The following is a 57,671-nucleotide window of genomic DNA, read 5'->3' as shown; positions in this document are numbered from 1 at the left end:
AATCTGAGATAAATCAAGCAAAAGTGGCGACGAAGATTTAAGAGCTAAGCCCAAAGTATCCAAGAACTTACGTTAATCTGGAATCATGATAAGAGGGTAAGGGTGCTTCATTGGGTTACAATCCGATTTGGGTAGTGCTTTTTACTTCTTCCATCACGAAAGAACTGCTCATGTGCGAAACGCTGTGCAAGACGCTGAGTTTGCTCTGGTAAAACGTGTTATAGGCCTCCATATCCGAAACAATGACTTTCAGTAAATAGTCAAAGTTGCCCGATACAACACTGCATTCGAGTACCTCAGGGAGTTGTCGAATGGCCTCATTGAATTCCTGAAAGCTTTCCTGTCGTTGTTTATCGAGCGTGATAAAACAGTACACCATCATGCCACGACCAATGCGTTTACGGTTGATGAGGGCTACATATTTTTCAATAATCCCCTGATTTTCGAGTTTTTTGATTCGATCATGCACGGGCGTTATACTGAGGTGTACCCGTTCGGCCAGTTCACGTACCGTGAGCAGAGCATTTTCCTGCAAGAGATTGAGCAGTTGGCGATCAATAGTATCTAATTCCATACGTTTTTCGCGATTAGAGTGAAGATAAAGTCAGTCTGGGAAGAACGTATTTGCAAAGGAAAATTTGAAAGCTATGCATTATACACGGAAAAGATCAGATTCCGAAATTAGTGTGTGGCTTACTCCACCGCAAGAGGAGTGGAGCATCGGTTGAGTCGTACAGAAATTTTTTCGGTAGAAAGCTTCATTTGACTACTATTTACAGTAAAATGAACTTTAAATAGACTTATTGGTAAAACAAATTTCTTATTTATGGCATTAAGAACGAAAACTATTCTGAATAGCGATTTTTGTAAAAAGTTTCACGCCTGCCAGCCATTCCACTGACGCGTCCATTGTACAAGCAGCACTAACGACAAAAAACTATGATTATCGGGGTTCCCAAAGAAATTAAAAACAACGAAAACCGGGTGGCTTTAACGCCCGCGGGTGTGGCCGAATTTAAGAAAAGCGGTCACGACGTTTATGTACAGGCGACGGCTGGCTTAGGCAGTGGAATTACGGATGCCGAGTATGTACACGCTGGAGCAACCATTTTGCCGACGATTGAAGATGTATACGAAATCGCGGAGATGATTGTAAAGGTAAAAGAACCCATCGCTTCTGAATACGCTCTCATTAAACCCAATCAGTTACTCTTTACTTATTTCCACTTCGCGTCTTCTCAGGAACTGACGCACGCCATGCTGGAAAGTGGTGCCATCTGTCTGGCGTACGAAACGGTTGAGAAAACGGATCGTAGTTTGCCCCTGCTGGTTCCCATGAGCGAAGTGGCGGGTCGGATGGCCGTACAGGAAGGTGCCAAGTACCTCGAAAAACCCATGGGTGGCCGGGGTATCCTATTGGGCGGCGTGGCCGGGGTAAAACCTGCCAACGTACTCGTATTGGGTGGCGGTATCGTTGGAACGCAGTCGGCTAAAATGGCGGCGGGACTAGGAGCGAATGTAACAATTGTAGATATTAGCCTGCCGCGTTTACGTTACCTGGAAGACATCATGCCTGCGAACGTAGATACGGTTATCTCCAATGAATACAACATTCGTCAGTTGGTTCAAACGACGGATCTGATCATTGGTGGGGTCCTGATTCCGGGAGCTAAGGCTCCTTCGCTCATCACGCGGGATATGCTTAGCCTGATGCGTCCGGGAACGGTAATGGTGGATGTGGCCATCGATCAGGGGGGATGTTTCGAAACCTCACACGCGACGACGCACGAAAACCCAACCTTCGTCGTGGAAGGTATTGTACATTATTGCGTGGCAAATATGCCCGGAGCTGTACCATACACCTCCACGCTGGCTCTGACCAACGCAACCTTACCCTACGCCATTCAACTCGCCAACAAAGGCTGGAAGAAAGCTTGCCGCGAAAATGAAGAGCTGAAAAAAGGCTTGAACGTGGTACAGGGCAAGACGGTATACAAAGGAGTAGCTGACGCCTGGGAATTGCCGCTGACGCCCGTAGATGACGTACTGGGTAAAGTGATTGTTGCTTAGTCCGGTTAAGATATTCATCAAATCAGCAACTATAAAACCGCTAGCCGCCCGGACGTGTTCGGGCGGTTTTTCATACGTGGGCGGTACTAAAACGTATATAAACAAAATTACCGGCCCGCAAAGCAAGCCGGTAATCATCGTTCAACCTTCAACCTATCTGTCTTTTCTTTTTTTTAATGCTTTTCGAGGACTACTCTTGGTCTGATAAACGCTCATTGGAACTTTACCCATCTAATCGTTTAACCAAAGATTCATCGCGTATTTGTATGTTGAGTGAGTATTCAATTCTGTCTACTAACTCAGTCATTTCTAAAGTATTAACCTAAAGTTATTTTCAAAAGTTCGACTTCGTAAAAAAAACTTTAGGTTTCTTCAAGTGCTCCGTTCTGATGAAATGATCGTCGAAACGATGACACTTTTAATCATTTATGGCTTGTACGGGAGACTCAGTTATATAACGTATCTCCTAAAAAAATAGTTTACATAGACTAGATCAAAATTTCGTACCAGGGGTAAACCCATTACCAAATTTTGGTACCAATCAGACGATTTAATTCCAGACGGGCCAGTGCCTGCTGATATTGGTACTGAATTCGTTGGAATTCAGCCTCCTCCAGAGCGGTTTGTGCCGACTGGATTTCAAGCTGGGTAATGACACCATTCTGAAAGCGAACATTCGCAAGTTGAAGGCCGTATTGAGCTTCCTGAAGCTGCGTTTCGGATAAACGTAGCTTCTCGGTCGTAGAACGTAATTCGGACTGAGCCTGTTCAAGTTGGGTATGAATTTGTACGGAAGCCGTTTCCGTTCCGTACTGGCTCAGTTGAAGGTTTTTGCGGGCGATGTCTTCCTGAATCTGGTGACGGCCACCCGCGTAAATGGGAGCCGACAGGCGGAAACCTACGCCACCGTTGAAACGAAACTCTTTAATTTCGGGCTGAAAACCGTTACGGAAACCCGTCGATCCGTTGAAGGAAAAAGTGGGTAATTTCGCTGCTTTCGCAATTTGAATGTCTTTCTCAGCAACTAATTCGCGGGTTTTGGCCAAACGCAAATCCCAGTTATTATCCACATTCGACGAATCCTGGGGCGTAACTAGTGAAGACCAGGCAAAACCGGCGTCAGCGTTGATAGTAGACCGAACGTCTTTACCCACTAGTGAGCTTAACAGAATAAACTGCCGATCGAGTTGCGTCTGAAGATCGACAATACGCGTCCGGACGTTTTTGTACCGAACGTTCGTAGCGACCAGGTTGTAATCAATTTCATCCCCACTCTTGATCCGGTTTTCGATCACTTTAGCCGTCTCACCCACGAGTGATTCCTGAGCCCGTTGTACAGTAATGGCTTTCTGCAGGTACACAATGCTAAAGTAAACCTGAGCTACCTGATAGGCCAGCTGATGCGTGGCCAAATCAACGTTCTGCTGGGAAAGTAGGCTCTCGGTGCGGGCTTTGTCGATGTTAGCCGCATCTTTTCCCCAATCGTAGACGGTCTGACTCACCGAAACACCAACGTTGTAGTTATTCCGCGGAGCAAACTGAATCGCATTCGAACCCAGACCCGGAATTTCGAAGGTTACACGTTGCAAAGGCCAGATATACTGATACGAAGCATCCCCACTCACGGAAGGTTTACGAGCGGCCTCGGCCATCTGGGTACGGCTTTCGCTCAGGGAAAGGGCTTGCTGTTGCTGTTTTAACTGGGGATAGTATTGAATGGATTGACGAATTAATCCGTTGAGCACCTCGTCGTTGGGCTGCTGTTGAGCAAAGGCCAACGAACTCGTAAGCAACGCGAGGGCCAGTACTGATATGGATTTCATGTTGGGAGAATTGAATGAGTTTACAGTTTTCAGTTGCCGGTTGTCAGTTTTCAGCGAATATTCTGAAAACTGACAACACCTTAATGGGCTTCGGCCATGGCTGCTGCCGCTGCTGCAATTTCTTCGGGTGACTTTTTCTTTTTCTGACGAAGAATGACCGTCAGGGGCAAGATGAGCACAAAGAAGAAACCGACAATCCGGAACGTATCCAGGTACGAAAGCAGATACGCCTGTTTATCGACGGCGGCTTCGAGCATCCGGTAGGCCCGCATACTGGCTCCACCCATCGACTGCAAGCGTTCCGTCAGTAGGGGATTGCCGGGGTATAGGTTCGCCATCAGATCCGAGCGGTGCTGGGCGTACTGAATCGCCACAAAGTTGTTGGCGAGGGCTACGCCAAAGGCACCGCCCAACTGCCGGATCATATTATTGATGGCAATGGCATTCGGGTATTCTTTCGGAGAAAGACCGGCTACGGCCTGGTTCGTCAGGGGGAGCTGTAACAGCGAAATGCCTAATACCCGTAGCATGTGAGCTGGGAAAAACTGCCATTGACTGGCGTCGGCGTTGAATGTACCCCCATAGAATCCAAAGGCAATCATCAGCAAAATACCCGAAATGATAAACGGCAGGGGAGAAGCTCCCGCCGATAGCCGCCGACCTACAACGGGCATCATGAACACGCCAATCAATGTAGGCCAAAGCAGCGAAAGACCAGTCATCGTGGGCGTATAGCCCATAATTCGCTGTACCATCACGGGGTAAACGAACATGGCCGTAAACAGACCAATCCCGGCGACGAAACTGAAAATAGTGGTAATACCTAAAGTACCCCGTTTCATCACCCGAAGATCCACGACGGGGTGATCCGTGGTCAGTTCCCGCCAGATGAATCCAATCACACCGACGGCCGCGGCAATGGCCGTGTACACAATCAGCCGGGACTCAAACCAGTCTTCGGATTCGCCTTTTTCAAGCATGAATTGGAGCGAACCTACGCCCAGCATGAGCAACAGAATACCGGGGTAATCAATTTTGATTTCGGCTTTATGCTGACCTTCTCCTGCTTTTTTATCGATGTACAAAATCGTCAGAATAGAGGCCAGAATACCCACCGGAATGTTCACCAGAAAGATATTCGCCCAGTGGTAATCTTCTACGATGATCCCACCCAGTACAGGACCGAACGTAGGGCCCAGGATGATACCCATGGCAAATATACCCGAGGCAATCCCGCGTTGCTGCGGCGGAAAGGCATCGAAAATAATGGCTTGCGAAGTCGAAAGCAGGGCACCACCGCCTACCCCCTGAATGAACCGCCAGAATACCAGCTCCCACAAATCCGTCGACTGACCGCAGAAGTATGAAGCAATGGTGAAGAGAATGATGGAACCCAGGTAATAGGTTTTCCGGCCAAAGTACTCGGCCAGAAAGCTCGTCATCGGAATGATGATAACGTTGGCAATGGCATACGAAGTAACTACCCAGGCAATGTCCTCGATGGTTGCTCCCAGCGATCCGGCCATCTGGTTGAGAGCTACGTTGACAATGGTGGTGTCAATCAGCTCCATGATGGCAGCGGAAATGGCCGTAGCCACAATAATAGCCCGCTTAAATCCGGTTGGATAGGTTGCCATGTGTGTTTAGTTTGCAGTTGTTAGTTGTCGGTTTTCAGTTTCAGTTATCAACGGGATCGTCTGAACTGATCACTGCAAACCGACAACTGAAAACTATTTCGTTTTTACACTCACTTCTACGTTCATACCGGCCCGGAGCAGGTTGCGGTACTGGGGTAAGTTTTCAATCTCGATTTTAACCGGAATCTTCTGGGTTACTTTCACGAAGTTACCGGAGGCGTTATCGGGGGGGAGCAGGGAGAATTTGGCACCCGTTGCTTCACTGAAGGATACGATTTTACCTTTCATGGGGGTGTTTGGGAAGGCATCCGCAGTTACCGTGGCTTCTGAACCAATGCGTAAGTTCTCCACCTGCGTTTCCTTGAAGTTGGCCACTACCCAAAGCGTGCTGTCCTGTACAATGGTCATCGTCGTCTGACCATTCTGAATGTACTGACCAGGCTCTACGCTCTTGCGGCCAATCCGGCCGGAAGAAGTAGCGTATACTTTAGAATAGGTCAGCTTGAGTTTCTGCTGATCAATACGCGTCTTTTGTACATCTAGAGACGCTTCCGCTTTGTGCAGAGCCGAACGCAGTACGTCCAGGCGGGAGCGGGAAGCCAGTACGTCGGCCTGACCAGCTACGTATTGTTGATCGAGTACTTCGGAGTTGTTACGACTGTCGTCCGACTGCTTCCGGGTGATGGCTTTATCGGCCAGCAAACGGGCATCGCGTTCGGCATCCGATTTGGCCTTGTCGCGACGCAGAGCGGTTGCTTTCAGGTTCGAGTCCTGAGCTTTGATGGTGAGCTCAGCGTTACGCAAACTGGCCTTAGCGTTTTCGACATCGGTTTGCATTTGCCGATACGTCGCTTCCATTTCAGCCAGTTGCAGCTGATATTCAGCATCATCGATTTCCATCAGCAACTGACCTTTTTCTACTTTGTCGTAGTCATTAACTGCCACCGTTTTCACGTATCCAGCAATACGGGGCAGTACGGGCACCATGTAACTTTCGATCTGAGCGTTGTCGGTTTCTTCGTGCGTTTGGGCGTGCTGGTAAGCGGAAAACCCAAACCATGCACCCACACCCAGCACAACAAGCAGGATAATCCGGGGTAACATTTTACGGAATGAAGATTGTTCTGGCGTAGCCATGATTAAATTATTTATTAGTGGTGATCAAATGGGATGCAGACCCGTGTCGTTTGGAGTTAGTCAACTAAATTGACGATGCAAATGTAAACTTAGTTGACTAAAAAAGTCAAGTTAGTTGACTATTATTTTTTTATAACTATTTTTGCATCGAGTTAGTCAGCTAACCAAGGCTATAACCCGAATTATTTAAAAATAATTCAAGGGGATTTAGAGTTAAGTTACTGATTTTTAGTATTTTGAAGGTAATGGTTTGCCTGTTATCTGCGTTAGACTACTAAAAACAAATTGAAATGTATGAGCGAGATGTTGTACTTTTTTAATTTGTATTAAATTTACGTTAAAATGGAAAAGGGAGGGGAGAAGAGCACTTCGACTTCTTTCTTGGACGACGAGAATGATGGATAAGGAACTAAGAAAAAAGCTTGAAGCGTTTAAAGTTCAGCGGAACCGGATTATGGGCCGACTCCTGAGCCGGGCCTTTCGGATTGTAGTAGACGTATCAAGTCAGAAACTAGCAGAAGCAGGTTACGAGTCCTATCGACTCAGTCACCTGGTGCTGATGGTGCATATTCAGGTGGATGGCTCTACGATTAATGAACTGGCGGCGAGTTTGGGCATTACCAAGCAGGCCGTGAGCAAAATCGTGAAGGAACTACAGGAGCAGGGGTACGTGGAAACCGAAAAACATCCCGATGATGCCCGCTCGGTACTCGTCAAGATTACGAATAAAGGGGCTCGTTTTACCCTCGAATGGCAGTACTGTACGAAAGTGGTAGACCAGAAATTTGAAGAAATCCTTGGTAGTGAACGCCTTGAACAACTTAAAGATATTCTGTTGGACCTAGCGGATTATCACGAAAATAAACTTAAAGAAGAGCTAACCGAGGCCTCGGAAGGCCGGCGTACCCAGTGGCTGGATATGTTACAGCAGAAAACGGCTAACTATCCGCTGCAATCCACGAAGAAGAAATAACCCTCAAGCTTTGTCGAATACGAAAGCGGCTCCTCCTTCGAAGAGCCGCTTTTTTATGAAGTACGGATCAGGAAACGGTCAGTACGGCAATGCTCGTACCACCAATGTGCCGCAGATTGCGGAACACGGGATTGCCGGACTGATAATAGTCGTTGAGAGCCCGCCGAACGCCTTCCCAGTTGGTATAGTCGTGCCAGAGAATGGTGCCGCCCTTGCGAACCAGCCGGAGAGCGTTTTCTGTATCACTCAGCACGTACTCGTAAGCGTGCGAACCATCAATGAAAACCAGATCCATCTGATTATGATAGGGGGAATAGTCGTACGTAGCCGAGTCACCGAAGACCTGGGTAATCTTGGATGCCAACGGATGTCCTTTGAAGCGTTCGCCGGATTCGGCTTTCTTTACGTACATCTCCTCCGTTTTTTCAATCTGCATCTGCGTCTGGCTTAGTTCCGAAGGCGGTAGATCCAGTGTTACGATTTGGGCGTCCGCCGGGCTATTCAGGGCCATATTTAACGTAGTTCTTCCCTGAAAGGTACCGATTTCGAAAATCCGCCGGGGCTGTAGCTGATTCACCAGCTGACTGATCACCTTTACTTCAAATTCAGTCACGTGTCCAAAACCGCATTCGTTCACGCCTTCCAGGAGAAGATTCTTGTCTAGCTGAGCCAGTTCCAGAATATCGGTCTTCGGCAGTTTGTAAGGGTCTTCGGGCAGGTCTGAGCTGGGAGCGGGTGGACTGTACAGAGCATACAGCTCACCGAGTCGATGGCGTTCTTGGGTGTCAAAAGGGCTAAGGGCAGCCGTGCGGGCGATGCGTTTAAATACTCCCAGATACAAAGTAAACAAAGCTGTATTCATGAATTTCAAAGTAGAGGTCTAGGGTTCTTACTAAAACTGAAAATCAATGAAAGCTGGCGAGGAAGTCAGACAACCTGTACTACGATTGCTTACTTAAAGATCGATCAGATGCCTAAAATACGGAAAGGATTTAATCACACAAATCCTGATACTAAATCAGTTAGGCAGCAGGAATAAAAAAGCCGGTACATGCGTACCGGCCAATGTTACGATTCGAAAAAATCACCGTGGAAGTTGACCAGAAAGACTTCCAGACTGGCCCGCGTCATAGCAGTATACAACCATCGCACAAATTCCTGATTGACCTGTTCGAGGGTCAGATAGCCCTGATCAATGAAAACCGCACTCCACTGACCCCCTTGCGATTTATGGCAGGTGAGGGCATACGCGAATTTCACCTGTAAGGCATTCAAATACGGATCTTTCCGGATTTCCTGCATACGCTCACGTTTGGAGGCGATGTGTTCGTAATCCGCCGCCACGCCATCGTACAGGGCTTTACTTTCTTCGCGGGTTAGCGAGGGTGAAGCACTGTCGAGCGTATTAAGCGTAATTTTTGCATCGAACGGCGGCTGATCGGGGTAGTCCGAAAGTTGTAACAAACAGTTGGCGAAGCGAATGCCGTACTGTTCTTCGTACCCACGAATTTTCAGTACTTCCACAAAATCGCCGTTCGCCAGAAAGCCCGCGGGCGAATCTTCATCGAGTGCCGTATAATTATTGCGGACGACCATCAGACGATCGCCCGTCGAAATTTCGTCTTCCTGGTATTTGATGCGAGTCCGAATGTAGCGGTTGTAGGCTACGGCCGTTTTGTTTGACCGGGTAATGACGATGGTATTTTCCTCGCCGTATTTGCGGTAGGCGTAATTGATGCCGTCTTCGAGTTTTTCACCCGTCATGCGGAAACAATCGCGGAAGCCACGGGTACTGAGTCGGATCTCCGGAATTTTATCCCAGAGAATTTCGCGTAACCGCGTGGCATTCGCCAGGATGCCCGAATCATTGTCCTGCCGCATGACATCGGTCATTTCCACTTCCATGACGTCCATGTGAAAATTGTCCCGCAGGTACTTGGCATCCAGGGCCGGACTGTCGTCTTTACCGACGGGCGGCAACTGGGCCAGATCCCCCACAAATAGCAGTTTATTCGGTCCGCCTTCCTCGTTTCCAAAGGCGTATTCAATCAGGTCGGTAAGCAGGCCATTCATACCGCCAAAATCCGCTTCGTCGGGAATCATCGAAGCCTCATCCACGATGAAAACCGTGTTGGTATGGTAGTTATTCTGGCGGCGAAATTCCAGGGCTCCAGTAAACTTATTGGCAACCTGACGATAAATTTTTTTATGAATCGTCATGGCTTTTTTCCGGGAGTACGTCGCCATCACTTTGGCGGCTCGTCCGGTTGGAGCCAGCAGTACCGTGCGGAAACCCAGTTTGGGCAGACTTTTCACCAGCGTACTGATCAGCGTAGTTTTCCCGGTACCGGCGTATCCTTTCAGCAAGAAAGTCTGGGCATCATCATTGGAAAGAAATTTTTCCATGTGATTGAATAGCTCCAGCTGACCTTTCGTGGGCTGAAAGGGAAATTTCTGTCGTAACAGAAACGCGGGGGTGGGCGTATCGGATGTATTCACAATAAAATAACGAGTAATGAACGAGCCGCGTAGAGTCGTTCAACGATGCGTCTCCTGCCTACCAACGCCTCAGCTTTGGGCTGACGTCGGCTACTGGGAAACAAAAAAGAACTACGTAAAGATCGTCATTTTCGGGCAAATAGTGAAGTTCCGTTACTGTAATCCGTAACCACCTGGTCGTAACAAATCCGATAGCTGCGTATACTTTCGAAAGACGGAATGCACCTGGGCCTCGGGGAGGGCCTGAAGTTCTTCCCAGGAAAGCCAGGCGGCTTCTTCCATGATCTGCTGCTGAAATTCGGGGTCGTGGCCCAGCTGCAATTCACCGGATTCGATAAACACCCGGAAAAAGACTTCCAGCGTGTGTAAGGGGGAGCGAATGAACTCATTGACGTACAAAAGCTCGCCCACGCGAACCTGAAGCTGCGTTTCTTCGTTGAATTCCCGTACCAGAGCCTGAGGGATGGATTCGCCAAACTCCAGACTACCGCCCGGTGGAGCCCAGAAAGGGCCATCTTCAAAGAGGGCTTTATGGCGAATGAGTAAGATTCGGTCTTCCTGTACGGCAATACCACAGACCCGTACCCGTACGTACCCTCCAAATTTCTCTAAAACTTCGGTACTCATGTTACAATCGTCTTTTCGGGCAATATATACGTTTGCTAGGTACAAAAGTGACAACACCTAGATTTTAGGGGGTAGCCTGGTAAGCCCGAAAACGTTTTAAAAATCAATAAAAATGCGGTTTGGCGAGCGGTAGTAAATCCATTTTCTACCCGAAAAACGCCTGAAAATCCGTACCTTTGCAACTAGAAAACCAGATATACGAATGCTATCCGTAAGTAATATTTCGCTCCGCTTTGGGAAGCGGGTTCTTTTTGAAGACGTTAACTTAAAATTTGTACCGGGCAACGTATACGGCCTCATTGGAGCCAACGGAGCCGGTAAGTCTACTTTCGTTAAAATTCTTTCCGGTGAAATTGAACCCACCACGGGTTCAGTATCGCTCGATCCGGGCGAGCGGATGTCCTTTCTGAACCAGAACCAGAATGCCTATGATAACGAGACCGTACTGAACACGGTTATCATGGGGAACGACAAGCTCTATAAAGTAATGCAGGAGAAAGACGCCATCTACGCGAAGGCTGATTTCACCGAAGAAGATGGCAACCGGGCCGCTGATCTGGAAGCCGAGTTTGCCGAAATGAATGGTTGGGAAGCCGAATCCGACGCGGCTTCGCTGCTTTCGGGTTTGGGTATCAAGGAAGAAAGCCACTACACGCTGATGGCTGACATGAACCCTTCCGAAAAAGTGAAGGTACTCTTAGCCCAAGCTCTGTTTGGTAACCCCGATATTCTGTTGCTGGATGAGCCTACCAACAACTTGGACATTGATTCCATCCTGTGGCTCGAAGACTTTTTGATGGGATTCAAGAATACGGTAATTGTGGTCAGCCACGACCGTCACTTCCTGGATAACGTTTGTACGTATATTGCTGACCTTGACTTTGCCAAGATTCAGATTTACGGCGGTAACTATACTTTCTGGTATGAATCAAGTCAGCTGGCCGCCCGTCAGAAAGCCGATCAGAACAAGAAAGCCGACGAAAAACGGAAAGAGCTTGAAGAGTTTATTCGCCGTTTCTCGGCCAACGTGGCTAAGTCGAAGCAGGCAACTGCTCGTCAGAAAATGCTGGATAAGCTTCAGGTGGATGAAATTAAACCCTCCAGCCGTCGCTATCCATACATCGGTTTCAAGCCCGAGCGTGAAATTGGCGATCAGGTACTAAATGTAGAAAACCTGAGCTACGTACTGGAAGATGGTACAGTACTGTTCAAAAACCTGACGTTCAGCGTGATGAACGATCAGAAAATTGCTTTCCTAAGCAAAGATGGACTGGCCGTATCCGCTCTGTTTGACATTTTAATGGGCGAACGCCAACCGACGACGGGTACCTTCAAGTGGGGCGTAACGACGACGCAGAGCTACTTGCCGAATGACAACAGCAAATATTTCTCGGATGCCAGTCTGAATCTGGTAGACTGGCTGCGTCAGTACTCCGCTGAAAAGGACGAAACCTTTATCCGAAGCTTCCTGGGCCGGATGTTGTTCTCGGGTGAAGAAGCCTTGAAACGGTGTACGGTCTTGTCCGGGGGTGAGAAACAACGCTGTATGTTCTCGAAAATGATGCTTTCGGGAGCGAACGTACTGCTGCTGGACGAGCCGACGAACCACTTGGACCTGGAATCCATTCAGGCTTTGAACAAAGGCATGGAGGATTTCCCCAGCGTAATGCTGTTTGCCAGCCATGACCACCAGTTGACGCAGACGGTTGCGAACCGTATTGTGGAATTAACGCCTAAAGGTTGCCTGGATAAACTCATGACCTTCGACGATTACCTGACCGATAACCGTATTAAGGAACAACGGGAAGAATTGTACGGAGAGAAAGTATAATGCAGTTAGTAGTTGTTAGTTGATGGTTGATAGATGGTTCGTTAACCAGATTCTACGTCAGGATATTTGGTAAATAAGGATCAGATAACCATCAACCAACAACTACTAACCAACAACCAAACCAGCATGGCTAAGAAAAATTATACGGGTGTGGTGTATTCCACCGATCCGGATTTTCAATACCAGAACGACGAGCAGTCTGAAGCTAATACCTTGCCCCCTGCCCAGCAGAATCTGAAGGTACAGTTGGATAAGAAACAACGCGGCGGGAAGCAGGTTACCCTGATTACTGGATTCATTGGTACGGAAGATGACTTAGCGGATCTAGGCAAGAAACTCAAAACGCTATGTGGCGTAGGCGGTTCGGCTAAAGACGGCGAAATCTTAGTACAGGGCGATCAGCGGGATAAGGTGTTAAAGTGGCTGATTGAAAAAGCATATAAGGCAAAGCGTGTAGGCTAGTAAAATATTAAATTGTTAAGAAATAAAAAAAGCCGTTGATCTTATTCGACGGCTTTTTTTATTTGCGATAAACTTTATTAAAACCCATGAATAAAACTTATCTACTTACGCTAAATCTCTGTTTGATAGTGGCAATTTGCCAAGCTCAATCATCGGTTCGTCTATTTTATTTAGCAGACGGACTCCAAACCATACACGCGGATTCTGCAGATTATTTTTGTGACTTTGTCATACAGGGAGATACCATTTATAAATTCACTGCTTACGAAAAGTCGGGCCAGCGTCGGGCCGAAGGGTATTCTTTGTCGCCCTCTCCTCAGTTGAAAAAAAGTTATCAGTATAGAAGTTACCATGCTAATCAGCAAAGACACCAGACGGGGTATTATACGAATGATCAGAAAGTAGGCGTTTGGCACACGTTCTATCCCAGTGGTGAACTACAGGAAATAGGAGTCTGGAAAAAAAATCCGAGACCCAATGAATTACCCTTTCGATACGAATTGGTTTCTTTTCTGGATACCGCAGGTCATTTAAGCGTTATTCAGGGACATGGAAAAGCTGTTACCTATTATGAAAACGGTACCTCTAAAGAAACCGGAAACTTTCGGGAAGGACTGAAGGATTCAGTTTGGACTGGCTATTATCCAGATGGACGTAAAGAATACGAAGAAACCTACCTATCTGGCGTTCTTCAGCAAGGCATTAGTTACGATAAAAGGGGACAGGCTTATCGCTACCAAGTACTGGAAGAGCCTGTTCGTTTTGGGGAAAGTCAGCAAGATTTGTATCGATTTCTCGCTCAATCAATGAGGTATCCGGTTGCTGCCCAAAGAGCCCGAATCCAGGGTAAAGTATTACTTAGTCTCAAAGTAGATAAGGACGGTACTCCGTATCAGGTACAGGTGCATTCGTCTCCTGATGAGACCTTAACGGAAGAAGCCTTACGAGTCCTTAGTTACAGTAAAGGAAAGTGGAAGCCTGGCGTTAAAAGAGGGCAGGTTAAAGATGACCGTTTCCAGTTTCCAATCAGTTTTATATTGGAGTAAAAGAGAGTTTCTTTGCCCATATTCGTGTGTACTAAAACGTTACTGGAATAAAGAATTTCTAATTGGTCTTTAAGAATATTTGACAATATTCGTTTTAGTATTGTTAATTAATTCTTACGTTTCATTCATGCGACTCACGTTTATTTACCTGTTTTTTATCAGTACAGTCACCTATGCTCAGCAAATCGAGCGGTATTATTATTCCAAAGCGGATGAATGGTTGAACAGTAAAGATTCAGCGAAATACTATCGAGATTTTGTATTACAAGGCGATACTATTTTTCGTTGTACCCGATACAACCTAAAGGGAATCAGGCAAGAGGAAGGGTATACAAAAAAGAGTGGCTTTCTGAATTACCAGGGAAATTATAAGACTTTTTATCCCAATCAGGTTACTGAGTCGGAAGGTACCTACGATGAGGGAAGCCGGATCGGTATCTGGCGATATTTTTATAAAAATGGTTCGCTCAAAGAACAGCGACAGTATGAACTTCTTCGGAATCGTCGGAAGGATTGGAGCCATGAAAAATATCGGCTAGACGTTTATCAGGACTCTACGGGTAATGTGCTGGTAAAGGAGGGGAATGGGACCTACGTTTTATATCATCCCAATGGGAATGTTGCCGAAAAAGGCAACTATGCAAACGGTGAAAAAGCAGGTAACTGGCTAGGGAACTACTTAAATGGTCAACATTGGTACGAGGAAAATTATAAAAACGGAGTACTGAGTAAAGGCGTAAGTTATGATTCATTGGGAAGAAATTACGTCTATAAGCAGCTGAAACAGAATGCGGAATTCACCGGTGGAGACCAGGCATTTTATTCCTTTCTCAATAAAAACATGCGGTATCCAGTGGAAGCTCAACGCCAAAAGATTCAGGGCCGGGTATTCATGTCTTTTGCCATAGAAGCCAATGGAAATATCTCCAACATTAAAGTATTGAAAAGTCCCAGTATGCTGCTTTCAGCGGAAGCCATCCGGGTGATAGGAGAGATGAAAGGAAAATGGACGCCGGGTAAATCAAGGGGGCAATTCGAGAAAACCACCTACAATATTCCTCTGACTTTTTCGCTGGGTTGATGCCTCTTGTATCTCATCGGCAGCTGCTTTCACTTCTTATCAAGTCATCCCTTTATGAAATACCTCCTAACCACCTTAATTACGTTCATTACTTCTGTAGTTTTCGCTCAAAACGCTACCCGAATTTATTACCTCGATACGGAAGTAGCGACCAGCATTCCCGATTCGGCCCGTTTTTACCTCGACCTAACTGTCCAGGGCGATACGCTGTATCAATACACGGAATATGATAAATCTGGCGTACGACGGGCGGAAGGATTTGCGGTTCGGATCATGCCCATGCTGGAAAGACATGATCGGTATACGACTTTCTATAAGCACCAGCAAAAGCACCGCGAAGGTCGGTATTTTAAAAATCAGCCGGTCGGTATTTGGCGAACGTATCATCCCAATGGAAAGCTGGAAGAAATGGGCGTATGGACGAAAAACCCTCGGCCTTACGAAGCTCCCCTGCGTTACCTATTAACCACTTACGCGGATAGTACGGGCCAGATGCTGGTTACGCAGGGCCACGGAACGATGACTCGGCATGATTCTCAGAGAGGCGTGCAGGAGGTGGGTTCTTATCGGGAGGGATTGAAAGATTCGGTCTGGGTCGGGTACCACACGGATGGTCGGAAGGAATACGAAGAAACGTATACCGCAGGCGTGTTACAGGAGGGTCGTAGTGTCGACGCTCAGGGCAATACATATCCATATACTACGCTGGATACACCCATTAGCTTTGAGTCGGATGGACTTTTCAAATTCCTTAATGTAAACATTCGGTATCCACCCGAGGCTCAGCGGGCGGAAAGCCAGGGTACAGTTATCCTGAATTTTTTGATTGATACGCAGGGCGTGCCGCAGGATATCCGGGTCAGTTCTTCGCCCGACCCCGTTCTGACCAAAGAAGCCATACGGGTCATCCAGCTTAGTAAAGGCAAGTGGAAACCAGCGACGAAGCGGGGGAAAGCCGTAGCGAATCGGTTTACCATTCCGATTCCTTTCAAGTTGATTTAACGTTGGTAGAAGTGACCGTATTAAGGTACTGCAGAGAAAGATAAGATTACTACTGGTAGTTGAGGCCAGGTAGCCCGAACCGTTAAAAACCAGACCGGCTGTACCGATAGGTACAGCCGGTCTGGTTTTTAACAAAATTACTTGCTCTTTTCCGTACTCTTGAGAGCCCAGTACATGAGTACGGGTTGGAAAAACAGTCGGGTAAATCGTTTCTTATCGGTATCTAAACCAAAGGCGTCGCGTTCGTTGGTGTATTGGGAAATATTACCGGGAAAAACGGCCGCGAAGAACGAAGCCGCAATTTTGCCAATGGCTTCCTTGCGTTTTTCTCCGGCGAGAATCAGGCTGGCACCTAAGGCGATTTCGGCTAATCCCGAGTAGATCACCGTATCATCTTTTTCCAAAGGTACAAAGTCGGGAACCTGAGCCTGGAAATCTTTCCGGGCAAAAGTCAGGTGACTGACTCCGGCAAAAACGAGCATACTTCCTAAACCAATACGGGCGACATTTTGAAGAGTTTCTGTTTTCATAGCAGTGTGTGTTTACCTAGCCATTATGAAAAATCAATACCACCCACAAAAATGAATGTTCGGGTCTTCTGTCCGTGCTTAAAATCCAGCCAGTTTCTCTTCTATTTTATCCAGCTTGAAGCTAAAAGTCGTCCCCTTGTCCACGCGACTCATGACCGTAATCTTGGATTTGTGGGCGTTGACGATGTGTTTGACAATGGCCAATCCCAAACCCGTACCGCCTTTTTCTTTCGAACGGGACTTTTCTACCCGATAAAAGCGTTCGAAAATCCGGTTGAGGTGCTCGGGGGGAATGCCCGGACCGTCGTCTTTCACTTCAATTTCCCAGTCTTTCTTATCTTCGGTAAACGTCACATTCACCTTTCCTCCGTCACGACCGTATTTAATGGCGTTGTCGATGAGATTGGTGAGAGCCTGGGAAATGCGATAGGCATCAGCTTTCACAAAAATCTGATCCTGCGTTGTATGAAGCTTTACTTTGATTTCCCGTTGATTGGCCCGGGGTTCGAGCTGCTCAATGACTTCGTGGGTAATCTTGACTAAATCCACGCGTTCGCGGTGCATTTTGATTTCACCCGCTTCAATTTGTGACAGCGTAAGCAGGTCAGCCACCAGAGCGTCGAGTCCATCGAGGCTTTTCGCGGCTTTTTGCAGGAATTTATCCCGTACCCGCTCGTCGTCCTTGGCTCCGTCGATGAGGGTATGAATGAATCCCTGAGCGGCGAAGATGGGAGTCTTGAGTTCGTGCGAAATATCGGCCAGAAACTCCCGCCGAAACTGCTCCATGCGTCGGAGCTCATCAATTTCCCGCTGCTTTTTGGCTACGTATACAAAAATCTCGTTGTTGAGTTTTTTCAGCGGGTTGACGCTCTTGGTAATCTTTTTGCGGGAGAGGTTAAAATCTTTCAGCTTCAGCCGCTGAATGGTATCGTAGATCTTATTGATTTCTTCGAAAATGAGATAATCCAGTACGTAGAAAACGAGGATGAGCGTCGCGAAGAACGTAGTGGCTCCCGCAATGAAGATGGTACCACCGGGCGTACCCGGCACGAACCAGAGGAAACCACTCGTAATGGCCGAAATCAACAGGGCCAGAATAACAGAAATTACCTTGGGATTTAAGGGGGACATGGGCACGAGTTCTCAGTTGTCCGTCTACTGTTTTCAGTTGTAATCGGTGCTCAGCAAAGGCTGAGTGATATTCAATTGTCAACTGAAAACAGCAAACGGATAACTATCCTTATTCTCCTTCGCCATTAAACATATACCCTACGCCTTTAAGCGTTTTGATATAGGTTTCGCCAATTTTTTCGCGAAGCTTCCGAATGTGAACGTCGACGGTACGTTCGAGTACGTAGATATCCGCTCCCCAGATTCGCTGGAGAAGTTCTTCGCGATTAAAGACTTTGTCGGGGTGCTGAGCCAGGAAAAACAGTAATTCAAATTCCTTTTTCGGGAGGACGACCGAACCAAAACCGCCCGTAACGGTGTAATTCTGGCGGTTGATCGACAGTCCCGCCGTTTCGATGCGGTCACCTGGATCGGTTTTCTGGGCTTCCCGGCGAAACAGAGCCTTGATACGGCTCATCAAAGCCCGGGGCTTGATGGGTTTGGTGATGTAATCGTCGGCTCCAATTTCAAAAGCGGCAATTTCGGAGTATTCTTCCGAACGGGCCGTTAGGAAAAGAATGTAACTACCTTTCAGCTCGGGTAACTCCCGTAGTTGGCGAGCCGTTTCAATGCCGTCCTGCTGGGGCATCATAATGTCGAGCAGTACGAGATCCGGAGCGAATGTCCGGGCTATTTCAACGGCTTTGCGGCCATCCGAAGCCGACTCAATGTCGTACCCCTCTTTCTCAAGATTATAATGAAGTAATTCAATGATGTCGGGATCATCGTCCACCAGTAAAATTTTGTAGGCGGGCGTAGTGCTCATGGGGGGTGTCTGTTGCTTTATACAAAAGTACGTGAATTTACGGTTGGCAGGAAATGTTGGCTTGCTGTGCCGCCCGTAGAAGCAAAGATTAACAATTCGGACACGGAAAATTCACAAAAACTTAATACGGCCGTCCGAGGTACTTTTGAGGGAATGGTGTAAGGGCTAATGGCTAGAAGAAATATCTTTGAAAAGTCCCATAAATGGTGTAACTTAAACCGTGCAACAGGTATGATTTATTGATGAATAAACCTGTTGATAATCAGAATACTGTCTGATTATTTTTGGTAAAAAGAATTACGAATGCTTACAAAGGAACAAGTTCTTAAACAATATTTCGGGTACGATGTCTTCCGACCCTTACAGGCGGAGGTGATCGATACCGTTTTGGCCGGAAAAGATGCTCTGGTACTCATGCCCACAGGGGGTGGGAAGTCGGTTTGTTATCAGGTGCCGGCTCTCGTACTGGATGGATTGACGATCGTAATTTCGCCGCTAATTGCTCTCATGCAGGATCAGGTACAGGGCCTGAAAGCCAATGGAGTATCCGCCGCTTTCCTGAATTCTACGTTAAATCAGTCCGAGCAGGAATCCGTCATCTGGAAAATCAAACTGGGCGAGCTGAAGCTTCTCTATATTTCACCCGAACGGCTTTTTTCGGGAAACTTTATGGATTGGTTAAAGGGGCAGAAAATCAGTCTGTTTGCCGTAGATGAATCCCACTGTATCTCGTTCTGGGGGCATGATTTCCGGCCCGAGTATACGCAACTGCATCGACTGAAAGAACATTTTCCCCGCGTACCGATCATCGCACTGACGGCCACGGCGGATAACGTGACCCGGAAGGACATTCTTCAACAACTCGCCATTTCGCAGGCCCGTACCTTTCTAGCCAGTTTTGATCGTCCCAATCTCAATCTCACCGTACTGCCGGGGCGGAAACGCATGGAGCAGATGGTGGATTTTCTGAATGCCCATCCCGGTCAGCCGGGAATCATCTACTGCCTCAGCCGAAAAACGACCGAAAGCGTAGCGGCCAATCTGCAGTACATGGGCTTCAACGCCCGCCATTACCACGCGGGTTGTGATGCCCTGTACCGAAATCATACGCAGGCGGAGTTTCTGCGAGATGACATTCAGATCATCGTAGCCACCATTGCTTTTGGCATGGGGATCGATAAATCGAATGTTCGCTGGGTCATGCACTACAATTTGCCCAAAAACGTCGAAAGCTTTTATCAGGAAATCGGCCGGGCCGGACGGGACGGCTTACCGGCCGATACCGTACTTTTTTACAGCTACCAGGACGTGTCCCAGCAAACGGACATGATTCTGAAATCGGAGCTATCCCAGGATCAGAAAGATCTGCTCATTGCCAAGCTTGACCGCATGAAGCAGTACGCTCAGGCGGACATCTGCCGACGGCGTATTCTCATTAGTTATTTCAATGAAACGGTAGAAAAAGATTGCGGGAACTGCGACGTCTGCCGCAATCCGCGTACCAAAATTGATGGGACGGTCATGGCTCAGAAAGTACTCTCGGCGATTGCCCGTACCCAGCAGAAAGTAGCCATGGGTACCCTCATTGACATTCTGCGGGGCAGCCGGAACCAAAATATCATTCGGCATGGCTACGATCAGCTGAAAACGTTCGGGGCAGGTCATGAGCTGCGGTACGAAGAATGGACTGAATACATCAGTCAGTTACTCAATTCGGGCATCATGGACATTGCCTATGATGAAGGGCATGCCTTTAAACTCAACGCGGTCAGTCAGCAGGTGTTACGGGAAGGCAAAAGCGTATCTGTAGTGAAATTCATTCCTCTGGAAGAACGAAGAGCCCGGGCGGAGGAAGAATATGTACAGGCTCCAAAAAGCAAGCGGGAGGTGGTTCGCGATGCCATGTTCGAACGCCTGCGGCTTCTACGAAAACAACTCGCCGACTCCCTGGGAATTCCGCCTTTTCAGGTATTCAGCGATGCGACGCTTTCGGATATGGCTCAGAAACGGCCGATCAATCACGCTCAGTTCTTGCAGGTTTCGGGCGTAGGCGAGCAGAAAAACCGTCAATTCGGGGATGTATTCATTAATGAAATTCTGGCCTTTGTCCAGGAAAATAATCAGTCCGGCGTGAAGATGGCCAAGGGCCTTACCTACGTGCAAACGCTGCAATTCTACCAGCAAGGGTACGACATTGAACGGATTGCTACCGAACGAAATCTAACGCCCACGACCATTCTGAGCCACTTACACAAACTGAAAACGGACGGAGAAGCCATTGACTACGAACGACTGCTGCCGGAAGCTACGAGAGAAGCAATTCTGGAAGCGGCCCGACAATTGGACATCCCCGTCGCTGAAAACGCTCCGATTGCACCCCTGCTGGAAAGTTTTGGGGAGACGTATCAGGCCTGGCAACTACGGCTAGCGTTTTTAATTGCGGGCGAAGGGATACGGATGGACGTGGAGGCCTGGCGGCAGGAACATGGATTACCCCCGCGAACGGCCTAGTAATTGTTCAAAAAATTGCGGTAATTTACGCCAAAGCTAAGCCTTATACCTGTTGTGGAAGAAACGGTTTTATCCTCGCAAGATGCCTTACCAGCGGTGTCAAATTGCTACGGCGTGAAAATGATTGGTATTGGTGGGGCCGGTTGTTCGGTCCTCAAAAAAATGGCTGACCAGGCCTATACAGGTTTACACCTAATCCCCTGTCATACGGACTTTACACAGTTAGTGACATTTCCACAGGCCATTCCGCTCGGGATGCGGGATCTGGGATTGGGACTCACGGCGGAGCAAGCCCGACAGTGGGCCTTGGATCAGCAGGCGGTCATTAGCTCCGTACTCAATCCAGAAACGAAAATTGTCATTCTGGTAGGGGGGCTGGGGGATGGTACGGTGGCCGGAGCGGCTCCGGTCATTGCCGAAATGGCCCGTCAGCGAGGAGTACTGGTAGTGGCGTGTGTGATGATGCCCTTTGCTTCCGAAGGGTACGAAACGATGCAGATGGCCGAGCGGGGTCTGAAGCAACTCACGCAGTCCTGTGATTCAGTGGTGGCTTTTTCCCTGGATAAACTCGCTGAGAATCTTAATGACGATCTGAGTATTGCGGAGTTTTACGCCGCCGCCGATGAGTTGCTGTGCCAGACGGCTCGCATCGTTCCCGATATTTTGAAGCCTTCCGAAACTCCGGATTCAGACATTCAGGAACTGAAAACAGTACTGGAAGGCAGTGGTTTGGCCTTTTATACACAATTGTCGATTCAGGGTAGTCAGCAACGGTTAGAAGCTAGTGTGGCAAAAATCAAGCAAACGTTTGGGAATCAGCGTACTTTACCGCACGAAGCCCAGCGTATTTTGCTCGTCGTACAGTATGATCCACTTCAGGCCCTGAGTACGCACGAAATTCGCAATATCATCCAGGCTCTCAAGCAAACCCTGGGACGCCGAGCGGCAGTGTTCAAGGTAGCTCCACTCGCTAGCGAAGGCTTGGGGAGTGAGCTTCGCTTGGGTATTCTTTCCAGTAGTGGGCGTACACCCGAGGTATTGGAGTGGGCCAGTACTTATTAAAAGATAATTAATGAAAGCTCATCGGGAAATTATATCGGGCCGGAGACGTTTGTTTCCGGCTTTTTAATAGCTTTACGTCCTGTCCGCCAACGCTTTATCTCACCATGTTTCCCATAACCTTCCAAAGGCAATGTCCCTATTGCCAGTCTACGTCAATCGAGCGTCGCCAGCGACCCGTGGCCTTTCGCTACCTATTCTTTTTCATGCCGATTCGTTACTACCAATGTCAACGATGCCGTCGGTTTTTTGTGAAAATGAGGTAAGTATACGTTCCCTGTTTTTTCCGGTACTGGCTGCTTGACAGGAAGGTTTATAAGCAGTCAGGCGAAAGGATTGTTTATTTTATCGGGTATAAGTTACGTTTTTAATAGAACTGCTAACAATCAACTAGTAGCATAGGATCAGTATTTTGTCCTGTAAAGACGGCTGATGATTTAGTCCGTATGCATTCTATGCGGGGCATCCCATGCGGGGCATCCCATGCCGGCACGCCCGCCGCTCTTTTTATCCTGCTCTATACCACCGCATTGCTGAGGGAGCCACCATGGGATGGCCCCCATGGAATGGTCACCATGGAATGGTAGACGGCTTTAGCTCAGCATGGCATGCCCTGCATGGAATGTGATAAGACAGGGCTTGGGTTTCTGTCGTCCATGAAGGAATTTACCCAATAACTACTAACTAACAACTCATAGGTTATCGGAACAGGAAAACCTCTCCCGTCCCTGAGCCATTCCATGGGGGCCACCATGGAATGGCAACGGAACGACCTACGACAGCGGCAACGCGGTGGCCTAAAGCAGGCTGTCGTCAGTCGTGGAGGGGTCCAGCCTGGAAGGTTCAGGGGCTACCGAACAGCCCTGTCTGAAGCACCAAATCAGTCTAGGTGAATAGCAAAACTCAAAAAGAATAAATCTTTTGATAGGATATGGTCCACTATCGAATTGGGTAAAGGCTACAACCAGCCTTGCTTGCGGGACCAAACTTGGTCTGTTCAAGGCAACGTAAGTAAAAAACCATATACATTCTAAAACAAAATTGCTTCCTGATCTCTTCAGGTAATGGGCGAAGTACGCATACCCAGTACTTCTCGCAAGCCTATGATACGTGCAGCAAGTGCTTCCAAAATGGCCTCCAAGCCACTATTCACACGGCGTACGCACGAAATTCGGTCTAGCTTTATACGTTCAACGTCAGTAAATGATCTATTTTTACTGCTCATTCAGACCATAGCTTAAATCCATCCGAATGTTTTTACGAAATCTTCTGTACTGCTGGCTTCTGACGGCAACGGCCTGGGGACAATGGAAAGTACAGCCAGCTCAAACTGAAGCCCATTTCAGAGCGGTACATGCGGTGTCTGCCAAAGTATGCTGGATTGGAGGCACCAAAGGCCAAGTGCTACGTACGCAGGACGGCGGTACTAACTGGGAAATTCATTCGGTTGTCGGGGCGGAAGCACTCGATTTCCGGGACATCCACGCCTTTGATGCCGAAACTGCCGTGGCCATGAGTGCCGGCGATGCCGATAAGGGAGCCGCCCGCATCTATCGTACGGAAGACGCTGGACAGAGCTGGAAACTCGTGTATCAGACCCACCAGAAAGGAGCTTTCCTAGATGGGATCGAGTTCTGGGATAAGGAACACGGCATTGCCTTCGGCGATCCGATTGATCATAAATTCTTTGTGCTCACTACCAGCGATGGCGGGAAAACCTGGGCCGAAGTGCCGAGGGATCAGTTTCCCCCGATCGAAGAAGGAGAAGCAGCGTTTGCGGCCAGCGGTACTTCCCTGGTGGTTTCTGCAAAAAGCTGGGCCTGGATCGGTACCGGCGGCAGTACATTTGCCCGGGTGTTCCGGTCCAAAGATTTTGGAAAAAGCTGGGAAGTCGCTGAAACGCCCTTACCCGCGGGCAAAACGTCGGGCATCTTTGGCTTACACTTTTTTAATCGACTACGGGGTATTGCCGTGGGCGGAGATTATCTGCACGTCAGTGATTCAACGCAAAACGTCATTGTCACGCAGGACGGCGGCAAAACCTGGCAATTATTGCCTTCTACCAATCCGCCGGGACTGAAAGAAGCCGTAACCGTATATCGGCAGGAATACAAGGCCATGGCGGGAGAGGCTCCAGTAGCATCGGTCATTGAGCGGCTGATTACGGTAGGGCCTTCGGGCACGGGTTATTCTATCAACGGCGGCAAAACCTGGAACAAGCTGGATGATTCCCCCTTCCATGCCGTCAGTTTTGCGGGAAAAGACGGCTGGGCGGTCGGAGCCAAAGGGCTGATTGCCAAGTTTGAGGGTTTCCGTGCCACGCCGCAGAAGAAAGCTTTCAGGAAAAAATAACCGGAAGCAGGCTCGCCCCTGTGATCCTCGATGGAAGGCTGAGCCGATCCATCACCAGTAGTGAATACCAATTCCCATGAAAAACATTGCTGTATTTTGTGGAGCCAATGCAGGCTCCGATTTTGTGTACCGTCAAACGGCCATTGAGCTGGGCCAGTATTTGGCCGAACAACAGTTGCGACTGGTATACGGCGGTGGAAACGTCGGGTTAATGGGCATCCTTGCCGATGCCGTACTGGCTCAGGGTGGGGAAGTCGTAGGGGTTATTCCTGATTTCCTGAAAAAATGGGAAGTCGCTCACGCCAGCCTGAACGAACTGATCGTGACCGAAACCATGCACGAACGCAAAGCCCGGATGGCCGAACTAGCCGATGGTTTTATTACCATTCCTGGGGGCTTTGGCTCGATGGATGAGTTATTCGAAATTCTTACCTGGAAGCAATTACAGATTCACAGTAAGCCCATCGGCCTGCTGAACGTGAATGGCTTTTACGATCCTCTGTTACAAATGATGGACCGGATGGTGGAGGCGGGCTTTCTTAAAGTCGGGAACCGGGAACTACTGCTAGTATCAGATTCCATCGAAGAATTATTCGCCCTCATGCGAACGCACCAGCCCGTTGTCACGGAAAAGTGGGTAGACCGGAAAAAAATCTGAGGGTAGGGTATATACAGAACCGCCTTGTCGCTCGTTAATTTTGATCCGTTCATGGGTTACGTGTAGGACGATTTGATCCTCAGATCGACGGATGAAACCTGATCTCTTGCACGTACCTTATTACTATCCAGCCTAACGTCCCGTAATGAAACGACTTTTTATTCTGCTTTCCTGTATAAGTGTGTACGCTCATGCTCAGGAGCAAACCCCTGAGAATCTTGGTAATACGGTTAATTCTGAATCGGCGGAAATTCAGCCCGTCATTGCTCCGGATGGGCGTACGCTCTACTTCAGCCGGGTAAATCATCCCCAGAATGCTTCTCAAAAAAAAGGAAGTCAGGATGTATGGATGGCTGAGTACTTATCCGGAAATAGCTGGACGCCTTCCCGCCGGATGCCTAACCCGGTCAACGGCGAAGAGCATAATGTCATTTACAGCATTACACCCGATGGCAATACTATCCTTACCCACTGGGTACAAAAAGAAGGGGACGACCTGAGTATTCGGGGCTTCGCCACCATGCGGAAAGTAGCGACGGGCTGGGAACGACCCAAAAAGCTCGACATTCCCGGACTGGAAGGCATGAATAAAGGCTATTATCAGTATGGATTTCTGGCCAATGATGGCAAGACGCTGCTACTGGCTTTTTCAGAAAAGAAAAACAGCCGGGAATCCGATCTGTACGTCAGTATGCAGGACAAAGCCGGGAAATGGAGTCGCCCCACGAGTCTGGGACGCGAAGTCAATACGGACGCCGATGAAACGACACCCTTTCTGGCCGCGGACGGCGAAACCCTGTATTTCTCCAGTAATCGCGAAGGCGGTTTAGGTTCCAACGATATTTGGATGACGCGACGACTGGACCGCAGCTGGAAACGCTGGAGCAAGCCCGAAAACCTCGGAGCACCGATCAATACCCCTGATTTTGACGCATACTTCACCATTCCGGCTTCGGGTGAATGGGCCTATCTGGTGACCGCCAATGGTAGTAAAGGAAAAGCCGATATTGTTCGGGTGAAATTCCAGAACCAGACACCACCAGCCGAAGTTCCGCCTACCATTGCTCAGGTTCCGGCCAGTAATCCCAATGCGACGCAGGTGCCCGACCGGCAGCCCACCAAATCCAATGCGGTGGTTCTGTACACGGGTAAGTTACTGGATGCCAAAACAAAAAAAGTACCCGAAAACGCCCGGATCGTGTACGAAAGCCTACCCGATGGTACGGAACTCGGAACGGCCACGCCTGACCCGAATACGGGTGAATACAAGATTGTGTTACCCTACGGCAAGAAGTATGGCATTCGTCCTGAGGCGGATGGATACGTCGGAAAATCTCAGAATCTGGACTTAAGTAAGCTTGGCAGCGGGGGATATCTGGAATTGAAGGACCGCGATCTGCTGGTGACGAAGATTGAAGAAGGAGCAAAGGTGGCTTTGAACAACGTATTCTTCGAAACGGCCAAAGCCACGTTACAGACGGAATCGTTTCCCGAGCTGAACCGCGTCGTGGAATTGATGAATCACCGGAGAAGTATGATGGTCGAAATCGATGGACATACCGATAGTGATGGGACCGATGAAGCTAACCAGAAGCTCTCGCAGGACCGGGCCGAGTCGGTACGGGCGTATATGATTTCGAAAGGCATTCCCGAAAACCGGATTGTAGCCAAAGGTTTTGGCGAAAGTCGTCCCGTGGCTACGAATGATACCCCGGAAGGCAAGCAGCAAAATCGACGCGTAGAGTTCGTCATTCTGAAACAGTAATACGCCGGTAGCGTGATCATTTTAGACAAACCAGCCAACGAATGCAGCCCACTTTTATGCCCTCAAGGAAAACGTGGATTCTATTCATGATTGCACTGGGTGTTTTCTATAATAAAAATACGCTTGAAGTATTGATCACCGAGCACTTCACTCATCCCTGGGTTGAAGCAATGGGGCCTGAATGGATCGTATTTGCTCTAATGCTGCTGCCTTTGGCTTTTACTGGGAAATACATGGGTTACTATTGTTACGGTATCTTCTTGATTGTGTATGTACTAGCTCAACTCAGTAATTCCTTGTAGTACCGTTTCTAAAGTACTGGCAAGCCGAAAAAGAAGAAACCCGACTCGTAGGTCGGGTTTCTTCTTTTCATCGCTATCGATAGCATACAAGCGAGTTTCCCACTTATTTTGCCCATACGTATCTATAGCATCTGTTGCACATGAACCTGGAAACCCTAGCCATACAAGTCACCCGTTTTCATGACGCGAATGCGTCGGCGGTAACTACACCCATTTACCTGAGTACTACGTACGAACGCGATGCCGAAGGCAACCTGCCGCACGGTTTTCTGTACACGCGAGGCAATAACCCGAACCGCGATTTGCTGGAAAAAAGTCTGGCTGCCCTGGAAGGTGGAACCGTTGGACTCGCCTTTGGTTCGGGGATGGCCGCCATTTCCGCCTTATTTCAGGCTTTGAAGCCGGGCGATCACGTGATTACGACCCCGTTTGCTTACTACGCGGCCCAACGCTTACTCGTGGATGTATTTGAACCCTGGGGGCTTGAATTTTCGCTGGTCGATACCTCGAACTTGGAAGAGGTGGAAAAAGCCATCCGGCCGACGACCAAGCTATTCTGGCTGGAAACACCGAGTAATCCGTTACTGTATCTGACCGATTTGCAGGCTTTATCCCGCCTGGCTCATTCGGTAGGAGCCTTGTGTGCAGTGGACAATACCTGGGCTACGCCCGTACTACAAAATCCGATTGCTTTTGGGGCCGACGTGGTCATGCATTCCACAACTAAGTATTTCGGGGGCCACTCGGACGTATTGGGTGGAGCGTTGGTGCTGGCTCAGGACGGCGAACTGGCCGTACACCTGCGTCAGATTCAGAACCTGACCGGCGGCGTACCCTCACCGTTCGATTGCTGGCTCATTACGCGAGGAATTCAGACGATGCCCCTACGGGTGAAAGCTCAGTCGGCGAGTGCCCTGCCCATTGCCCAGTGGCTCGAAACTCATCCGGCCGTAGAGCGGGTGCATTACCCCGGACTCACCAGCCATCCGCAGCATGAAATTGCCAAAGCCCAGATGAAAAATGGCTTTGGAGGCATGCTCTCTTTCGAAGTACGAGGCGGTTTGCCGGGAGCTAAAAAGGTGGCTGGAGCGTTGAAAGTATTCACGCAGGCGACGAGCCTCGGCGGTGTGGAAAGTCTCATCGAACCACGTAAAATTTACGAAGGTCCCGATAGTCCAACGCCCGATGGATTACTACGCGTTTCGGTCGGTTTGGAACACCTCGATGACCTGATTGCGGACCTGGATCAGGCTCTGAAAAACGCTTAAGATGAGCTTTAAACGCCCTTTTCGTTAATAAATCTTAAATCAGCTTTAAAAGCTATGCGACGGCTGTTTCCCGACAATTTACGGGCAACAGCCGTCGTTTTTTGTGTGTTGTACTACTGAATATGAGCAGTAAAAAGACGCGGATTCAGTACCGCTACCAATAGTCTCTTAACCCTATAGTTGTATTTTAAATCCATGAAATCAATCATAAAAATGCTAGCTGCCGTAGTACTGGTGGGTACTATGGTCTCGTGTGCCCCTTCGATTACGGTTCGTTCGGATTATGATCGTACCGCGAACTTCAGTGGCTATCGTACCTACGCGATTGCCCCGATGCCCGGCGGTAATTCAGACCCTGTGATGGGGAGTCAGTTGATGCAAAAACGGATTACCCAGGCCCTCGACGCCGAGATGAGTGCCCGGGGCTACCGCCGCGTGGAGAAGAATGCCGATTTAACGGTTCGGTTTGACACCGACGCTCGTAACCTGCAGCAAATCCAGTCGAACAATCTAAGTCCGATGTGGGGCTGGTGGTGGTACGGTCCTAACAATAACGTCAGCTCCCGGAACTACGAAGAAAACCGGGTGATTATTAGTCTGCTGGATACCCGAACCAATGAGATGGTATGGCAGGGTTGGGCGAAAGGTGAGTTAAACGCCCGCCGCAAAGACCGTGACGAACTCATCCGGGCCACCGTTGCGAAAGTGATGCAGGAATATCCTTACCGGGCCGGCATGACGAACGCAGCCGTACAGGGCGAATAAGTTTTTCGGAAGAAGAGTAACAAAAAAGAGGTCGAATCATTCGACCTCTTTTTTTAGTTTCAATTCAAAGGAATCGTATTAGCATTCGCCCGTAGTGGTATCGCAGCTATCGCCCTCAGCAATGATTTGCGGTTGACTTTCCTGAATCACCTGCCGTAAAGCCTGCATAAATGTTTCTTTGGGTTGGGCTCCCGACAACGCGTACTTGTTGTTGAGAATGAAAAACGGTACGCCCGAAACACCCAATTGCTTGAAGTATTCCATTTCACTTTGTACCGAATCGCTGGCTACTTCAGATTTCAGAACTTCAAGAGCTTCTTTCTTGTCCCAACCCGCTGATTCCAGTACGTTGAGTAATACCGCTTCCTGCGTTAAATCAATGCGATCTACGAAGTACGCTTTCAGTAACGCTTCTTTCGTCGCAGCCTGTAGCCCTTTTTCGTAAGCAACCGTTAGGAGGCGGTGTAAATCGAAAGTATTGATCGATTTGGGAATCTCGTTGAAGTCAAAGTCAAGCCCTACCTCACTGGCCACCTGCTCTACGTGCTGAAACATGCTTTCACTACGACCGGGGCCGAATTTACTGGCCATGTGATCAGCGAAGGGTTTTCCTTGCCGGGGGACCGTAGGATCAAGCTGGAAAGGGTGGTAAACCACGTCCGCCTGTACTTCAGTGCTGAGCTCAGCCAGAGCCGATTCCAGGCGGCGTTTGCCGATATAACACCAGGGACATACCACGTCAGAAACGACGTCAATACGAATGGGAAGAGCCATCTTACTATATGATTAATGCTAAGAATCAAGTTTTACCGACCCCATAGATCAGGTCGTTTTTGCTCTAACCCGTACTGGAAATGAATGATTCCCTGGCGTAAAACGATCAGGCGGAAAATCCCCATTTCTGAATGCCAGGTAGGGTTTCCTAGAAAATAACTCAGGAGAAGAGTCACCCGACTAACGGAGCCAAAATTTTCTTGAGAAATGAACTAAAACCCTCGTTTTTCCATTGACCTCTACAAATCCCTGATCGTAAGAAAAGGAAGATTTTCAAGCATGAGCGGTGGCGGCCGTTCATGCTTTTTTTTATTCGATGATTCGCAGTTTGGCAAAGCTCAGGAGCAGAGTCTTTTCACCCTGTGTATCAAAGTGAATGACCGCTTTTGCCCCGTTTTGATCCGTTGAAATGAGTTTAACAACGCCAAAGCCAAACTTCTGGTGCTCCACGCGTTGACCAGAAGCCAGCTTGCGGGGATCGGAAGCTTTGAAATCACTGCTGGGTACGTGCGTAGACGCAGCTCCCGAGCGGGTAGGCGGGGTTTTAGAAGCCTGTGAACCTCCGTTTTGAGCGGCTCGATTAGCCACATTCCGTAAGAACGCTGCTGGCGTCGGACGATCCGTATTTCGCTGGGATTCCGACATCCGGCGGGCGGCCTGGCGACTGACGCGAACGTATTTCTCGTCAATTTCATCCATAAACCGACTGGGTTCGCAGGGTTTCAGACGACCGTACTGGTAGCGGGTTTCTGCGTAGCTGAGGTACAGGCGTTTTTCGGCCCGAGTAATAGCTACGTAAAACAGCCGTCGTTCCTCCTCCAAGTCTTCGCTCGACTGCAACATCATCTGACTGGGGAATAAATCTTCTTCCAGGCCTACGATGTATACTACTTTATACTCTAATCCTTTCGCCTGGTGAATGGTCATCAGGGTTACGCGGTCGTTATCGCCGTCTTCATCTTCCTGATCGGCATTGGTCAGCAGCGATACGGTTTGTAGGAAAGCTCCGAGCGATTTGTCTTCGTTTTCGGGATTATCCACAAACTGCTTGATGGAGTTCAGTAATTCCTGAACGTTTTCGTAGCGACTCAGGCCCTCTACCGTTTTGTCGTCGTAGAGTTCCTTCAGTACCCCCGAAGCTTTGGCAACGTGACTGGCTACTTCGTACGCATCTTTCGTCTCTACCAGTAGCTTAAACGACTTGATCAGATCCGAAAAGCCTTCGATGGCTACACCCGAACGACCCGCGTTATATTGCTGAATATTGGCGACGATGTCCCAAAGCGGTAAGCCCTGCTCGGCGGCCGTAACCGTAATCTTGGCAATGGTCTGATCGCCAATGCCGCGTTTGGGTAAGTTAATGATCCGTTTGAAGGCCTCTTCGTCGCTCTGGTTGAGCGTGAATCGGAGGTAAGCCAGCAAGTCTTTAATTTCCCGACGTTGGTAGAAGGAAAGTCCACCTACGATTCGGTACTTGATATTGAGTTTCCGTAACGATTCTTCAAAAGCCCGCGATTGCGAGTTGGTCCGGTACAGAATGGCAAAATCATTGTTACTCAAGCCATGATTCAGCTTTTCCTCGAACAATGAAGTCGAAACCAAACGGCCTTCCTCGACGTCTGATCCGGCCTTGATGACTTCAATCAGGTTACCGCCTTCATTCTCCGTAAATACTTCTTTGCGTAACTGACGCTTATTACGGGCAATGACGGAGTTGGCGGCTTCAACGATCACTTTTGTCGAACGGTAATTCTGCTCCAGACGAATCGTGGTCAGATCCGGGTAGTCTTTCTCGAAATTGAGGATATTCTGAATATTGGCACCCCGGAAGGCGTAGATCGACTGGGCATCGTCGCCCACAACGCAGATGTTTTCGTGAATGGCCGCCAGTTTTCGTGTAATGAGGTACTGCGAAACGTTCGTATCCTGAAACTCATCGACCATGACGTACTTGTAGCGGTGCTGGTACTTGTTGAGGATGGCCGGGAAATCGCGGAATAATACGTTGGTGTTGTACAACAAATCGTCGAAATCCATGGCATTGGCCTTGAAACAACGATCCACGTACAGTTTATACAAACGGCCAATCTCGGGTAGGCGAGCCGCCGCGTCATCGGCCTGAATGATGGGATCGGCTATGTACGCTTCAGCGGATACCAGGCGGTTTTTGGCCCCCGAAATCCGGTTGAATACGACGTTAGGTTTGTAAATCTTATCGTCGAGGCCGCGTTCTTTAATGATCGTTTTCAGCAGCGACTTGGAATCGTCCGTATCGTAGATCGAAAAGTCAGAGGTATAACCCATCGCTTTGGCTTCAAAGCGGAGAATTTTGGCGAAGACGCTGTGGAACGTACCCATCCAAATTCCCCGGGCATCGGTACCGACGACCTTTTCAATCCGGGCCCGCATTTCACCGGCGGCTTTGTTGGTAAACGTCAGCAATAGGATGGAAAAGGGATCAACGCCTTTTCGGATGAGGTGAGCCGTACGCTGGGTAAGTACGCGGGTTTTGCCCGAGCCCGCTCCAGCGATGATCATTAACGGCCCCTCGGTATGCAGAACGGCCTGAGCCTGGGGCTCGTTGAGGCCTTTGGTGATATCTTCGAACATGGCAATTGGATAAAAAGAGGGAACGAACTAAGTCCGTTCCCTGAAAGCATAGATCAAAGATACAAAAGATTTGGGGGCTACGGAAGCGGGACCGGAGATTAAAAGCCGTTGTAGGTGATGCCGAAAGCCAGGGGCCACGTGGGAGCTTTCAGCGTAGGTAAACCGGTAGAGGTATTGGCACTCGTACGAGCAAAAACCTGTTTAAGTGGAGAACCTAGCTGATAGTGGCAATAAAAGCCAATTTTTCGATACCCAAAAGAGGTAACTAATCCATATTGGAAAGGGCTGTTGAGGTCAGAATTCATTTGTTCATCCCGGTTGGCCTTCCGGTTGATAAAGCGATCTTTCATGGAAAAACGATAACCAACATACCCCCCTACACCCAACGAAAAGGTACGTTTACCCGAGGCGTTGTAGAACCGTACGGTTGGAACGATAGGTAAACTCAAGGAATAAATATTGGTGGTAATTCGATCAAACCGGGAGACAAGCTTATACTGCGACGAATACGGCTCAATCGCGTACAGTTCTGCTGATAAAGGAAAATTCTGGGTTGTTTCCTGAACGTAGGCCTGTAATTCTTCAGGCGTATTCGCGTACTTTTTTTCATTGATCGTCAGATCTTTCCACAAGTATCTTCTATAATCCACTTCGAGGCCCCAGCGTAGGCCCACCGACCAGCGTTTTTCGGTGTGAAAGGCCGAGTAAACGGAAAGACCCAGAGCTAGATTAGTTGAAGAAAAGGGTTTGGTAGAGAACATATCCACTAATTCAAACCCGCGACTACCGCCCTGCGAATTAATGAACGGACTGAAACCCAGCCGAACCGTAAATGCCGTTTTTAGAAAATGAAGATTCTCGTGAATTCGATCTTTCGACACCGGCTGATCCGCCTGTTGTTGCGTCACTTTTACCAGCGAATTCTTGCTTCGTAAGGTACTGTCATTGAGATAACTTTTTCCAGTCAAATCCATGTAGTGTTGACGAGGTTCGTTGACGGTAGTCTCACTCAGTCGGGCGTTTAAATCCCGGAGAATGGTATTCCAGTCGTAGTTTTCCAGCTTTTTCAGATCGGCTTTTTTTGACCCGTAGAAAAGTACTTTCGAAGAGGGGCCAATCCGTACTAAAATGGAATCTACCGGGGTGGCCAAGCTGGGCACTGAGCATAGCAATGCCAGTACCATTGTTAGAAATGGTGTTTTCATGAGCGAAGGGAGGGTTTGTTTAGGGAGTGTGTTTGAGGGAGTCCGTTTTTACTTTTCCGACGGAGGTAGGAGCCTGAAAGTCCTGCCAGCGGGGCCGCGTATCCGGGCGTTTGTCCGTACGGAACAGACGGGCCAGAATGGACTTCTTCCGGAGTGGTACGGTCTGCGTTTCCGGAATGGTCAGCGTAACGGTCGCTTCAAACGTTTCGGCTTCGGCTGGGTGAGCACGTGGTACGGATTCCGGAATCGGGGTGGGTTGAATCGCAACCGCAGGCATGGCCCGGAGGGACGAATCGGTTACCAGTACCGGCTCCACGGGAGCGGAGGCCAGCATCTGTACCTGTTTCTCCGAACGAACGACGTTAGGTGGAACTAAGGCCGAATCTTTTACCGAAGGTATGCGTACCGACGAAGAACTGGCCGGAACTTTACTCAGCAACGGTGTAGTCCTGGTGACTTCGGTTGTGGGCTGATGCAGGAGATACCCCACGAGAAGACCCAATACGGCCGCTGTACCCACACCCAGCGGTATCGACCAGCGACGGCGGCTCGGCCTGGAAGGTCGTTCAATCCGGTTCCAGACGTCTTCGCTATGAAAGGGTTCTTCCGGCAGGGCTTCCAGCCGTTGCCGGATGTGTTCATCGAATGTGTGCGGCATACCCCAGGGTTTGTAGTTTTTTCTGTAATAACTGACGGGCTTTGTTGAGCTGGGACTTGGAGGTACCTTCCGAAATCTGTAATTGCTCGGCTACTTCCGCGTGAGAGTAACCTTCCAGAGCCACTAGATTGAATACGGTGCGATACCCGATCGGTAATTCCGCAATCAGCGTATGAATGGTTTCGGCGGCTATTTCGTCGATAATGTTGTAGTTGAATGACTGTTCGGCGGCTTCCTGCTCGGGAACCATCGTAAAATTGGCCGATCGGCGTAATTCCATGAGACATTCGTTAACTAGAATCCGTTTCATCCAGAGCCAGGTGCTGGCTTCGTCTTTGTACTCCATCTTTTTGAGATGCATAAAGATTTTCTGAAACGTCGATACCAGCCGATCTTCGGCCTCCATTCGATCTTTCATATACCGCTGAGCTACCCGAAACAGTCGTCCGGCGTAGCGTTCGTAGAGCAAACGCTGAGCTTTGGCATCCTGGGCACGGCAACGATCAAGTAGAGCGGATAGGGTCATACAGGCTGATTTACAAAGAGCGAAATGCGGAATATACGCCAGGGGTTGCCTGGCTGATAAAAAATTCAGAAATTACCACCAAAATCATTGTATATGCAATCCATGACGCTCTATACCAGAACCTTATTTAGTCTGAGCTTTCTTTCCCTTGGTTCGCTGGGAGCCTTTGCTCAGTCACCTGAGTTGGGCTTGCGTACCACGCAACAGGCCACTGTTACTTCGGTCAAGAATCAGGGCGGAACAGGTACTTGCTGGTGCTTTTCGACTACGTCCCTGGTGGAATCGGAATGCATCCGGAAAAGCCTGGGTGAAATTGATTTGTCGGAGATGTACACCGTCCGCAATACCTATCTGGAGAAAGCCCGTAATTACATCCGGCGGCAGGGAAAAGCTCAATTCGGGGAGGGTGGACTGGGACACGACGCTATCCAGGCGATTGCTCGATACGGTGCCGTTCCTGAATCCGTGTATCCGGGACTGAAGTCGGGGGAAACCGGGCACAATCACGGAAAACTCGATAAAGAGTTAAAAGCATACGTGGAGGAAGTACTCAAGAAGAAACCGTTTCCAGCCGATTGGGAAGTAGGTTTCAATAAAATTCTTGACGAAAAATTCGGTCCCATACCCGAAACGTTTGAATATCAAGGGAAAACCTATACGCCCCGTCAGTTTGCCGATCAGGTGCTACAGTTCAAAGCCGAAGATTACGTAAGTCTGACGAGCTTCACGCATCATCCCTTTTACCAGTCCTTTGTGTTGGAAATTCCCGACAACTGGTCCAACCAGACCTACATGAATTTGCCCCTGGAGGAGTTAACGGAGGCGGTCGAGTCCAGTCTCAAGCAGGGCTACACGGTGATGTGGGATGCCGATATTAGTAACGCTGGTTTCAAGCAGGGTAAAGGGTATGCCATTGAAGCCGTAGATAAAGCGGATCAGATCGATGCCGCGGAAAAAAAGGTAGATCAAGCCCTGCGTCAGCAACTTTTTGATAACCAGATTACCGTTGATGATCACCTGATGCAAATTACGGGTACGGGCACGAGTACATCCGGGAAGAAGTTCTTTCTGGTGAAAAATTCCTGGGGAGAAGCCGGCCCTTACAAAGGATACATTTACGTATCGGAGCCGTATTTTGCTTTGAATACCATCAACGTGATCTTGCCCAAGGCGGCCTTACCCGAAAGCATAAAAGCGAAACTGAAGTTATAAATCATAGCAAAAGGCCAGCTGAAAAGCTGGCCTTTTTAATTAGACGAAGGTTCGTTGCCAGAAATCCGTTTGCTTCCCCAGTACATCGATGTACGTAATCGAAGCCGTTTCGTCACCTTGCGTTCGAATGAAGGGTTGCGGTGTATGACCCACCACCTGATGCCAGTCCGGCAGGTAATCGTCGATTGTTTCCGTTTCATCTGCCCAAACGGGCCCACCTTTCGCTCCGGGATTTCCGCCCCGTACCCATCCGCATTGGAATACAACTTCCCGTCCGGCAGGCGTTTCCTGTAAGGCATTGAGCCTATCCGCCAGATCGCTTCCCCGATTGCCGTGTTTTTGAGCCCAACTGCTGGATACGCCCGCGTGGGTAAACAAATAGTTTTCCAACTGATACGCTACCTGAAAACAATCGGCGTTTTCCCGGTAGATGCCCGTCCATAACGCCTGCATCTTAGGCCGGAAATTCGAGCAGGGAAATAACGGATAGTGGAGATACGCTACGTCGTGATTGCCCAGTAGTAAAATGTATTTTTCGGGTTCGGCTCGCTTCAAAGCAATGACTTTTTGCAAGACCTCCGTCGTCTGTTCATCCGAAAATTGCTTGGAGTCCACGTAATCCCCCACAAAAATGACCCGATCTGCTTGCTGAATCGGGGCCTCTTCCCAGTTGAGGCGACCGTGTAAATCCCCGATAGCTAGTACTTGCATACAGAAGTGGGTTGAAAGGCAATGGGAAGTAAGATGCCGTTCCGTAAGGACAGCTAGCTCAGGGTTAACGGTTGTTCGTTGCTGGTTGTTGGAGACGAATGAACCTGGACTGTTCTTTGGTAATACAGACTTTCCTTTTTACCATCTACCACAAACCACTACTTCTTCCGCCGCTGTTCCTTCTGGCGTTTCAGATTATTGGCGAGTAACTTTTTGGCTTCTTCCCGCTGACTGGTTTTTTTATCGGCGTACTGAATGACTTTTTCGTAGTATTGCTTGGCTTCGGGCAGATTGCCTTCGCTGTCGGCAATTTTTCCCAGATTAAGCAATGCCGACGTATTGTAGCCCGACTCCGTCGCTCCGTTCGCCTGGGCGTAATTGATCGTACGATGGTAATATTCTTTAGCCGCCGCTGGATTATGGTAGAAAAACTGATTGTAGTACGCCAAAATGTAGGAAGCATAGCGACCACTGGCGGCCTCGTAGCCAAACTGACGATTGTCGAGTCGCTCCAGAATTAACTTGGCCGCAGCGTCCGCTTCCTGCATGCGTCCGGTCACGAAACATTCGCGGGCGTACATGCGGTGAAAGTACGGATTCCAGGGGTACGTCACGTGGAGGTAGCGGGCCAGTTGATAGCCTTTTTCGTGTTGATTTTCGGAAGCGTAAATCTGGAGTAAGAAATACTGAGCTTCCGTACGGGTATAAAAGGCATTCCGCGAAACCCATTCCAGCTGACCGATGCCTTTGCTTTTATTGCCTTCGTGAAAAAACCAGAAAATGGGCTTCAACGCCGAATAGTTTTCGGGTACCCATTGCCGGTAATAATTGTAGAGACCATCCCCGAAAGCCATTTCCGGCGACAGATCTTCGTGACCTTTGCACTTGTCAAAATACTTCAGAGCATTTTTTCCGGCATTACTGGCCTTGAGCCATTTCTTCCGCTCGGCGTACATTCGTGACTTGAAGGCGTAGGAAGCCGCCAGGAAAAAACTGGCTTCAATTTCCTGATTACCGCCCTGATCGTACAGCTTCTCCGCTTTTTCAATGGCCTGATCCATGAACAATTCGCACTTGGCGTCGTACATGTCATTGTCGGTATTCGGTACAATTTTCCACCACTCCGCTAGGCCAAACAGGAAGTAGGGGAGCGGGTGCTCCGGATATTTGGCTCGCAAATACCCAAACTCCCGGATGGCTTCCGTAAAATTGTAATTATACATGGCGTTGATCGCCTCGGTAGCTTCAATCTGTACTTCCGCACGTTTGAGCAGCATGCCGCCGGAACGGGCCTGCTCATTTTTCTCCGCCGTTTCAAACCAGGACTGGGCCGAACTTACGGAACTAAGGAAGAGGAGAAAGAATAGGAACTTGATTTTCATGGCTTAACAGAGAGCTTCCCGGATACAGTGCGTGGGCTGGAAGCTTGCTAGAATTAACGGCAATTAGTAGAAAGTCGTTTAGAACTCGCAGGAAATTTTTCTGGATGTAACGCGAACAAAGATACGAAAGCTAATTTTGGGATGCTATTCCCGAAGGAGACGATAAATTTGATTTTTCTTAGATCAATCTTCGGAAGGGTAGCCGTGAAAAGGTGGTCAAACCGGACCGGACCTCATTTCCCATCTACTTAATCAACAACACCGTGATACAGGTTCGTGATAAGAATTTTGAAGTATTTATAGATCAGGTTACGCTGGAGGATCGAATTGCTACGCTGGCGGAACAAATCAGTATCGATTACGTGGATCGGCGGCCCCTGCTGATTGCCGTACTGAACGGCTCCTTTATGTTCGTCTCCGAACTCATGAAGAACATTACGATTGAGTGTGAAATCACGTTCATTCGCGTCGGTTCCTACGAAGGGATGGGTACGACGGGGAAGGTAAAGCGAATACTGGGTCTCAGCGAACCCATTCGGGACCGCGACGTGATTATCGTGGAGGACATTGTGGATACTGGACATACCATGGCCGAATTGCTCGGTCAGATTACGGCCGAAAAGCCCCGTTCCATCGAAATCGCGACGATGCTTCACAAGCCCGAAGCCACGCGAATTCCGGTTACGCTGAAATACGTAGGCTTTGCAATTGAGAATAAATTTGTGTTAGGGTACGGACTGGATTTCGATGGTCTGGCTCGCAACCTGCCCTGCATTTATCAACTGGCTGAGTAGGCTGGTTTACAGCACCTTTGTTTTTCCGCCCTGATACGGGGCTAGCATACTGGAGGTGGCAGGCAATTCCGTAACGAGGTAATCAATTTCGCGGAGGTCTGCCACTTTCATGGACATGACGCTATTCATCTTCTCCGATATTGCAAGAATTGCAATTTTATCCGAAGCCCGGATCATGGCTTTCTTTGCCTGTACCGTTTCCCAGTTCGAATCGGTTAGTCCTTCCTTCGCGTCCAGGGCATTCGTTCCCATAATGCACAGGTCTACGCGTACTTCCGACAGTCGCTGATAAACATCGCCACCCACGGCCATCTGGCTATACCGCGAGATCGGTCCGCCAATCATAATAATCTCCAGATTGGGTTTGTCGAGTAGTTCTACAGCCGTTAACGGATTGACTGTCAGGAACGTGGCTTTGAGTTCATCCGGGATAAGTTTGATGAATTCCCGAATGGTTGTACCGCCACCCATCAGTACCAGCATGCCGTCTTTCAGCAGAGTTACTGCTTTTTCTGCAATAATTCGCTTACTCTCATGGGCGTAGCTTTCCACGGGTTGCGACGAATAGTGGTAGGCCTTCGACATGGCTCCACCCCGAATCTTGATCAGTTTACCCTCTTCGGCCAGGTCATTGATGTCTCGACGTATGGTATCCTCCGACACATTAAGCGTACTGGCTAATTCCGTAAGGGTAATACGCGTATGAAGGTTTACCTGGTTGATTATTAAATCCTTACGGCTTTCTTTTAAGAGGACTACTGACATTAGACAAAGGGCTTGCTGTTGAATAAACAAAGGTATAAAAAAAGGGGCCGCCTCACTACTGCTCTACTATTCTGCCCTGGATCTATCTTTATTTTTTACAAGGTAAATTCAAAATAAAAAACTGATTAACGCATATTTTGCAATCTATAATTTTGATATATAGTTTTTAGTGGCGGTATACGTTGCTGTATGGAGCAAATTTTAAAATAATATTTGCAATTATCACTATAAGACTTCTATATTTCGCAAAAATTGCAAACAGTAGTGCGCTTTTTGCGAAAATACCCCTGAACAAAATCCCATTAAACGCTTTCACACTTTTACTACCATTATGAAAATCTCCTTCTTACGCTTTCAGGCAAGGTTTGGCAGACTGTTTGCCTTGCTGTGGCTCATGAGTCTGTCAGCGATGGCCCAGAACATTACTGGCAAAGTGACCAATGTCACGGATGGTTCACCGCTACCAGGGGTTACCGTCGTTGAAAAGGGGTCGACGAAAGGGACCGTAACGGACGCTCAGGGGCAGTACACCCTCAATGCTGCTGCGGAAGCAACCCTGATTTTCTCGTACCTGGGCTATGTTTCTCAGGAAATTCCGGTAGGCGGACGCACGACGGTGGACGTGGTAATGAAAGAAGATACCAAAAGCCTGAATGAAGTAGTCGTGACGGCCCTGGGTATTCAGCGGGATAAAAAAGCTCTGGCGTATTCGGTAACGGAAGTAAAAGGCTCTGAGTTTACGCAGGCTCGTGAAAATAACGTAGCCAATGCCCTTTCTGGTAAGATCGCTGGGGTGAATGCTACGGGTCTTTCAACAGGACCCGGCGGATCAAGCCGGATCATTATTCGCGGGAATGGTTCATTAACGGGAGCCAACCAACCCCTGTATGTAATTAATGGGATGCCGATTGATAATACGACTCCGGGTGGAAGTGCGACCGCCAATGGTGGACAGGGTAACGTGGACCGCGGCGATGGGATTGGCGGAATTAACCCCGACGATATAGAAAGCATGAGTGTATTGAAGGGGGGTACTGCAGCTGCTTTATACGGCTCACGGGCTGCCAACGGGGTGATCTTGATTACCACCAAAAAAGGGCGTGCTCAAAAAGGCATTGGTGTGGATTTCAATTCTACCTTCACCGCAGAAAGCATCGCCGTTGTGCCGGATTGGCAGTATGAATACGGACAAGGAGACGGAGCCGTAAAACCAACGACGCAGGCTCAGGGCATTGCCTGGGGTCGTCGTTCCTGGGGTGCTAAAATTGATGGTTCCGATTTTGTTGGAGCCGATGGTTTAACGCATCCTTACGTTGCTCAGCGGAATAACCTGAAAAACTTCTATCAGACGGGTAAAACGTTTACGAATACGTTAGCCGTCAACGGAGGAAATGAGAATGTGAACTATCGATTCTCCGTATCTGACCTGGATGCTAAAGGAATATTACCGACGCAGACGTATAACCGTAAAACGGGTAACCTGAGCTTGAATGGCAAGTTTGGACCTAGAATTGCGGTAGAGGCTTTAGCTCAATACACGATCGAAGCGAATAATAACAAAACGGGAGCCGGGGATGCGTTGGGAAATCCCAACTGGACTCCTTATATGATTGGTAATACCTCAGACATTCGCTGGCTGGCTCCAGGATATGATGCAAACAATAATGAAATTGCCTGGAATGATGCTTCCATTGCTTCCAATAGCTATTTCGTTATCAATAAATACAAGCAGAACGATACGAAGAACCGTTTTATCGGTCAGTTTGGTCTGACTTATAACATCCTGGATAACCTGTATGTGAAGGGAACCGTTAGCCGCGACTTCTTCAATTATCAGTATAAATACATCCTGCCGACTGGAACGTTATACGTTCCTAACGGTGAGTATAATGAACTGAAGACAGACGTGAGCGAAACCAACGCCATGGTAACGGCAAACTATAACACCAAGATTGCGTCTACCATTGGTCTGTCGGCACTCGTTGGAGCAAACCGTCGTGATTATAACTACAATCAAATCAATATTGCGGGTAGTAACTATGTTCTTCCTTACTTCTATAGCTCTACGAATTTAAGAACGATCACTACGACTCCGCTGAATCAGAGAATACGTACGAACTCGGTATTTGGCTCATTAGATTTAGATTACAAAGGCATTGCGTTCTTAACCATGACGGGTCGTCAGGATTGGTTCTCTACCTTAAGTCCTAAAAACAACTCCATTTTTTACCCCTCCATTGGAGGTAGCTTCGTTCTGTCGCAGGCCATAGCATTACCCCGAGCCATTGACTTTGCCAAAGTTCGGGCTTCCTGGGCTCAGGTAGGAGGGGCTACGCCCGATCCGTATGCCATTAATCTGACGTATTCAATGGTACCTAGTTCGGGACAACCCTTACAGAACGTAACCAGTACGGCTATTACCAACGCGGGACTGAAACCTTTGACTTCTACCACGTATGAAGTGGGGGTTGACTTACAATTCCTGAACCGCCGGGTAGGGTTAGATCTGACGTATTATAACCGTTCTACAACCGACGACATCGTTCAGACGAGTATTAGCGAAACTTCTGGCTACAACTCCGTGTACATGAACGTAGGCAAGATGAGTAATAAAGGGATTGAAGCCTTAGTAACGTATAGCCCGATTCGTCGGAAGAATTTCGGTTGGGACATCAGCTATAACGTAGCCTATAACGACAGTAAAGTAATCAAGCTGGCGGATGGTATTACGTCTTTACAGATGGCTACCTCGGTAGGAAACTGGGCCTATATCAACTCGATTGAAGGCCGTTCGTACGGAACAATCGTGGGTACGACTCGTCAGCGGGATGCGAATGGTAACATCATCTACGATCCAACGACGGGTTATGCTTTAAAATCAAATCTGCATGAATTAGGCAAAGGCGTACCTCCATTAACCATGGGATTAACCAACGAATTTCATTACAAAAACTTCTCGTTCAGCTTCCTGGTGGATGGTAAGTTTGGTAACAAAATCTTCTCGGTGTTAGAGGTATACGCCAACCGAATGGGTAAACTGAAAAGAACCCTTGACGGTCGGGAGAATGGCTTGACAGTAACGGGCGTGACGGCAAGTGGAGATGGCTTTACGAAGACGATCGCGAAGGAAAACCTGCGTACGTATTATGACAACGACAAAAACTACACGGAACTCTTCCTGCATGATGCCAGCTTTGTGAAGCTTCGTCAGGCCATGGTGAGTTACAACATTCCGGTAAAAAACTTCAAACTCCTCAAACTTCAGTCAGCGAGCCTCTCCTTTGTTTCACGGAATATTCTGACGCTGTATAAAAACACGGACAATTTTGACCCTGAGCAAAGCTTTACGAACAGTTCGAACCAAGGTTTTGAATCGCTTGGCTTGCCTAGAACCAGAAGTTATGGTTTGAATCTTCTCTTGAAATTCTAATTGCCGACTACGATGAAAAAAAGATTCTATAAAATATACGCCTGTCTCTTAGCTCTGACGGTTTTACAAAGCTGCGATAAAGGTTTTGAAGAGTTAAATACGAACCCGGACGCTTCCAGTACGATCAATGGAGATTATGTATTTACGAAAGCTCAGTACGATGCCGTAGGAAACATGATCACGGGTTTACAGGGCACCATGCAATACACGACCAGCTATAATGACGTGGCAGGTTGGGGCTCTAAATACATTTTCAATCAGGGCACGGCTCCTTATGCGGTGTTTAGTAGTGCCTATACGAAAGAGCTCAATGAAATGGGCGAAATCATACGAGCCTTCGAAAAAGATCCCGCTCTGGTTAATAAACTGGCGATTGCTAAAATCTGGCAGGTGTACTGTTTCTCAAAGGTTACCGACTTATACGGTGATATTCCCTATAAAGAGGCTGCTTTGGGATACGTATCGAGTAATTACAAACCCGTTTACGATTCACAACAAAGCATCTACACCGATCTGCTGGCTCAGTTGGAAACAGCCGTAGGCATGTTTGATGCGACGAAGACGACGTTTGGTGCCGCCGATATGATGTATGGTGGAGACCTGACGAAGTGGAAAAAGTTTGCGTACTCGCTGATGTTACGCATGGGCATGCGAATGACGAAAGCCAATAGTACGCTGGCTGAAACCTGGGTGAAGAAGGCGATTGCGGGTGGCCTTATTCGTGATGATGCGGATCTGGCTAAAATCTCGTATCTGGCTTCTGGGCAGATCATTAATCAAAATCCACTGGCTTACTGGATGTTAAACAGTGATTACATCCTGGCTAATGGGAACAGTAACCCTGAAGGAGGCAAGTACGATAAGGTTTTTATTGATTACCTGAAAGCCACGAATGATCCCCGTCTACCCGTTATTTCGGTGGTCTACGTGAATGGAAAGGCCAGCAATGACCCAGCTATTCAGAAAGGTATGGCTCATAACATTGCTAACACAAAACCCAGCGATTTCGTGACCTACTCAGAGCCTAACCAGAATACGCTTCTGAAGTTAAGTGCTCCCATGTTGGTGTTAACCAATGCAGAAGTAAATTTCTATCTGGCAGAGGCGGCACTTCGGGGTTGGTATAGCACTGAAACGGCAGCCAACCTGTATGCGTCAGGCACCCGGGCCGCGTTACGTCAGTGGTCGTTGTACGGTAGCGATGGCGTTATTTCTGATTCAAATATTGAGGCTTATGTAACGGCACAAGCTCTGAAAACGGGCACTATGGCGGCTCAGATGGAACAAATTCATACGCAGTTCTGGGTATCCGTATTTCCTAACTCTCAGGAAGTATTCCTCAACTGGAGACGTACGGGTTACCCCGCTCTGGTGCCGAATAACTACGCAGGTAATAACACCGGAGGTCAAATCTTCAGACGAATGTTATACCCGGCAACGGAAGAAAACCTGAACGCTGATAACTATTATAAAGCCGTGGCAGCTCAGGGAGCCAACGAGTTTATGACTCGAATCTGGTTAGATAAGCAGTAATAATGTTGAAGGAGTGAATGATAGAATGAGTGCGTTATATTCCCTTCTTTAACCACTCATTTGAATAGTTCAGGAATGAAATACCTAGTAATCATAGTACTTTTCTTCATCGGTTTTGGAAAGGGGTTCGCTCAAAGCGGACTCATTCCTCAGCCAGTAGCCTATCACCGGAACTCGGGCGAATTTACGCTTACGGCCTTAGCGAAACTTTCGTCCGATTCCGGTGTGCCGGCTGACTTACTGAAACTTACCCAGGAGCAAATCCGCTCGTTGACCGGATTTACCTTGCCAGTAACCTCTGCAAAGGCCTCTATTTCTCTGAAAATTGATTCGCTGAAAGTATCTCAGCCGGAAGGCTATCACTTGCGAATTCAATCGAAAAACATTGAGTTAACCGGGCACGACCTTGCCGGACTTTTTTACGGCGTACAGTCGCTCGTTCAGATGATTAGTCAATCCGCTGACCTGCGTTTGCCCGCCTGTAGTATTGTGGACTATCCCCGGTTTTCGTACCGGGGTATGCACCTGGATGTCAGTCGCCACTGGTTCCAGGTGCCTTTTATTAAGAAATACATCGACCTGCTCGCCCAGTATAAATTCAATACCTTTCACTGGCACCTGACCGACGATCAGGGCTGGCGAATTGAGATTAAACGCTATCCAGAACTGCAAAATGTAGCTGCCTACCGGAAGGAGACACTCATGGGCCACAAACGCGAACTGCCCCATCGGTTCGACGGCAAGAAATACGGTGGATACTACACCCAGCAGGAAGTACGGGAGGTGGTGCGGTACGCGGCTCAGCGGCACATTACGGTGATTCCGGAAATTGAAATGCCGGGCCACGCTCTGGCGGCTCTTTCCGCGTTCCCGGCTTTAGGCTGTACGGGCGGACCCTATCAAGCGGCTACGTTCTGGGGGATTTTTGACGACGTGTACTGTGCCGGAAATGACAGCACGTTTACGTTCCTGCAAAATGTACTGGATGAGGTCGTCGAGTTGTTTCCTTCAAAATACATTCACATTGGGGGCGACGAATGTCCGAAAACCCGTTGGAAAAGCTGTCCGAAATGTCAGGCCCGGATCCGGCACGAAGGGTTGAAAGACGAACACGAATTACAGAGTTACTTCATTCAGCGAATAGAGAAGTACTTACTAACGAAAAATCGGGAGATCATCGGCTGGGACGAAATTCTGGAAGGGGGCCTTTCACCCGGAGCTACCGTCATGAGCTGGCGGGGCACCGAAGGTGGCATCGAAGCCATGCGGCAGAAACACAAGGCCATCATGACGCCCGAGCCCTTTGTGTACTTCGACTTTTATCAATCCCTGTACGCCAGCGAACCCACGGCGGCGGCCTGGTACACGCCCCTAAGCAAAGTTTACAGCTACGAACCCGTACCCGATTCGCTCACGGCGGAAGAGGCTTCGTATTTGCTGGGCATTCAGGGCAATGTCTGGAGCGAATACCTGGCGACGGAAGCTCACGCCGAGTACATGATTTTTCCCCGGGCGTTGGCCGTCGCTGAAACGGCCTGGTCACCAAAGAAGGGCCGGACGTACCCCGATTTCCTGCGACGCCTGCGGCTCAACGAGCCGATGCTGAAACGCTTGAAAGTGTCGTATGCCGACGTGTTTGACGAACTGACTGATTCGGTAAGCGTAGCGGTGGATGGGAAACTAGCCGTGCGTCTGACAACGACCTTACCGCAGGCAACGATTCGATATACCCTCGACGGAAGCACGCCCAAAACGAGCAGTACTGCTTATCGTGGCCCGGTTTCCCTTGGGAAAAGTACAGTGCTGAAAGCCGCCGTGTTTGCCGGTAATAACCAACAGGGCCGAGTATTTGAAAAGACTTTCACCGTTTCGAAAGCGACGGGTAAGCCTATAACGATTCAGGGGTCACCCGCCGGGAATTTCAAGCCGGTCACTCCCCGGATTGCCGTCAACGGCGTACAGGGAACGGCCCGCTACAACACGGGTGAATGGATTGGTATGTTGGGTGAAAATGCTGAATGGACGCTGGATTTACAGCAAACGCAAACGATTTCAAAAGTCCAGACCAACGTATTACGCTACCACTGGCAACGCTTCTGGGAGCCGACCTTACTACAAGTATGGGTGTCGGAAGACGGAAAAACGTACCAGCAAGTCTACCAGCAAACCGAGTTTCCGGTCAATGGCCTCAATCCCGTGAACGGTCAGTTTACCCCGAAAAAGGCCCGATTCATAAAACTAAAAGCCCTCAACAAAGGCATTGTCCCTCCGGGCGAATACGGAGCGGGCAACAAAGCCTGGTTGCTGCTGGATGAATTGATTGTGGACTGAGAGAGGTTCAATATAATTAGCCCCGTATTCCATACGGGTATCTTATACCAATACACGGAGTCTACTGAAAACAGACCACCGCAAACTGAAATACTAAATACATGCGTCGATTATCCTGCCTCCTCTGCCTACTTTTTTGTACCCTGGCTTCCTGGGCTCAGGAAACTGAGAATTTTGGAGCCAACCACAACAAACCCGAACGCGAAGAGTGGCTGAAAGATGTAGGCTTTGGCATGTTTATTCACTGGAACGTGGATACGCAGCTGGGCGTCGTCATCAGCCATTCGCTCGTAGGAGCTTCGCCGGATTACGTGGATCGGTACATCAAAGAGCTTCCTCAAACCTTCGATCCCAAACAATGGGATGCCGAAAAAATCGTGATGCTAGCTAAAAACTCGGGCATGAAGTACATCATGTTCACGACCAAACACCACGCGGGTTTTTGCATGTGGGATACCAAAACGACGGATTTTAACGTGATGAACACGCCTTACAAAAAGGACATCGTGCGTCAATTCGTGGAAGCCTGTCGGAAATGGAAAATCGCCGTTGGCTTTTATTACTCTCCCGAAGATTTTTCGTTCGCCTACCGCAACGGCATGAAGGACATCACCCGCGACGACCATTGGGAAAAGGCGAAACCCTTTCAGGCTCAATACAAAAAATTTGTCGTTGAGCAGACCAAAGAACTCATGACCAAGTACGGTCCGGTTGATCTGTTTTTCATTGACAGCGACGTACTGAAGGAAGAAGTAAAAGAAACCATCTGGAAGTACCAGCCCAATTGCCTGGTTACCCGTGGAGCCCTGCCGACGCCGGAACAATACCTGCCCGGCGAAACGCTGGGTACGGCCTGGGAAAGTTGCATGACGATGGGTACGGCCTGGAACTACAAGCCCACCAATGAACACTACAAATCGGGTACGGAACTGCTGAATATTCTCATCGAATCGCGGGCGAAGGGTGGCTCGTACCTGCTTAATGTGGGGCCTACGCAGTGGGGGAACTTGAACGAAGGACAGGAAGGCCGATTGATGGAAATCGGAGCCTGGCATTTTATCAACCAGGAAGCCGTGCACAACGTACGCCCCTGGATTGTTCGGAACGAAAATGACATTTGGTTCACCAAAAAGAAAGACGAAAACACGGTATACGCGTACCTGACCGGTATGCCGGAATGGCCTCGGGCCGAGCGTCGGGAGTTTTTGATTCGTTCGGTGAAAGCAACGGCAACGACGGAAGTAACCGTTCTCGGACAAACTGGTAACGTCGTAGAATACAAACCCACCGTGGATGGTCGTACGCGTTTCGAGCAGACCCCCGAAGGATTGAAAATTTCGGTGGTACGGGCTCAGCGAATCTATAACAATCACCAGTGGCCTAACCCCATTGTGGTAAAACTCAAGAACGTGGAACCTGCTCTGACACCGATGCAGTTCAGAACCGTGAGTGCGGAAAAAATCAGTAACGGGAATCTGAAATTAACGGCCGATGTCGTGAAAATGGGTTCGGGAAAAGAGTACCGGATCGGATTCGAGTATCGTCCCGTACAAAGCTCGCTCAACGAAGAATTCAACGAAAAGTGGAAAGCTACCGATGCTTATCCCGTGACCGCTACGGGCAAGGTAACGCTGGAAATGCTGAAACAGAATATCCAGTCCTACGACGAAATTGAGTACCGGGCCGTACTGTATCAGGACAATATGCGAATCGAAGGCAACACCCAAAAGATCAGCAAACTAACGCTGGAGTAAAGGGTATGCCAAACCAACATTTATCCAACTCAAGACCCTAAACTCAAAACCGTTAACTGTAACAAATGCTGATTGTTGCCGCCTGTATTGTCATTCTGGTACTGTTGATTGTCTGGGTTAAAGTCAATCCGTTTCTGGCCTTTCTGGTCGTTTCCCTGTTGGCCGGTGGACTCTTAGGAATGCCGCTTGGAAAAATGACCCAGTCGGTACAGAAAGGGGTAGGGGATACGCTGGGTTCACTCATCATCATCATTGCCTTAGGTGCCATGTTGGGCAAGCTCGTCGCTGAAAGCGGAGCCGCCCAGAAAATCGCTTCCGTGATGATGCAGTTGTTTGGGGCCAGATACATTCAGTGGGGATTGGTCTGTACGGGGTTCATCATCGGCATTCCGCTGTTTTACGGCGTAGGGTTCGTCTTGATGGTACCGCTGATTTTCTCCGTCGTGTACCAATACCGATTACCGGCAGTAGCTATTGGCTTACCCATGCTGGCTTCGCTTTCGGTCGCTCACGGCTTTCTGCCGCCGCACCCGTCACCCGCGGCTCTGGTGGCTCAGTTTCACGGGGACATGGGCCTGACGCTGGTGTACGGGTTGATTATCGCTGTACCTACGATTATTCTGGCGGGGCCGGTGTATGCTCTGACGCTTAAACGAATTAATTCCCAGCCTTTGGTGACCTTTCAGACGGCTCCTATCCCCGAATCCGAGTTGCCCAGCGGCCTGAGTAGTTTCCTTACCTCGCTGTTGCCCGTATTGTTGTTGACGTTGACAACAGTATCGCATTTTTTTCCGGGCAATGCTTTCGAGGAGGTACTGACCTTTGTGGGTGATCCGGCCATTGTCATGCTCATTTCTGTTGCGGTGGCTACGGTAACACTAGGATTGAGTCGCGGCAAGCCTATGAAAGCAGTAATGAGTACCTACGAAACGGCAGTGAAAGACATCGCCATGATTGTACTCATCATCGGTGGAGCCGGAGCATTGAAACAGATTCTGACGGATAGTGGCGTGAGTAACGAAATTGCCGGACAATTGCAGCGGCTACAGATGCCTCCCTTATTTTTGGGCTGGCTCATTGCGGCTATCATTCGGGTCTGTATTGGTTCGGCGACGGTGGCAGGATTAACGGCCGCCGGAATCATCGCTCCACTGATGGCTCAGCAAACGACCAACCCGAATTTGATGGTACTCTCCATTGGAGCGGGCAGTCTCATGTTTTCGCACGTAAACGATCCGGGATTCTGGATGTTTAAGGAATATTTCAATCTATCCGTGAAAGACACGATTCGCTCCTGGTCAATGATGGAAACACTCGTAGCCTTCGTCGGACTAATGGGGGTACTGATTTTGAATCAAATTATTTGAGTTTTCAGTTGGCGATTTACTGCTTTCAGTTGGAAATACAGACTACTGAAAACGAGGCTCTTTCGGGTTATAACTCTGGAACAGCCCGCAAACTGAAAACATAGAACAGAAAACTGACAACTAAACGATATACCAACCAATAACCACCAACAAAATTCCATGAACACAGCCGCAACAACCATCGAACAACTTAGCCCCGAAGCTGCTTTTGCTAAACTGGGCCTTACCTTACCTCCGGCTCCGCTGCCGTTGGGCGTATACAAACCGTATCTGATTGATGGCAAGTATCTGTACGTGTCCGGTCACGGTCCGGTACAGGACGATAAGAGCCTCATCATCGGTCGCATTGGCCGGGAAATCGATACCGAAAACGGAAAACTCGCCGCCCGTCAGGTCGGTTTGACGATCCTCTCCACCATCAAAACCCACCTGGGCAGTCTGGATCGCGTGAAGCGAGTGATCAAAGTGTTGGGTATGGTGAACTGCGTTTCTGAATTCGAACGCCATCCCTACATCATCAACGGCTGTAGTGAATTATTCGCTCAGGTTTGGGGCGAAGAAAATGGCATCGGCGTCCGCTCCGCCGTAGGTTTCGGCTCTCTGCCCGACAACATTCCGGTAGAAATCGAGGCTTTGTTTGAACTGGTTTAGTTTTCCGTTGTCTGTTTGTTGTTTTCAGTAGTTAGTGAAGCGTATGCTTGAATAGGCCTGAGAACTGCTTCAGAACTTCACTGAAAACTGGAAATATTAATCATAGATGCTCAATCGGTTGTCGTTTTTAGGGATTTATGAAGCGTGTGCATTGAGAGAATTGAAAACCACTTCAGAACTCTACTGAAAACTGAAAACCGAAAACTGACCACTGGAAATGTTAATCATAGACGCTCACCTTGATCTGAGCATGAATGCGATGGAGTGGAACCGTGATTTGCGGTTGCCCGTCGCGGAAATCAATGCCAGAGAACAGGGCCTGACCGATAAACCGGATCGGGGCAAGGCGACCGTATCCTTGCCCGAACTACGCAAAGGAAATGTGGCCGTGGTCGTGGCGACACAGATTGCCCGGTACGTGGCTCCGCATAACCGCTTGCCGGGCTGGCATTCGCCGCAGCAGGCCTGGGCTCAAACGCAGGGACAAGTTTCCTGGTACAAAGCCATGGAGGATGAAGGCGAAATGACGGCCATCACCGATCTGGCAAGCCTGGAAAAACACCTGGCCCTCTGGAACGACGGTACACCCAACGATTCCAAACCCGTGGGTTACATTCTAAATCTGGAAGGAGCTGATTCGCTCGTAACGCTCGATCACGTGGAGCGAGCGTATAACTACGGGCTACGGGCCATCGGACCCGCTCACTACGGACCGGGCCGGTATGCTCAGGGAACGGATGCGACGGGTTTCATGGGAAAAGTCGGACAGGATTTGCTGAAGGAAATGGAACGCCTGAACATCATTCTCGACGCGACGCATTTATGCGACGATAGTTTCTGGGAAGCCATGGATCATTACAACGGTCCGGTCTGGGCGAGTCATAACCTGTGCCGGGCCCTGGTGAATCACAACCGGCAATTCAGCGATGAACAAATTCGTGAGTTGATTAACCGCGATGCCGTAATTGGCGGAGCCTTGGACGCCTGGATGATGGTACCCAACTGGGTACGCGGGCAGTCGACCCCCGAAGGCATGAATTGTAATTTGGAAGTACTGGTCGATCACCTCGATCACATCTGTCAGTTGGCCGGAAACGCCGACCATATCGGCATCGGTACGGATCTCGACGGAGCTTTCGGTCGCGAACAGTCCCCGTATGATCTTGAAACGATTGCTGATTTACAAACCGTTCCGAATCTGCTTCGTAAGCGGGGTTACACGGAAACGGATGTTGAGAAAATCATGCACGGAAACTGGCTGCGTTTTCTAAGACGAGCCTGGAAATAAAAAGCATAAACAATGATTAATGAAGTATAAAAAGCTCTAGTCTCTTGGATTGGAGCTTTTTTGTTTGATCCATTTTAAGTGAAATAATACGCTACTAACCAATTCTTAATTCAGAAATAGAGACCTATAGCTAATGGCTTTTAAGGGAAGAAATAAACAGCGTTTTTACAATTTTTAACAGGGTAAGCTTTAGAATAAAAGTAGCAAATTCAAAAGTTATGAATAGGTTGCAGCTCCATCCATCAATCTGTTTATGAAAAGAGTTTTTCTTACCTGTGCTGCATTGTTCGTGAATCTTTCCACCGCTTTTTCTCAGGATGTACCTACGCGTGAAATTGGATTAAGAACGAATGGATTCAATGATTTAGGTTTTGTCTATAAAAAGCAAAAATCTGAAAATGTGTACAAGCGATACCGTCTGGCTTTTGGGAATCTGGGGTTAGGGATCGTTAATGGGAGTAGCCTGGTTAATTTCAGCGTAGGAGGAGCAATAGGCAAGGAAAAACGAAAGTCTATTAACGATCGATTTCAAGTGGTGTACGGTACAGAATTTATCCCACGATTATCAATACTTCATTCATCGGCTGGTACGGCTAATATCAATGATGGAACCGTAGGAGAGGTAAGTGTAACAGGCTCAAACCTAACGCTACTAAGTGCCTCTCTTGGTTTGGGTTTCGTATTAGGTGCTCAGTATAACATCAGTCCTAAATGGTATGTAAGTGCTGAAATCGTGCCTACCGTATCGTTGAACGGTACCTTCGGGTCAGGGATTACGATTTACAGCCTCAATGCTGCGTTCACCTCTTCCAACGTCGGCTTGACGGGTATGTACCGCTTCTAATCCATAAAAACGGGCTCTTTGCAGGAGCCCGTTTTCTTATCTTCCCAATCGTTTAAACATATATTCACCCGTTCCGTCAGGCGTTAAAATCAGCCGATTCTCGTCGAGTTGCACCTGCTGGAAAAGTCGCCCTTGGGTAGAGGACATACACAGAGCCCGAATGCGGACGGAAGTATCTTCCAACGAGTACTTGCCATTGCCGCAACCTAGAAAAGCGTAATGAATCGGAAGGGTATTGGCGTACGTTTCTTCAAAATCGCCATTTTTCTTGAATGTAACTAGTACCTGCTTGTCACTGGGGATCACCAGTGGCGTACAGGTGCTGTCGGTGGTGGGTTTACAATAAGAAACCAGCTGCCAGTGCCCCACGAGCGAAGTCGAGGGGAGGTCCTTTTTGCTACAACTCAAGCTACTCAGGAGTACTAGGCCTAAGCTTATCTTACGCATACGTTAAGAAGAGGTAGAGTTGATCGTGCCTTCGTAAATTACCATTTTTTAAAGATGAAAAATACCGCAATGATCATAAAAACGAAACCTACGGCATGATTCCAGGCGAGCTTGTCCGTTTTGAAAATGTATACCGTAATCAGCGTAAAGACGGTTAATGAAACAACTTCCTGAATAATCTTTAATTGAAAAAGGGTAAAGGGTCCACCCGTTTCATCGGAACCAATCCGGTTGGCGGGTACCTGAAAAACGTATTCGAAAAAGGCGAGTCCCCAACTCAGGGCAATGACACCAAACAACGAGAGTTTGGCCAGCATAGGCCATTGTTTAATCTGGAGATGTCCATACCAGGCCAGCGTCATAAACGCATTGGAAACAAGTAGCAGCAGAATGCAGAGCAATCCTTTCATAATCGATCGTAAAGCTTAAGAAAGGCGAAAAGATACGAATAAAAACGTTCAGAAAATGCTCTCCAAGACTTCCTGTTCATTGAGAAGTAAAAGCTCAGCTTACTAAAAACCGGGGTATAAAACTACGTAAAGGCCATCCCATTTTCTGTACAAAGACTTACCTACGCATCTGCTTCACCAAAAAAATAATTAAGAAGTATAATTATAGTAAATAAAAATAGAAAGAAAGCAATGCTCGTTTTCACAAGCAGTACGTATAGAAGCCTTGGAAAGCTTGGGCAAACTTGATGACTGCCGTTTTTGTTGATAGAAAAGAGCCTTTGTCTACTTTTTTAAAGCTACTGTTTATCAATTCTTTACAAAAGTAGGCGAAGGCTGTTGCGACGGCCAAACGAATTTTTTTAGAAGTAGTAAAGAGAAACGCTTCCCTTTTTACGTAAGTACAGACAGCGATCAGCCATACCCAAAGGAGAGTTGGATTATAAAAAGTAGTTTTTAGATCCTGCTGATAATTCTACAAATACGTTGAGAAAAAGCTTTTGTACTTGCGAAACGTAGGGTAAGTTGTGTATGCTTAGTAGATCCAACCTACCCGCACCTCCTAGACGTATGCATTCAGTACTGAACACCCAAGACCTAGTCTTGAAGAATCGAGTACCGATTGAACGTGTCGCTGCCGTCAACGGCCTTAGATAGCGATCATTCCACACCATTGATTGTATGATGAATGAGTCGTTCGCCACGACTTAGGCTGCCGCGTATGCTCAGCCCTATATCTGTCAGCGTCGATGCCAGCGGCGTCGGAAAGCCAGAAAATCAATGCGGATAAAACAGCTTTACTTAGGGTTTGGGATTGGAATTACTTTAGGGCTTTTCAAGGCAAACCTCGCGTTTGCTCAACAGAAGTCCTATACGCTCAGTGGTTTCGTAACGGATGGAGTCAGTGCTCGTCCCTTGTCGGGGGTTTTGGTATCGGTTCGGAATCAGTACACGCGTACCCGTCCGGACGGGTATTATCGACTGGAAGTACCCGCGGATACGGCTCTACCGGTTGCGTATAGTTTATCGGGTTATCAGAATCGGGAAATCATACTGCGACTGATGACTGATCGTCAGCAGCCGATAACGCTGACCGTTCAGACCAAAGAATTGAAGGAAGTCGTGGTGAAATCAGCTTCGGTACGGGCTTCGGAGTCGGTGCAGATGTCGGGCCTGTCGATACCGATCGAACAGGTCAAAGCAATGCCTACGCTTCTGGGGGAAAAGGACGTCATTAAGGCCTTACAACTGCTACCGGGCGTACAGAAAGGCTCGGAAGGTTCGACCGGGCTGTACGTACGCGGGGGTGGCCCGGACCAAAACCTGGTACTACTCGATGACATTCCCGTTTACCACACTTCGCATTTATTCGGTTTTTTCTCGCTCTTTAATGGAGATGCGATTGAATCCGTGGACTTGACCAAGGGCGGTTTTCCGGCTCGGTTTGGGGGACGGCTTTCTTCCGTCATCGAACTCAAAGCCCGGGATGGTGATCGGGAAAAGCTACACGGTGAAGGCGGAATCGGACTCATTTCCAGTCGAATGACCTTGGAAGGACCGATTGCGAAGGGAAAGTCTTCGTTTTTGATTTCAGCCCGTCGGACCTACGCCGATTTGTTACTGAATCTGATTCAAACGGGAGCTTCGGATCAGAATGGGTATTTCTATGATCTGAATCTAAAAACTACTTTCGATGTCAGTCCTAGCAATACGATTTCTCTGACGGCTTATACGGGAGAAGATCGCTTCATCTACAATACCAAGGGTACCATTACCAGAGAAAATGGAAAGGCCAACTGGCGAAATGCGGCGGCGGCTCTGCGATGGAATCACCGCTTCAGTAATCGCTTGCAAGCCACGACGGCTCTACTCTATACCCACTATAATTCCACCGTTAATTTGGTGCGTAATGTGGTTCGGGATACGGAACGGGCTTCGTATCGCCTGCAAAACAAATCGTACATTGAGGATTTCAGCCTGAAAACGGACTTCAACTGGGCATTGGGTGAAAAACATACGATCCGGACGGGGCTGATCCTGACCGCCCACCATTTCCGACCCAGTACGTACACCAGCGTAGATGAGGCCGTGCAGGGTCCTGAATCCGTACTCATGAACCGGGATACCTGGGAAGCTGCGGCTTACGTGGAGGATACTTACGTGCCGTTTCCTCAGCTAAAAATCAACGCGGGCATTCGGTACAGTGGTTTTCGGACGGGAACGAAAGACTACCTCCAACCGGAACCCAGGCTGGCGATTGCCTATTCGTTGCCCCGGAATTGGGCGGTCAAGGCTTCGGCCGCTTCGATGAGTCAGTACGTGCACTTGCTGGCCAACTCCGGCTTTGGCTTACCAACGGATTTATGGATTCCATCCACGCAACGTACCAAACCGCAGCTCTCCAAACAGGCGGCATTCGGGGTAGCGAAGGACTTTCGCTCGGGATTCACGTTTACGGCGGAAGGCTTTTATAAAACCATGGACCGGATGGTGTCTTACAAGGAAGGCTCTACTTCGCTGGCCTACACCATTTCGGGCAGCGGAAGCTGGGAAGACCAGATTACCCAGGGAAGGGGCTGGAGTTACGGAGCGGAATTTCTACTACAGAAGAAAACCGGACGGTTTACGGGTTGGGCGGGATACACCCTTTCGTGGACAAAACAACAATTCGACAAGCTCAATTTTGGTCGCTGGTTTTATGCCCGGTATGATCGCCGCCACGACCTTTCGCTGGTCGGCATTTATCACCTCAACGCCAACGTTACGCTTTCCAGTACCTGGGTGTACGGTACCAGTCCGGCCCTGACCATGCCGCAGGGACAGTACTGGATTTCGAATAATTCTGGACTGGATTTACTCGGGAGCGATAAAGCGTATTACACCGGACGGGTATTTGAAGAATACGGTCGGCGGAATGGTTTCCGGGCGGCTCCGTATCAGCACCTGGACGTGGCGGTGCAGTTTCACAAGAAGAAACGTCGCTTCGAACGTACCTGGGAAATCAGCGTCTACAACCTCTACAATCAGCAAAATCCCTTTATCTATTACTTCGATACGGTAGATGTTTCCACCGATCCGAAGGTCAAAAAGTACGAGAATCGTCTCAAGCAGGTGACCCTGTTTCCCATCATGCCGAGTGTATCGTACGGGTTTAAATTTTAGTGGCGAATCATTAACCGCTGCTGGGGTTAGTCGATGAATTCCAATTTTTCCTTTCGTACGAATCAATAAAGAGTGAAATCTTTTTTCCCATCAAACGTATCAACCCATGAAGACTAAACGATTCCTGTTCGCTCTGCTGGGCATGTCAAGTTGTACGCAGGAGCTGAATGACCTCTCCATTGAAAGTGATCGAAAGCTGGTGATTGAATGTTATTTGAATCCGGCCAGTCCGGATATTCGGGTGCTGGTCAAACAAACCAAACCCATTCAGGGTGCAGGAAGTGGCGACCGGTCACCGGGGCCTTCGGTTACGAATGCAAATGTGTTACTATCGGACGGCAAGCAGCAGATACGCATTCCTTTTGATGATAATAGCGACCAGTATCGGCTTGAGGTAGTGAAGTATAAACTGGTGGCCGGGCGTACCTACACGCTTCGGGTATC

47 protein-coding genes are annotated in these 57,671 nt (G+C 48.6%); 27 read left to right on the top strand and 20 right to left on the bottom strand.

Annotation, left to right across the window (positions count from 1 at the left end; translation table 11 throughout):
* Nucleotides 1–115 precede the first annotated feature (115 nt).
* Nucleotides 116–574: an Lrp/AsnC family transcriptional regulator gene (locus ACOJTG_RS05390; protein ID WP_104713203.1), complete on the bottom strand. Its 459-nt coding sequence runs from the start codon at nt 572–574 to the stop codon at nt 116–118.
* A 365-nt stretch (nt 575–939) separates the two neighbouring features.
* On the opposite strand from ACOJTG_RS05390, the gene ald reads away from it, so the two are divergent.
* The gene (gene ald / locus ACOJTG_RS05385; protein ID WP_104713201.1) at nt 940–2,070 is read left to right on the top strand and encodes an alanine dehydrogenase; all 1,131 of its coding nucleotides are present in this window, start codon (nt 940–942) and stop codon (nt 2,068–2,070) included.
* 521 nt (nt 2,071–2,591) lie between these two features.
* Here the strand turns inward: ald and ACOJTG_RS05380 are convergent.
* From ACOJTG_RS05380 to ACOJTG_RS05370, 3 genes are all read right to left on the bottom strand, one after another.
* On the bottom strand, nt 2,592–3,893 hold the full coding sequence (locus ACOJTG_RS05380) for a TolC family protein (RefSeq protein ID WP_420152873.1): 1,302 nt from the start codon (nt 3,891–3,893) through the stop codon (nt 2,592–2,594).
* 80 nt (nt 3,894–3,973) lie between these two features.
* Entirely contained in the window at nt 3,974–5,530 is a 1,557-nt protein-coding gene (locus ACOJTG_RS05375; RefSeq protein ID WP_420152872.1) for a DHA2 family efflux MFS transporter permease subunit, read from the bottom strand.
* Between the two features lie 93 nt (nt 5,531–5,623).
* The gene (locus tag ACOJTG_RS05370) at nt 5,624–6,667 is read right to left on the bottom strand and encodes an HlyD family secretion protein (protein WP_420152871.1); all 1,044 of its coding nucleotides are present in this window, start codon (nt 6,665–6,667) and stop codon (nt 5,624–5,626) included.
* A gap of 454 nt (nt 6,668–7,121) precedes the next feature.
* Between ACOJTG_RS05370 and ACOJTG_RS05365 the strand changes: the two genes are divergently transcribed.
* A complete protein-coding gene (locus ACOJTG_RS05365; RefSeq protein ID WP_420152870.1) occupies nt 7,122–7,640 on the top strand; it encodes a MarR family winged helix-turn-helix transcriptional regulator in 519 nt (172 codons plus the stop codon).
* A gap of 67 nt (nt 7,641–7,707) precedes the next feature.
* Here the strand turns inward: ACOJTG_RS05365 and ACOJTG_RS05360 are convergent, their stop codons facing one another.
* From ACOJTG_RS05360 to ACOJTG_RS05350, 3 genes are all read right to left on the bottom strand, one after another.
* Nucleotides 7,708–8,502 carry an O-methyltransferase gene (locus ACOJTG_RS05360; RefSeq protein WP_420152869.1) on the bottom strand — a complete coding sequence of 265 codons (795 nt, stop codon included), beginning with the start codon at nt 8,500–8,502 and terminating at the stop codon, nt 7,708–7,710.
* A gap of 206 nt (nt 8,503–8,708) precedes the next feature.
* On the bottom strand, nt 8,709–10,139 hold the full coding sequence (locus tag ACOJTG_RS05355) for an ATP-dependent DNA helicase (protein ID WP_420152868.1): 1,431 nt from the start codon (nt 10,137–10,139) through the stop codon (nt 8,709–8,711).
* A gap of 153 nt (nt 10,140–10,292) precedes the next feature.
* Complete coding sequence (locus ACOJTG_RS05350) at nt 10,293–10,766, bottom strand: NUDIX domain-containing protein (protein ID WP_420152867.1); 474 nt, start codon at nt 10,764–10,766, stop codon at nt 10,293–10,295.
* A gap of 202 nt (nt 10,767–10,968) precedes the next feature.
* On the opposite strand from ACOJTG_RS05350, the gene ACOJTG_RS05345 reads away from it, so the two are divergent.
* From ACOJTG_RS05345 to ACOJTG_RS05325, 5 genes are all read left to right on the top strand, one after another.
* Nucleotides 10,969–12,597, top strand: coding sequence for an ABC-F family ATP-binding cassette domain-containing protein (locus ACOJTG_RS05345; protein ID WP_102200100.1), 1,629 nt, complete (start codon nt 10,969–10,971; stop codon nt 12,595–12,597).
* Between the two features lie 126 nt (nt 12,598–12,723).
* Nucleotides 12,724–13,059, top strand: coding sequence for a translation initiation factor (locus ACOJTG_RS05340; RefSeq protein ID WP_420152866.1), 336 nt, complete (start codon nt 12,724–12,726; stop codon nt 13,057–13,059).
* 86 nt (nt 13,060–13,145) lie between these two features.
* Entirely contained in the window at nt 13,146–14,105 is a 960-nt protein-coding gene (locus tag ACOJTG_RS05335; protein ID WP_420152865.1) for a TonB family protein, read from the top strand.
* Nucleotides 14,106–14,232: 127 nt separating this feature from the next.
* Nucleotides 14,233–15,186 carry a TonB family protein gene (locus ACOJTG_RS05330; protein WP_420152864.1) on the top strand — a complete coding sequence of 318 codons (954 nt, stop codon included), beginning with the start codon at nt 14,233–14,235 and terminating at the stop codon, nt 15,184–15,186.
* A 54-nt stretch (nt 15,187–15,240) separates the two neighbouring features.
* Nucleotides 15,241–16,188 carry a TonB family protein gene (locus ACOJTG_RS05325; protein ID WP_420152863.1) on the top strand — a complete coding sequence of 316 codons (948 nt, stop codon included), beginning with the start codon at nt 15,241–15,243 and terminating at the stop codon, nt 16,186–16,188.
* Between the two features lie 137 nt (nt 16,189–16,325).
* On the opposite strand, the gene ACOJTG_RS05320 is transcribed toward ACOJTG_RS05325, so the two are convergent.
* The 3 genes from ACOJTG_RS05320 to ACOJTG_RS05310 all read right to left on the bottom strand — a co-directional run bounded on the left by ACOJTG_RS05320 (nt 16,326) and on the right by ACOJTG_RS05310 (nt 18,654).
* The gene (locus ACOJTG_RS05320) at nt 16,326–16,718 is read right to left on the bottom strand and encodes a hypothetical protein (protein ID WP_420152862.1); all 393 of its coding nucleotides are present in this window, start codon (nt 16,716–16,718) and stop codon (nt 16,326–16,328) included.
* Nucleotides 16,719–16,796: 78 nt separating this feature from the next.
* Nucleotides 16,797–17,849, bottom strand: coding sequence for a sensor histidine kinase (locus tag ACOJTG_RS05315; RefSeq protein ID WP_420152861.1), 1,053 nt, complete (start codon nt 17,847–17,849; stop codon nt 16,797–16,799).
* A 109-nt stretch (nt 17,850–17,958) separates the two neighbouring features.
* The gene (locus ACOJTG_RS05310) at nt 17,959–18,654 is read right to left on the bottom strand and encodes a response regulator transcription factor (RefSeq protein WP_094813608.1); all 696 of its coding nucleotides are present in this window, start codon (nt 18,652–18,654) and stop codon (nt 17,959–17,961) included.
* 303 nt (nt 18,655–18,957) lie between these two features.
* On the opposite strand from ACOJTG_RS05310, the gene recQ reads away from it, so the two are divergent.
* From recQ to ACOJTG_RS05270, 8 genes are all read left to right on the top strand, one after another.
* Nucleotides 18,958–21,165 (top strand): DNA helicase RecQ, encoded by a 2,208-nt coding sequence (gene recQ / locus ACOJTG_RS05305; protein WP_420152860.1) that lies wholly within the window; start codon nt 18,958–18,960, stop codon nt 21,163–21,165.
* A gap of 54 nt (nt 21,166–21,219) precedes the next feature.
* Nucleotides 21,220–22,227 (top strand): hypothetical protein, encoded by a 1,008-nt coding sequence (locus tag ACOJTG_RS05300; RefSeq protein ID WP_420152859.1) that lies wholly within the window; start codon nt 21,220–21,222, stop codon nt 22,225–22,227.
* A 1,248-nt stretch (nt 22,228–23,475) separates the two neighbouring features.
* Complete coding sequence (locus ACOJTG_RS05295) at nt 23,476–24,576, top strand: WD40/YVTN/BNR-like repeat-containing protein (protein WP_420152858.1); 1,101 nt, start codon at nt 23,476–23,478, stop codon at nt 24,574–24,576.
* A 76-nt stretch (nt 24,577–24,652) separates the two neighbouring features.
* Complete coding sequence (locus ACOJTG_RS05290; protein ID WP_420152857.1) at nt 24,653–25,234, top strand: TIGR00730 family Rossman fold protein; 582 nt, start codon at nt 24,653–24,655, stop codon at nt 25,232–25,234.
* A 145-nt stretch (nt 25,235–25,379) separates the two neighbouring features.
* Entirely contained in the window at nt 25,380–26,999 is a 1,620-nt protein-coding gene (locus ACOJTG_RS05285; RefSeq protein WP_420152856.1) for an OmpA family protein, read from the top strand.
* 86 nt (nt 27,000–27,085) lie between these two features.
* Nucleotides 27,086–27,301: a hypothetical protein gene (locus ACOJTG_RS05280; protein WP_420152855.1), complete on the top strand. Its 216-nt coding sequence runs from the start codon at nt 27,086–27,088 to the stop codon at nt 27,299–27,301.
* A 140-nt stretch (nt 27,302–27,441) separates the two neighbouring features.
* A complete protein-coding gene (locus tag ACOJTG_RS05275) occupies nt 27,442–28,569 on the top strand; it encodes a trans-sulfuration enzyme family protein (protein ID WP_420152854.1) in 1,128 nt (375 codons plus the stop codon).
* Between the two features lie 195 nt (nt 28,570–28,764).
* A complete protein-coding gene (locus tag ACOJTG_RS05270; RefSeq protein WP_420152853.1) occupies nt 28,765–29,334 on the top strand; it encodes a DUF4136 domain-containing protein in 570 nt (189 codons plus the stop codon).
* Nucleotides 29,335–29,412: 78 nt separating this feature from the next.
* Here the strand turns inward: ACOJTG_RS05270 and ACOJTG_RS05265 are convergent, their stop codons facing one another.
* The 5 genes from ACOJTG_RS05265 to ACOJTG_RS05245 form a co-directional block, all read right to left on the bottom strand.
* Entirely contained in the window at nt 29,413–30,108 is a 696-nt protein-coding gene (locus tag ACOJTG_RS05265) for a DsbA family oxidoreductase (protein ID WP_420152852.1), read from the bottom strand.
* A 309-nt stretch (nt 30,109–30,417) separates the two neighbouring features.
* On the bottom strand, nt 30,418–32,718 hold the full coding sequence (locus tag ACOJTG_RS05260) for an ATP-dependent helicase (protein ID WP_420152851.1): 2,301 nt from the start codon (nt 32,716–32,718) through the stop codon (nt 30,418–30,420).
* A gap of 98 nt (nt 32,719–32,816) precedes the next feature.
* Complete coding sequence (locus tag ACOJTG_RS05255) at nt 32,817–33,923, bottom strand: outer membrane beta-barrel protein (protein WP_420152850.1); 1,107 nt, start codon at nt 33,921–33,923, stop codon at nt 32,817–32,819.
* Nucleotides 33,924–33,942: 19 nt separating this feature from the next.
* Complete coding sequence (locus ACOJTG_RS05250) at nt 33,943–34,581, bottom strand: hypothetical protein (RefSeq protein WP_420152849.1); 639 nt, start codon at nt 34,579–34,581, stop codon at nt 33,943–33,945.
* Nucleotides 34,562–35,107: an RNA polymerase sigma factor gene (locus tag ACOJTG_RS05245; RefSeq protein ID WP_420152848.1), complete on the bottom strand. Its 546-nt coding sequence runs from the start codon at nt 35,105–35,107 to the stop codon at nt 34,562–34,564. The genes ACOJTG_RS05250 and ACOJTG_RS05245 overlap by 20 nt, the downstream gene beginning before the upstream one ends.
* A gap of 102 nt (nt 35,108–35,209) precedes the next feature.
* On the opposite strand from ACOJTG_RS05245, the gene ACOJTG_RS05240 reads away from it, so the two are divergent.
* Nucleotides 35,210–36,319: a C1 family peptidase gene (locus ACOJTG_RS05240; protein WP_420152847.1), complete on the top strand. Its 1,110-nt coding sequence runs from the start codon at nt 35,210–35,212 to the stop codon at nt 36,317–36,319.
* A 39-nt stretch (nt 36,320–36,358) separates the two neighbouring features.
* On the opposite strand, the gene ACOJTG_RS05235 is transcribed toward ACOJTG_RS05240, so the two are convergent.
* Nucleotides 36,359–37,030 (bottom strand): metallophosphoesterase, encoded by a 672-nt coding sequence (locus tag ACOJTG_RS05235; protein ID WP_420152846.1) that lies wholly within the window; start codon nt 37,028–37,030, stop codon nt 36,359–36,361.
* A 158-nt stretch (nt 37,031–37,188) separates the two neighbouring features.
* The gene (locus ACOJTG_RS05230) at nt 37,189–38,412 is read right to left on the bottom strand and encodes a tetratricopeptide repeat protein (protein ID WP_420152845.1); all 1,224 of its coding nucleotides are present in this window, start codon (nt 38,410–38,412) and stop codon (nt 37,189–37,191) included.
* Between the two features lie 263 nt (nt 38,413–38,675).
* On the opposite strand from ACOJTG_RS05230, the gene hpt reads away from it, so the two are divergent.
* Complete coding sequence (gene hpt / locus ACOJTG_RS05225) at nt 38,676–39,206, top strand: hypoxanthine phosphoribosyltransferase (protein ID WP_420152844.1); 531 nt, start codon at nt 38,676–38,678, stop codon at nt 39,204–39,206.
* 6 nt (nt 39,207–39,212) lie between these two features.
* Here the strand turns inward: hpt and ACOJTG_RS05220 are convergent, their stop codons facing one another.
* Complete coding sequence (locus ACOJTG_RS05220; protein WP_420152843.1) at nt 39,213–39,971, bottom strand: DeoR/GlpR family DNA-binding transcription regulator; 759 nt, start codon at nt 39,969–39,971, stop codon at nt 39,213–39,215.
* A gap of 331 nt (nt 39,972–40,302) precedes the next feature.
* On the opposite strand from ACOJTG_RS05220, the gene ACOJTG_RS05215 reads away from it, so the two are divergent.
* From ACOJTG_RS05215 to ACOJTG_RS05180, 8 genes are all read left to right on the top strand, one after another.
* On the top strand, nt 40,303–43,401 hold the full coding sequence (locus ACOJTG_RS05215; RefSeq protein WP_420152842.1) for a SusC/RagA family TonB-linked outer membrane protein: 3,099 nt from the start codon (nt 40,303–40,305) through the stop codon (nt 43,399–43,401).
* Nucleotides 43,402–43,413: 12 nt separating this feature from the next.
* On the top strand, nt 43,414–44,934 hold the full coding sequence (locus ACOJTG_RS05210) for a SusD/RagB family nutrient-binding outer membrane lipoprotein (RefSeq protein ID WP_420152841.1): 1,521 nt from the start codon (nt 43,414–43,416) through the stop codon (nt 44,932–44,934).
* Between the two features lie 75 nt (nt 44,935–45,009).
* On the top strand, nt 45,010–47,265 hold the full coding sequence (locus ACOJTG_RS05205) for a family 20 glycosylhydrolase (protein WP_420152840.1): 2,256 nt from the start codon (nt 45,010–45,012) through the stop codon (nt 47,263–47,265).
* A gap of 101 nt (nt 47,266–47,366) precedes the next feature.
* Nucleotides 47,367–49,019 carry an alpha-L-fucosidase gene (locus ACOJTG_RS05200; RefSeq protein ID WP_420152839.1) on the top strand — a complete coding sequence of 551 codons (1,653 nt, stop codon included), beginning with the start codon at nt 47,367–47,369 and terminating at the stop codon, nt 49,017–49,019.
* A gap of 65 nt (nt 49,020–49,084) precedes the next feature.
* Complete coding sequence (locus ACOJTG_RS05195) at nt 49,085–50,386, top strand: gluconate:H+ symporter (protein ID WP_420152838.1); 1,302 nt, start codon at nt 49,085–49,087, stop codon at nt 50,384–50,386.
* Between the two features lie 159 nt (nt 50,387–50,545).
* Nucleotides 50,546–51,037 carry a RidA family protein gene (locus ACOJTG_RS05190; protein ID WP_094811292.1) on the top strand — a complete coding sequence of 164 codons (492 nt, stop codon included), beginning with the start codon at nt 50,546–50,548 and terminating at the stop codon, nt 51,035–51,037.
* A 217-nt stretch (nt 51,038–51,254) separates the two neighbouring features.
* The gene (locus ACOJTG_RS05185) at nt 51,255–52,325 is read left to right on the top strand and encodes a dipeptidase (protein WP_420152837.1); all 1,071 of its coding nucleotides are present in this window, start codon (nt 51,255–51,257) and stop codon (nt 52,323–52,325) included.
* A gap of 253 nt (nt 52,326–52,578) precedes the next feature.
* Entirely contained in the window at nt 52,579–53,169 is a 591-nt protein-coding gene (locus ACOJTG_RS05180; RefSeq protein ID WP_420152836.1) for a hypothetical protein, read from the top strand.
* A 36-nt stretch (nt 53,170–53,205) separates the two neighbouring features.
* Here ACOJTG_RS05180 and ACOJTG_RS05175 read toward each other — a convergent pair whose 3' ends face one another.
* Nucleotides 53,206–53,616 (bottom strand): lipocalin family protein, encoded by a 411-nt coding sequence (locus ACOJTG_RS05175; protein WP_420152835.1) that lies wholly within the window; start codon nt 53,614–53,616, stop codon nt 53,206–53,208.
* Between the two features lie 38 nt (nt 53,617–53,654).
* On the bottom strand, nt 53,655–54,026 hold the full coding sequence (locus tag ACOJTG_RS05170) for a DMT family protein (protein ID WP_420152834.1): 372 nt from the start codon (nt 54,024–54,026) through the stop codon (nt 53,655–53,657).
* An 819-nt stretch (nt 54,027–54,845) separates the two neighbouring features.
* On the opposite strand from ACOJTG_RS05170, the gene ACOJTG_RS05165 reads away from it, so the two are divergent.
* Both ACOJTG_RS05165 and ACOJTG_RS05160 read left to right on the top strand, forming a co-directional pair.
* Nucleotides 54,846–57,227 (top strand): TonB-dependent receptor, encoded by a 2,382-nt coding sequence (locus ACOJTG_RS05165; protein WP_420152833.1) that lies wholly within the window; start codon nt 54,846–54,848, stop codon nt 57,225–57,227.
* Between the two features lie 106 nt (nt 57,228–57,333).
* The coding region (locus ACOJTG_RS05160; protein WP_420152832.1) for a DUF4249 family protein at nt 57,334–57,671 on the top strand (338 nt) is incomplete at its 3' end.

Source organism: Siphonobacter sp. (assembly GCF_048595215.1).
GTDB lineage: Bacteria > Bacteroidota > Bacteroidia > Cytophagales > Spirosomataceae > Siphonobacter.
Note: the sequence above shows the minus strand (reverse complement) of the source record. Positions and strands in the feature narration are given on the sequence as shown.

Bases quoted from the DNA above. Each gene is read 5' to 3' on its own strand.
- ACOJTG_RS05390 (WP_104713203.1), bottom strand. From the start codon at position 574: ATGGAATTAGATACTATTGATCGCCAACTGCTCAATCTCTTGCAGGAA.
- ald (WP_104713201.1), top strand. From the start codon at position 940: ATGATTATCGGGGTTCCCAAAGAAATTAAAAACAACGAAAACCGGGTG.
- ACOJTG_RS05380 (WP_420152873.1), bottom strand. From the start codon at position 3,893: ATGAAATCCATATCAGTACTGGCCCTCGCGTTGCTTACGAGTTCGTTG.
- ACOJTG_RS05375 (WP_420152872.1), bottom strand. From the start codon at position 5,530: ATGGCAACCTATCCAACCGGATTTAAGCGGGCTATTATTGTGGCTACG.
- ACOJTG_RS05370 (WP_420152871.1), bottom strand. From the start codon at position 6,667: ATGGCTACGCCAGAACAATCTTCATTCCGTAAAATGTTACCCCGGATT.
- ACOJTG_RS05365 (WP_420152870.1), top strand. From the start codon at position 7,122: ATGGGCCGACTCCTGAGCCGGGCCTTTCGGATTGTAGTAGACGTATCA.
- ACOJTG_RS05360 (WP_420152869.1), bottom strand. From the start codon at position 8,502: ATGAATACAGCTTTGTTTACTTTGTATCTGGGAGTATTTAAACGCATC.
- ACOJTG_RS05350 (WP_420152867.1), bottom strand. From the start codon at position 10,766: ATGAGTACCGAAGTTTTAGAGAAATTTGGAGGGTACGTACGGGTACGG.
- ACOJTG_RS05345 (WP_102200100.1), top strand. From the start codon at position 10,969: ATGCTATCCGTAAGTAATATTTCGCTCCGCTTTGGGAAGCGGGTTCTT.
- ACOJTG_RS05340 (WP_420152866.1), top strand. From the start codon at position 12,724: ATGGCTAAGAAAAATTATACGGGTGTGGTGTATTCCACCGATCCGGAT.
- ACOJTG_RS05335 (WP_420152865.1), top strand. From the start codon at position 13,146: ATGAATAAAACTTATCTACTTACGCTAAATCTCTGTTTGATAGTGGCA.
- ACOJTG_RS05330 (WP_420152864.1), top strand. From the start codon at position 14,233: ATGCGACTCACGTTTATTTACCTGTTTTTTATCAGTACAGTCACCTAT.
- ACOJTG_RS05325 (WP_420152863.1), top strand. From the start codon at position 15,241: ATGAAATACCTCCTAACCACCTTAATTACGTTCATTACTTCTGTAGTT.
- ACOJTG_RS05320 (WP_420152862.1), bottom strand. From the start codon at position 16,718: ATGAAAACAGAAACTCTTCAAAATGTCGCCCGTATTGGTTTAGGAAGT.
- ACOJTG_RS05315 (WP_420152861.1), bottom strand. From the start codon at position 17,849: ATGTCCCCCTTAAATCCCAAGGTAATTTCTGTTATTCTGGCCCTGTTG.
- ACOJTG_RS05310 (WP_094813608.1), bottom strand. From the start codon at position 18,654: ATGAGCACTACGCCCGCCTACAAAATTTTACTGGTGGACGATGATCCC.
- recQ (WP_420152860.1), top strand. From the start codon at position 18,958: ATGCTTACAAAGGAACAAGTTCTTAAACAATATTTCGGGTACGATGTC.
- ACOJTG_RS05295 (WP_420152858.1), top strand. From the start codon at position 23,476: ATGTTTTTACGAAATCTTCTGTACTGCTGGCTTCTGACGGCAACGGCC.
- ACOJTG_RS05290 (WP_420152857.1), top strand. From the start codon at position 24,653: ATGAAAAACATTGCTGTATTTTGTGGAGCCAATGCAGGCTCCGATTTT.
- ACOJTG_RS05285 (WP_420152856.1), top strand. From the start codon at position 25,380: ATGAAACGACTTTTTATTCTGCTTTCCTGTATAAGTGTGTACGCTCAT.
- ACOJTG_RS05280 (WP_420152855.1), top strand. From the start codon at position 27,086: ATGATTGCACTGGGTGTTTTCTATAATAAAAATACGCTTGAAGTATTG.
- ACOJTG_RS05275 (WP_420152854.1), top strand. From the start codon at position 27,442: ATGAACCTGGAAACCCTAGCCATACAAGTCACCCGTTTTCATGACGCG.
- ACOJTG_RS05270 (WP_420152853.1), top strand. From the start codon at position 28,765: ATGAAATCAATCATAAAAATGCTAGCTGCCGTAGTACTGGTGGGTACT.
- ACOJTG_RS05265 (WP_420152852.1), bottom strand. From the start codon at position 30,108: ATGGCTCTTCCCATTCGTATTGACGTCGTTTCTGACGTGGTATGTCCC.
- ACOJTG_RS05260 (WP_420152851.1), bottom strand. From the start codon at position 32,718: ATGTTCGAAGATATCACCAAAGGCCTCAACGAGCCCCAGGCTCAGGCC.
- ACOJTG_RS05255 (WP_420152850.1), bottom strand. From the start codon at position 33,923: ATGAAAACACCATTTCTAACAATGGTACTGGCATTGCTATGCTCAGTG.
- ACOJTG_RS05250 (WP_420152849.1), bottom strand. From the start codon at position 34,581: ATGCCGCACACATTCGATGAACACATCCGGCAACGGCTGGAAGCCCTG.
- ACOJTG_RS05245 (WP_420152848.1), bottom strand. From the start codon at position 35,107: ATGACCCTATCCGCTCTACTTGATCGTTGCCGTGCCCAGGATGCCAAA.
- ACOJTG_RS05240 (WP_420152847.1), top strand. From the start codon at position 35,210: ATGACGCTCTATACCAGAACCTTATTTAGTCTGAGCTTTCTTTCCCTT.
- ACOJTG_RS05235 (WP_420152846.1), bottom strand. From the start codon at position 37,030: ATGCAAGTACTAGCTATCGGGGATTTACACGGTCGCCTCAACTGGGAA.
- ACOJTG_RS05230 (WP_420152845.1), bottom strand. From the start codon at position 38,412: ATGAAAATCAAGTTCCTATTCTTTCTCCTCTTCCTTAGTTCCGTAAGT.
- ACOJTG_RS05220 (WP_420152843.1), bottom strand. From the start codon at position 39,971: ATGTCAGTAGTCCTCTTAAAAGAAAGCCGTAAGGATTTAATAATCAAC.
- ACOJTG_RS05215 (WP_420152842.1), top strand. From the start codon at position 40,303: ATGAAAATCTCCTTCTTACGCTTTCAGGCAAGGTTTGGCAGACTGTTT.
- ACOJTG_RS05210 (WP_420152841.1), top strand. From the start codon at position 43,414: ATGAAAAAAAGATTCTATAAAATATACGCCTGTCTCTTAGCTCTGACG.
- ACOJTG_RS05205 (WP_420152840.1), top strand. From the start codon at position 45,010: ATGAAATACCTAGTAATCATAGTACTTTTCTTCATCGGTTTTGGAAAG.
- ACOJTG_RS05200 (WP_420152839.1), top strand. From the start codon at position 47,367: ATGCGTCGATTATCCTGCCTCCTCTGCCTACTTTTTTGTACCCTGGCT.
- ACOJTG_RS05195 (WP_420152838.1), top strand. From the start codon at position 49,085: ATGCTGATTGTTGCCGCCTGTATTGTCATTCTGGTACTGTTGATTGTC.
- ACOJTG_RS05190 (WP_094811292.1), top strand. From the start codon at position 50,546: ATGAACACAGCCGCAACAACCATCGAACAACTTAGCCCCGAAGCTGCT.
- ACOJTG_RS05185 (WP_420152837.1), top strand. From the start codon at position 51,255: ATGTTAATCATAGACGCTCACCTTGATCTGAGCATGAATGCGATGGAG.
- ACOJTG_RS05180 (WP_420152836.1), top strand. From the start codon at position 52,579: ATGAAAAGAGTTTTTCTTACCTGTGCTGCATTGTTCGTGAATCTTTCC.
- ACOJTG_RS05175 (WP_420152835.1), bottom strand. From the start codon at position 53,616: ATGCGTAAGATAAGCTTAGGCCTAGTACTCCTGAGTAGCTTGAGTTGT.
- ACOJTG_RS05170 (WP_420152834.1), bottom strand. From the start codon at position 54,026: ATGAAAGGATTGCTCTGCATTCTGCTGCTACTTGTTTCCAATGCGTTT.
- ACOJTG_RS05165 (WP_420152833.1), top strand. From the start codon at position 54,846: ATGCGGATAAAACAGCTTTACTTAGGGTTTGGGATTGGAATTACTTTA.